At 62.3% G+C, this 57,671-nt stretch carries 46 protein-coding genes, 1 tRNA gene and 2 pseudogenes (1 of these 49 running past the window's edge); 25 read left to right on the top strand and 24 right to left on the bottom strand.

What is annotated here, in order from left to right:
* The 4 genes and pseudogenes from J3T95_RS04870 to J3T95_RS04855 all read right to left on the bottom strand — a co-directional run.
* On the bottom strand, positions 1-93 hold the 5' end (the start) of the coding sequence (locus J3T95_RS04870; RefSeq protein WP_267450640.1) for an ammonium transporter. The gene continues 1,173 nt to the left of window position 1, outside the view; the window shows 93 of its 1,266 coding nt (coding positions 1-93); the start codon lies at positions 91-93; its stop codon lies beyond the left edge, outside the window.
* Positions 94-282: 189 nt separating this feature from the next.
* A pseudogene (gene ftsY, locus J3T95_RS04865) lies at positions 283-1,218 on the bottom strand (signal recognition particle-docking protein FtsY); the annotation flags it as partial.
* 409 nt (positions 1,219-1,627) lie between these two features.
* Entirely contained in the window at positions 1,628-2,200 is a 573-nt protein-coding gene (locus tag J3T95_RS04860) for a hypothetical protein (RefSeq protein WP_267450638.1), read from the bottom strand.
* A gap of 55 nt (positions 2,201-2,255) precedes the next feature.
* Positions 2,256-2,834 (bottom strand): GNAT family N-acetyltransferase, encoded by a 579-nt coding sequence (locus J3T95_RS04855; protein ID WP_267450637.1) that lies wholly within the window; start codon positions 2,832-2,834, stop codon positions 2,256-2,258.
* Positions 2,835-4,399: 1,565 nt separating this feature from the next.
* Here J3T95_RS04855 and J3T95_RS04850 point away from each other — a divergent pair.
* On the top strand, positions 4,400-5,695 hold the full coding sequence (locus J3T95_RS04850) for an ROK family transcriptional regulator (RefSeq protein WP_267450636.1): 1,296 nt from the start codon (positions 4,400-4,402) through the stop codon (positions 5,693-5,695).
* Between the two features lie 58 nt (positions 5,696-5,753).
* Here the strand turns inward: J3T95_RS04850 and J3T95_RS04845 are convergent, their stop codons facing one another.
* The 6 genes from J3T95_RS04845 to J3T95_RS04820 form a co-directional block, all read right to left on the bottom strand.
* Positions 5,754-8,768, bottom strand: coding sequence for an alpha-mannosidase (locus J3T95_RS04845; RefSeq protein ID WP_267450635.1), 3,015 nt, complete (start codon positions 8,766-8,768; stop codon positions 5,754-5,756).
* Positions 8,769-8,894: 126 nt separating this feature from the next.
* Positions 8,895-9,803, bottom strand: a complete 909-nt coding sequence (locus J3T95_RS04840) for a carbohydrate ABC transporter permease (RefSeq protein ID WP_267450634.1) — start codon at positions 9,801-9,803, stop codon at positions 8,895-8,897.
* The gene (locus J3T95_RS04835; RefSeq protein ID WP_267450633.1) at positions 9,796-10,671 is read right to left on the bottom strand and encodes a carbohydrate ABC transporter permease; all 876 of its coding nucleotides are present in this window, start codon (positions 10,669-10,671) and stop codon (positions 9,796-9,798) included. The genes J3T95_RS04840 and J3T95_RS04835 overlap by 8 nt, the downstream gene beginning before the upstream one ends.
* A 96-nt stretch (positions 10,672-10,767) precedes the next feature.
* Positions 10,768-11,964: an extracellular solute-binding protein gene (locus J3T95_RS04830; protein ID WP_324123899.1), complete on the bottom strand. Its 1,197-nt coding sequence runs from the start codon at positions 11,962-11,964 to the stop codon at positions 10,768-10,770.
* 988 nt (positions 11,965-12,952) lie between these two features.
* Positions 12,953-14,380, bottom strand: coding sequence for an alpha-L-fucosidase (locus J3T95_RS04825; protein WP_267450632.1), 1,428 nt, complete (start codon positions 14,378-14,380; stop codon positions 12,953-12,955).
* Between the two features lie 318 nt (positions 14,381-14,698).
* A complete protein-coding gene (locus tag J3T95_RS04820) occupies positions 14,699-17,392 on the bottom strand; it encodes a glycoside hydrolase family 2 protein (protein WP_267450631.1) in 2,694 nt (897 codons plus the stop codon).
* Between the two features lie 299 nt (positions 17,393-17,691).
* On the opposite strand from J3T95_RS04820, the gene J3T95_RS04815 reads away from it, so the two are divergent.
* From J3T95_RS04815 to J3T95_RS04740, 17 genes are all read left to right on the top strand, one after another.
* Positions 17,692-17,764 (top strand) — tRNA-Lys (locus tag J3T95_RS04815).
* Between the two features lie 413 nt (positions 17,765-18,177).
* Positions 18,178-18,435, top strand: coding sequence for a helix-turn-helix domain-containing protein (locus J3T95_RS09240; protein ID WP_366800452.1), 258 nt, complete (start codon positions 18,178-18,180; stop codon positions 18,433-18,435).
* A gap of 196 nt (positions 18,436-18,631) precedes the next feature.
* On the top strand, positions 18,632-18,922 hold the full coding sequence (locus tag J3T95_RS04810; protein ID WP_267450630.1) for a hypothetical protein: 291 nt from the start codon (positions 18,632-18,634) through the stop codon (positions 18,920-18,922).
* 42 nt (positions 18,923-18,964) lie between these two features.
* Complete coding sequence (locus J3T95_RS04805; protein WP_267450629.1) at positions 18,965-20,056, top strand: helix-turn-helix domain-containing protein; 1,092 nt, start codon at positions 18,965-18,967, stop codon at positions 20,054-20,056.
* Positions 20,053-20,505 carry a WhiB family transcriptional regulator gene (locus J3T95_RS04800; protein WP_267450628.1) on the top strand — a complete coding sequence of 151 codons (453 nt, stop codon included), beginning with the start codon at positions 20,053-20,055 and terminating at the stop codon, positions 20,503-20,505. Before J3T95_RS04805 ends, J3T95_RS04800 begins: the two co-directional genes overlap by 4 nt.
* A gap of 116 nt (positions 20,506-20,621) precedes the next feature.
* Positions 20,622-21,230, top strand: a complete 609-nt coding sequence (locus J3T95_RS04795; protein WP_267450627.1) for a ParA family protein — start codon at positions 20,622-20,624, stop codon at positions 21,228-21,230.
* Complete coding sequence (locus tag J3T95_RS04790) at positions 21,227-21,481, top strand: hypothetical protein (RefSeq protein ID WP_267450626.1); 255 nt, start codon at positions 21,227-21,229, stop codon at positions 21,479-21,481. Before J3T95_RS04795 ends, J3T95_RS04790 begins: the two co-directional genes overlap by 4 nt.
* Before the next feature lie 110 nt (positions 21,482-21,591).
* Complete coding sequence (locus J3T95_RS04785) at positions 21,592-22,731, top strand: hypothetical protein (RefSeq protein ID WP_267450625.1); 1,140 nt, start codon at positions 21,592-21,594, stop codon at positions 22,729-22,731.
* 115 nt (positions 22,732-22,846) lie between these two features.
* Positions 22,847-27,211 (top strand): LPXTG cell wall anchor domain-containing protein, encoded by a 4,365-nt coding sequence (locus tag J3T95_RS04780; RefSeq protein WP_267450624.1) that lies wholly within the window; start codon positions 22,847-22,849, stop codon positions 27,209-27,211.
* Between the two features lie 205 nt (positions 27,212-27,416).
* Entirely contained in the window at positions 27,417-28,028 is a 612-nt protein-coding gene (locus J3T95_RS04775; RefSeq protein ID WP_267450623.1) for a DUF805 domain-containing protein, read from the top strand.
* 338 nt (positions 28,029-28,366) lie between these two features.
* Positions 28,367-28,687: a hypothetical protein gene (locus tag J3T95_RS04770; protein WP_267450622.1), complete on the top strand. Its 321-nt coding sequence runs from the start codon at positions 28,367-28,369 to the stop codon at positions 28,685-28,687.
* A gap of 1 nt (position 28,688) precedes the next feature.
* On the top strand, positions 28,689-29,561 hold the full coding sequence (locus tag J3T95_RS04765; protein ID WP_267450621.1) for a hypothetical protein: 873 nt from the start codon (positions 28,689-28,691) through the stop codon (positions 29,559-29,561).
* 12 nt (positions 29,562-29,573) lie between these two features.
* A complete protein-coding gene (locus tag J3T95_RS04760) occupies positions 29,574-29,921 on the top strand; it encodes a PrgI family protein (protein WP_267450620.1) in 348 nt (115 codons plus the stop codon).
* 3 nt (positions 29,922-29,924) lie between these two features.
* Entirely contained in the window at positions 29,925-32,297 is a 2,373-nt protein-coding gene (locus J3T95_RS04755) for a VirB4-like conjugal transfer ATPase, CD1110 family (RefSeq protein WP_267450619.1), read from the top strand.
* Between the two features lie 269 nt (positions 32,298-32,566).
* Complete coding sequence (locus tag J3T95_RS04750) at positions 32,567-33,901, top strand: lytic transglycosylase domain-containing protein (protein ID WP_267450618.1); 1,335 nt, start codon at positions 32,567-32,569, stop codon at positions 33,899-33,901.
* A 17-nt stretch (positions 33,902-33,918) separates the two neighbouring features.
* Complete coding sequence (locus J3T95_RS04745; protein ID WP_267450617.1) at positions 33,919-34,461, top strand: hypothetical protein; 543 nt, start codon at positions 33,919-33,921, stop codon at positions 34,459-34,461.
* Entirely contained in the window at positions 34,458-35,612 is a 1,155-nt protein-coding gene (locus tag J3T95_RS04740; RefSeq protein WP_267450616.1) for a hypothetical protein, read from the top strand. Before J3T95_RS04745 ends, J3T95_RS04740 begins: the two co-directional genes overlap by 4 nt.
* On the opposite strand, the gene J3T95_RS04735 is transcribed toward J3T95_RS04740, so the two are convergent.
* Genes J3T95_RS04735 through J3T95_RS04705 form a run of 7 tightly spaced genes read right to left on the bottom strand, consistent with a single transcriptional unit; the run spans position 35,547 to position 43,321 of the window.
* Positions 35,547-37,364, bottom strand: a complete 1,818-nt coding sequence (locus J3T95_RS04735) for a VirD4-like conjugal transfer protein, CD1115 family (RefSeq protein ID WP_267457963.1) — start codon at positions 37,362-37,364, stop codon at positions 35,547-35,549. The genes J3T95_RS04740 and J3T95_RS04735 overlap by 66 nt on opposite strands.
* Positions 37,340-37,810 carry a hypothetical protein gene (locus J3T95_RS04730; protein WP_267450614.1) on the bottom strand — a complete coding sequence of 157 codons (471 nt, stop codon included), beginning with the start codon at positions 37,808-37,810 and terminating at the stop codon, positions 37,340-37,342. The genes J3T95_RS04735 and J3T95_RS04730 overlap by 25 nt, the downstream gene beginning before the upstream one ends.
* Positions 37,800-38,093 carry a hypothetical protein gene (locus J3T95_RS04725; RefSeq protein WP_267450613.1) on the bottom strand — a complete coding sequence of 98 codons (294 nt, stop codon included), beginning with the start codon at positions 38,091-38,093 and terminating at the stop codon, positions 37,800-37,802. The genes J3T95_RS04730 and J3T95_RS04725 overlap by 11 nt, the downstream gene beginning before the upstream one ends.
* A gap of 2 nt (positions 38,094-38,095) precedes the next feature.
* A complete protein-coding gene (locus J3T95_RS04720) occupies positions 38,096-40,363 on the bottom strand; it encodes a hypothetical protein (protein ID WP_267450612.1) in 2,268 nt (755 codons plus the stop codon).
* The gene (locus J3T95_RS04715; protein WP_267450611.1) at positions 40,360-41,481 is read right to left on the bottom strand and encodes a DUF3801 domain-containing protein; all 1,122 of its coding nucleotides are present in this window, start codon (positions 41,479-41,481) and stop codon (positions 40,360-40,362) included. The genes J3T95_RS04720 and J3T95_RS04715 overlap by 4 nt, the downstream gene beginning before the upstream one ends.
* A gap of 20 nt (positions 41,482-41,501) precedes the next feature.
* Complete coding sequence (locus tag J3T95_RS04710; protein ID WP_267450610.1) at positions 41,502-42,944, bottom strand: relaxase/mobilization nuclease domain-containing protein; 1,443 nt, start codon at positions 42,942-42,944, stop codon at positions 41,502-41,504.
* Positions 42,944-43,321, bottom strand: coding sequence for a MobC family plasmid mobilization relaxosome protein (locus tag J3T95_RS04705; RefSeq protein WP_267450609.1), 378 nt, complete (start codon positions 43,319-43,321; stop codon positions 42,944-42,946). The genes J3T95_RS04710 and J3T95_RS04705 overlap by 1 nt, the downstream gene beginning before the upstream one ends.
* Before the next feature lie 292 nt (positions 43,322-43,613).
* Here J3T95_RS04705 and J3T95_RS04700 point away from each other — a divergent pair, with 292 nt between their 5' ends.
* Positions 43,614-43,979 carry a hypothetical protein gene (locus tag J3T95_RS04700; protein ID WP_267450608.1) on the top strand — a complete coding sequence of 122 codons (366 nt, stop codon included), beginning with the start codon at positions 43,614-43,616 and terminating at the stop codon, positions 43,977-43,979.
* A 146-nt stretch (positions 43,980-44,125) separates the two neighbouring features.
* Here the strand turns inward: J3T95_RS04700 and J3T95_RS04695 are convergent, their stop codons facing one another.
* Complete coding sequence (locus J3T95_RS04695) at positions 44,126-44,464, bottom strand: hypothetical protein (protein ID WP_267450607.1); 339 nt, start codon at positions 44,462-44,464, stop codon at positions 44,126-44,128.
* A gap of 434 nt (positions 44,465-44,898) precedes the next feature.
* On the opposite strand from J3T95_RS04695, the gene J3T95_RS04690 reads away from it, so the two are divergent.
* On the top strand, positions 44,899-46,200 hold the full coding sequence (locus tag J3T95_RS04690; protein WP_267450606.1) for a protein kinase family protein: 1,302 nt from the start codon (positions 44,899-44,901) through the stop codon (positions 46,198-46,200).
* Between the two features lie 515 nt (positions 46,201-46,715).
* On the opposite strand, the gene J3T95_RS04685 is transcribed toward J3T95_RS04690, so the two are convergent.
* Positions 46,716-47,522 (bottom strand): hypothetical protein, encoded by an 807-nt coding sequence (locus J3T95_RS04685; RefSeq protein ID WP_267450605.1) that lies wholly within the window; start codon positions 47,520-47,522, stop codon positions 46,716-46,718.
* 414 nt (positions 47,523-47,936) lie between these two features.
* Between J3T95_RS04685 and J3T95_RS04680 the strand changes: the two genes are divergently transcribed.
* Positions 47,937-48,392: a hypothetical protein gene (locus tag J3T95_RS04680; protein WP_267450604.1), complete on the top strand. Its 456-nt coding sequence runs from the start codon at positions 47,937-47,939 to the stop codon at positions 48,390-48,392.
* Positions 48,393-48,721: 329 nt separating this feature from the next.
* Here the strand turns inward: J3T95_RS04680 and J3T95_RS04675 are convergent, their stop codons facing one another.
* Positions 48,722-49,675: a tyrosine-type recombinase/integrase gene (locus J3T95_RS04675; RefSeq protein ID WP_267450603.1), complete on the bottom strand. Its 954-nt coding sequence runs from the start codon at positions 49,673-49,675 to the stop codon at positions 48,722-48,724.
* A gap of 1,413 nt (positions 49,676-51,088) precedes the next feature.
* Here J3T95_RS04675 and J3T95_RS04670 point away from each other — a divergent pair.
* Together J3T95_RS04670 and J3T95_RS04665 are read left to right on the top strand one after the other, a co-directional pair.
* Positions 51,089-51,742: a flavodoxin family protein gene (locus J3T95_RS04670; protein ID WP_267450602.1), complete on the top strand. Its 654-nt coding sequence runs from the start codon at positions 51,089-51,091 to the stop codon at positions 51,740-51,742.
* A 101-nt stretch (positions 51,743-51,843) separates the two neighbouring features.
* Positions 51,844-52,494: an NAD(P)H-binding protein gene (locus J3T95_RS04665; RefSeq protein WP_220236483.1), complete on the top strand. Its 651-nt coding sequence runs from the start codon at positions 51,844-51,846 to the stop codon at positions 52,492-52,494.
* 187 nt (positions 52,495-52,681) lie between these two features.
* Here J3T95_RS04665 and J3T95_RS04660 read toward each other — a convergent pair whose 3' ends face one another.
* Together J3T95_RS04660 and J3T95_RS09235 are read right to left on the bottom strand one after the other, a co-directional pair.
* A complete protein-coding gene (locus J3T95_RS04660; RefSeq protein ID WP_258561494.1) occupies positions 52,682-52,909 on the bottom strand; it encodes a hypothetical protein in 228 nt (75 codons plus the stop codon).
* A 9-nt stretch (positions 52,910-52,918) separates the two neighbouring features.
* Positions 52,919-53,401: pseudogene (locus J3T95_RS09235) on the bottom strand (ECF transporter S component); the annotation flags it as partial.
* Positions 53,402-53,788: 387 nt separating this feature from the next.
* On the opposite strand from J3T95_RS09235, the gene J3T95_RS04650 reads away from it, so the two are divergent.
* Entirely contained in the window at positions 53,789-54,388 is a 600-nt protein-coding gene (locus J3T95_RS04650; protein WP_267450600.1) for a substrate-binding domain-containing protein, read from the top strand.
* A gap of 206 nt (positions 54,389-54,594) precedes the next feature.
* Here the strand turns inward: J3T95_RS04650 and J3T95_RS04645 are convergent, their stop codons facing one another.
* On the bottom strand, positions 54,595-54,888 hold the full coding sequence (locus J3T95_RS04645; protein WP_220236485.1) for a hypothetical protein: 294 nt from the start codon (positions 54,886-54,888) through the stop codon (positions 54,595-54,597).
* Between the two features lie 2 nt (positions 54,889-54,890).
* Entirely contained in the window at positions 54,891-55,409 is a 519-nt protein-coding gene (locus J3T95_RS09230; RefSeq protein WP_416378747.1) for an extracellular solute-binding protein, read from the bottom strand.
* Positions 55,410-55,807: 398 nt separating this feature from the next.
* On the opposite strand from J3T95_RS09230, the gene J3T95_RS04640 reads away from it, so the two are divergent.
* A partial coding sequence (locus J3T95_RS04640; protein WP_267450599.1) for an RCC1 domain-containing protein occupies positions 55,808-57,671 on the top strand: 1,864 nt, incomplete at its 3' end.

Here is a 57,671-nt window from a genome sequence, read left to right as displayed (position 1 = left end):
GACCATACCCCCATAGAAGAAAGCCACCGCTGGAGTCATCAGGAAAACCATGGATGCCGCTACCAGCATCCAGGCAGCATTTCCAGAATCCATGCCTACACCTCTCTTTTCCCCATCCGAGCGAACAGCCCCAATAAAGAGGACTCCCCTCCGGACAGCCTACGTCAGATTCTCTTCCACTTCCCGATTCATCAAACAGGAAGAGGATGTCGGTCAGGTCACCGCCGCATTACCTCCGGGTGACTATTGGATAACCGCCTTATGACCAACCGGCCGGCTGGACTACTCATCTCCCAGGATGCCGTCGACAAAGGACTCGGGATCGAAAACGGCCAGATCGTCGGGTCCCTCGCCCAGCCCGACCAGCTTGACGGGCACGCCCAACTCCCGCTGGACAGAAACGACGATGCCGCCCTTGGCTGAGCCGTCCAGCTTGGTCAGAACGATGCCCGTAACCCCGATGGCCTGGGCGAAAACCTGGGCCTGGATCATTCCGTTCTGTCCGGTGGTGGCATCCAGGACCAGCAGAACCTCGTCCACGGGCAGGTTCTTCTCAATCACCCGCCGGATTTTGCCCAGCTGATCCATCAGATTGGCCTTGTTCTGTAGGCGCCCGGCTGTGTCCACAATGAGGACATCCGCCTGATCATTTTTGGCTCGTTCCGCGGCTTCGAAAGCCACCGAGGCCGGGTCGGCACCGTCGCGGTCGCTGCGGACCACGGGCACGCCCACCTTGCCACCCCAGGTCTCCAGCTGGTCAGCGGCTGCGGCGCGGAAGGTGTCGGCGGCACCCATGACCACCGACTTGCCATCGGCGACGAAGAGCCTGGCCAGCTTGCCCGCCGTGGTGGTCTTGCCTGTCCCGTTGACGCCCACCATGATGACGACCGACGGCCTGTTGGCCTGAGGCCGGGCAGCCACCAGAGTTCGGTCCATGCTGGGGTCGATCAGATCGATCAAGCGCTGACGAAGGCCACGACGCACTGCTGCGGGGTCCTTCTGCCCGGTAATCCGGGCATCGTCGCGCAACTGTTTCACCAGCTGTTCGCTGGCCTCGGCGCCCACATCCGCCATGAGCAGGGTGTCTTCAACATCTTCCCAGTCGGATTCGCTCAGATGGTCCTTGGTCAAAATGGCAAAGAGGGCCTTTCCGAAGGGGTTGGGGCTCTTGGCCAGCCTGGCCTTGAGCCTGGTCATGCGGGATGCAGAAGCCTCCGGGTGAACCGGCTCCTCCTGCGCTGGCGGTGCTGCCTGGTCGGCTGAGGAAGACTGGGCGGCCGCCTCTGAATCGACTGAACCCGTAGAAGAAGCCGATGCGGGGGATGCGAACTGGACAGCCTGGTCACCTGATGAAGCTGCTGGGGAGGCACCAAGTTGGCCTCCAGCTCGGCCCTCTCCCGCAGCCGTCGCCGATTTCGGGGGCAAAGAAGAGTAGCCATTACCAGGCTCTTGCGCCCTGCCGGGGCGCACGGAATCCCCCTGGGACCGGCGCTTGCGGACCGCCACCAGAATGCCGACCACCGCCAGCACCAGAACGATCAGCACCAGAATAAGAATAAGGAGCTGCTGTGTTGTCATAGGTACCAGCCTAAAGGCGAAAAGGGACACAGACAGTCATCACCAGCGGTCACTTTTCGCTCGGATGACTCGTTTCCGTCTGCGAACCGCTCTTGACTGAAGGCATGACGTCGAAGGTGATGGGCTGAGGCTCCCTCCGCTGCGGACGCGAGGGCTCAGGGCTGGAAGAACGTAGTGCGGAGTTCCTGGGGGCCGGAGGCTCCGAGGCCGCAGAGACCGACGGCACGGCATTCTTCTTTTGTCTCGGGCTAGCCGACGATGCAGAATCGACGCCTGGGGGCCGGGGCAGATTTATCTCGTCCGTGGAATCGGAGGCCAGCGTACCTCGAACCTCCACCACAGAGGAGGAGTTGACATAAACCGGATAGGGATGCGCAAGGTCTTCAGCAGTTGGCGCATCCTCGCCCGAGCCAGGGGCGAAAGACAGATGCCCTCCTGCAATCCGCGGCAGCTTATTCTCTCGCTCCTGCCGACGGCGCGCGGCCCTGCGCACACGCTTATTCAGAGACTGAGAGAAGGCACGGTCCTGGGACTCGCCCAGCGCCAAGCGCATGACGAATACAATGAATGCCATCACCACCAGCACCCATACCAGGACAATCAGCCAGACCATATCTGCCATTCTCTCAAAAGAACCTCGCAGACGCGCTAAGACACGAGGAATCTATCGGTCTCTTTCACACTGGCGTGTTCATCGGGCTGCTCGTTTGATCAGGCAAATCGAACCAATACCTTTCTATTGGCTGACCAGAGCTGCCGGGAAGCACATTCTCCAGTTGCCCGCCACGCGAAAGAACGACCCGCCGACTGGCCAGATTCGATCCGGCGCAAGTGATCAGGACCCGGCTCATGCCCAGTGCGGCAGCCCGTCGCAGACAATCGTCCAGCATCATCCCGGCATAGCCTTGCCGACGACGATCCGGACGGACCGAATAGCCGATGTTGCCGCCCATGCGCAGCAGCGCCTTTGTGAGCTGCAACCTCAGCTGGATCATCCCCACCAGTTCGCCACTGGATTCAAGTGCAGCGAACTGGAAGGCGGGCACAAATCCCAGGGGCAGATCATCGCCACGCGCCTGCCGAGCCACCTCAGGCAGGCCTGACCGACGAACCTCATCCAAGCTGCGGCAGTCCTCCAAGGGGCCGAGCCCAGCCGCTTCATCCTCTGGCTGCGCGCGACAAGCCTTCAGATACTGCCAGACCTGGTCGGCATCCACTGCTCCAGGCTGGTCCATCCTCACCAGAAAGATTCCCATGGTCCGCCTCCCTCGTGCCGATCGCGTGGCCGCTCCTTGTCCGACTGCAGCCTGGACAGCGGCTGCAACTCATCATATACGGGCGGCAAGCAACCGAACCGGAGAATTCCAGAGGGAGCCTGTTCGACTGAAATATTATCCATGTAAACGAATAGCGGAAACTCAATATAGCGAGAATTCAACTGATCGAACAAGCGTTCTTTTTGTATGCGAGTTCCGGCGCCCGAACCCAAGCATCAACCTCATCACACTGGTGAAGTCATCATGCCGCAAGCCATCATTCCCCCTGGCTTTCATCCTCACGATGTCATCCATCACGGGCATGCGAACGTCCACAAGGATCACCTGGAGCAACGGCTGAGCGGCTGCTTTCATCTATCGAAGCAGAATCACCGCCTCCTGACCATTGGAAGCTCGTCTGACGACTCATAGATCATGGTCAGCCTCGGGATCACATGGGGGCCAGCCCCTTGCGAAGGAACACAAGGCCATCCACCAGGATCAGGTCAATCATGAGCGTTGCCCCCTGCCAGTACCAGGCAGGATGGCTTCTACCGTCCATCCCCGTTCTCGCTCGGTCAACTACTCAAACCCCTCCCATCAGTCGACATTGCTCGCCTATCTGTTCGGGGCACACTCCTTGATGATCATGTTGATGATCATGAATGGTCGGTTTCCGATCGTCCAAAGCTTGCCCATGCCCATCCCCCATGCCCATTGTCGTGGATTCTGATGCGGAGGGTGCCGTCCTGCTCATAGTCACGAGAGAGGACGTGGTGCTCGGGCCTGAGGCGTGCCGGAGCGTGTTCGATTACCTCCATGCTAACAATGAAACTGAGGTTATCCTGTCTGGGATCACGGTGTCGAGCTCGTTGAGCATGCGCAGCCTGGAGCCATAGCTGCTCCTTGACCTCAACTGAGTCAGCGAACCCCTGAGTCAGGGCGATAATCGTGGTGAGGCCATGGCCCACGCTGTCATGCGACTCCGCTGCCACCTGGGCACCTGATGTGGCCTGATCCCTTTAGCGTATAAACCAGGCTCAGCGGAGGCATGACAAATCTGGTCAAGCGTTGATTGCCCAACAGCTCGAATAGATTGGTTGCCATGCCCTTCATCACCCCCCCCCTCACACCGCATGCCGAGGATGCCCAAGGTATGCAGCTGGCAGCACCGAAGACCTTAAGGAGTCCACCGACGAAAAGACTTGCAGAATAATCAACACAGCAGCGTCGAGAAGAGCTGCGAAGGGGATCATCAAATCGCGATAGGCAGTGCGGCCTTGCTCTGCCATGCCGGGAGGCTGCCCAGGGCCCTGGCTGAAGAGAGCATCACGGCAAGCAGACCGATCATGGTTTGCGAGTCCCTCTGAAACCATGGAAGACTTCGCCGATTGAACCGGCCGGACCGGGTTCATCAGCCCCTACCCATAAAATCAATGGCATACGCAAACCCTCCCCGGTGCCGAAAGGGCCATCTATCCGCGCTGGGTCGAACCAGCTCCCCCGCCGGACCCGCGAGCGGACCGGGCCAGGGATGCGAAAACCATCTATCCAATGAGGCAAGAATGTCCCTTTCCAATCAGTCAGAGTCACCCTTCCTACAAGGGACCAACCTCACCGCCGTCGGCGATTACAACCGCAGCGTGGTTCTCGACACCATCCGCAAAGCCGGACAAATCAGTCGGGTGGAGGTGTCCCACCTGACCGGTCTGACCGGCCAAACGGTGACCAACATGGTCCGCAAGTTGATCGACGACGGCCTGGTCCAGGAGGAGGGGACTGTGACGGTGGGCAGGGGGAAGCCCCGCACAGCGATCAGGTTGAATCCCAGTGGCCGCTACGCTGTGGGAATCCATCTGGAACCGGCCAGGACCACCGTCATTCTGATTAATCTGGGCGGCAATATCATAGACAGGGACCTGCCCGACCTGCCTGACGACTCCGCCCAAGCCATAGCTACACTAGCCTCAACGGTCTCTCTCCTACTCGGACGCAACGGGATCTCCGGAAAGAGGGTGGGGGGAATCGGCATAGCCATCCCCGGCCCAGTAGATGCAAGGCAGGGAACCGTGCTCGACCCACCCAACCTCTCCGGCTGGCGCAATGTCCGTCTGGCCCACGACTTGGAATCGAGCACGGGTCTGCCTGTCTACATGGAGAAAGACGTGACCGCCGCCTGCCATGGCCAGACCTGGGCGGGCAGGGGGCAGGAAACCGGCCAGGACTTCCTCTTCATGTATATGGGCCTAGGCATCGCTTTCGGAACGGTCAGGCAGGGCCGGGTCTACCAGGGCAGGACAGGCAACGAGGGAGAGATGGGACATATCGTCGTCGACACCTCGGGCCCTGCCTGCTGGTGTGGGCAAAGGGGGTGCGTGGCTGTCACCTGCGACCCGCGCTCCCTGGTCAAACAGGCTGAGAAGGAGGGCCTCTTCCCCGCTCCTACCCGTGTGCAGGACCCGCAGGCCTTCAACGATTCTGCTGACCTCCCCTTCTTGGATGAGGCCTTCAGATCGCTCTGTCAACGGGCCCACGGTGGTGATGGGATCTGCCGAGACCTCCTCCTGGAGTCGGCAGGGCGAATCGGCAGGGCTGTGACCATCCTGACCGACCTTTGGGATATGGACACAGTGGTCTTCGGGGGTCCCTACTGGCACCTCCTGGAAGACATCTACCTGGATAGAGTGGCCCAGGTACTCAGGCGGCGGTCCGTCCTCAGGCAGGTCCATAACTTCAAGGTCCTGTCGACCACCTTGGGGGGTGACATCGCCGCCATCGGGGCTGCCAGCGCCATACTGGACCACGATCTGACACCCGGGCCGACCCTGAGGATGTCCGGGAGGGACCGGCCGGCAATCTGACAGGCGGGTTGCGAAAGGTGCCGTCAGACAGATTGCCTGGCGGCACCTTTCACTTGATTCAGGACCTGCGGAACCGCAGGGTCACGATCTGGAAGGGATGGAGCTCAAGGTCAATCCCGTCCTCGCCCTTGGACCGTATGGCCGGCTGGACAGCGTCGCAAGGAACCTCCATGAGGCCCACTTCATCGACGCCGGACCAATCAAAGCAGGCGGCCAGCCGAGCACGGGAACGGGCACCGGCGGATTCATAAAGACGGACGACCAAGTCGCCCGACCGGTCCTCGGCCAACTTTACGCTCTCGATCAGCACATCCTGCCCGTCCACTTCGACCAAGGGATCTACCTGGTGGGCGCCCATCACCCGACGGACCGGGACATTGAGCCTGTAGCCCATCCGGATGGCCCGCCTGATATCGGTGCCCACACCCAGGGCCACTGTGAAGTCGTGCTCCCCAAGATCGGCCCGAGGATCGGGGAAGTGAGGGGCGCGCAGGAGGGAGATCTGGATGCGCGTGCCCGGTCTGCCATCCGGCAGGGCAAACTGGTGGATGTCATGGCCATAGTTAGTGCAGTTGGCCAAGCTGACGCCGAAGTCGCCCTCCTGAATGTGAACCCACCGCTGGGCTGCGGCCTCGAATCTGGCCTGTTCCCAAGAGGTATTCTCGGTGATCGGCCTGGTCAGATGACCGAACTGGATTTCGTTGGCTGACTCCTTGGTGTAGAGGTTGGTCGGGAAGGAGAGCTTGAGCAGCCTGTCGCTTTCCTTCCAGTCCACGTGTGTACGGATCACCAGGGCATCCGTGTCATCATCCAGGCTGAGCTCCTGGCTGAAGGTTGACTGGCCGATGGCCCCGGAGACGATCACGGTCCCCTGGTCGGTCAAAGTAGTCGTCTCGACCTGGGCACCGGGCAGTTCCATGTCCTGGTAGGTCTTGTCGATATCCCAGGCATCCCAATGGGCTGGGGCGTCGATGAACAGGCGGAGGACGTTGGCCGGGACTGCCGGGTCAATCACCTCACGGCCGGAAGCCCTGTCAACGGCCGAGACCACATGGCCCTGGGGATCGATGCAGAAGGAGACTCGGTCGTTTTCGAGGACCGTATCGTCGCCATCCCTGCGTGCCTGGCCGCCGGCGGTACTGGCGGGTGCGGACACGGCACCGGCACGGACACCTTCCTGGCTCAGGGGCCCTGCGTTGGCCTCCAGCTGGACCGGGCCGCTGCCGACGAGCGCCTTGAGGGACCTGTCGATGATCCCCTCCAGCTGGGCCCAAATCTTCCTGTCGGAGCGCTGCACCTCGGCATAGACCCAGGCGATGGCCGATCCGGGAAGGATGTCGTGGAACTGATAGAGGAGGACCTTGCGCCAGATCTCCTGCAGCTCCTCATAGGGATAAGGGACACCGCAGAGGATGGCCGCCTGGCTGGCCCACCATTCGGCCTGTCGCAGGAGGGACTCGCTACGTTTGTTCCCGCTCTTGGTCGCCGCCTGGGAGGTGGCCGTGCCGCGGTGGAGCTCCAGGTAGAGCTCACCCACCCAACGGGGGGGATCTTTCATCTCCTCCCTGGCCTGGCGGAAGAAGGTCTCCGGCGAGGTCATCAGAACCCGGGGGCCGCCCTCCAGGTTCTCCTGGAGCTCGGTCGCCACCACCATCTCACGGGTGGGCCCGCCGCCGCCGTCACCCCAGCCGTAGAGGAGCAGACTGGAAGCCCCCTTCCCCTTCTCGGTAAAGTTCTTCTCGGAGCGGGCCACGTCGGCCGGGGAAGCATCGGAGTTGTACTTGTCTGCCGGCGGGAAATGGGTGAATATCTCCGTCCCATCGATCCCTTGCCACATGAAGGAGTGGAAGGGGAAGGTGTCCGTGTCATTCCAGGAGATCTTTTGGGTCAGGAAGTAGTCCATGCCTGCCAGGCGGGCGATCTGCGGGAAAGCACCCGAATAGCCGAAACTGTCCGGCAGCCAGGCGACATGCGAGGTGATGCCGAACTCCTCCTGGAAGAAGCGGCCACCTTGGAGGAACTGACGGACCAGGGACTCGCCACCTGGCAGGTTGGCATCGCTCTCAACCCACATACCCCCGACGGGGACGAATTGACCGGAGCGAATCTTGCGCCTGATCCCCTCGTAGGTATCGGGCTCGCTGTCCTTAAGCCACTGATACTGCTGGGCCGAAGAGGCGGCAAAGATGAAGTCTGGGTACTCGTCGGCCAACTCGACCGCATTGCTGAAGGTCCTGGCCACCTTGCGGGGAGTCTCTCTCAGGGGCCAAAGCCAGGCGGAATCGATGTGCGCGTGACCTACGGCATAGACGGTGTGACCCTTAGTGGCGGGCGCGCTGAGCACTTCCGTCAGGCACTGGCGCGCACGGCCTGCACTGCCTGCCACATCGTTGGGGTCGATGCTGTTGAGTGCAGCCTCGATGGCATCCAGGATGTTGGCGTAGCGGGTGCGGGTGGGGTCCACTTCGTGCAGAAGACCCTCAAGGACCTTGAGTTCTTGGATCAGGTTCCAGACCTGGAGGTCTAGCAGCCCCAGCTCAAGCCGTTGCAGACGGTAGATGCCCTGCTCCCTGCCCACCCCTTCGTTGCCCAGCTCGGTTGGATGGAAGGACCCACCGTTGGAGATCTGTGGGTTAGACGCAGCCTCGATGTAGAACTCGCAAGGCTGGCCAGGCTCGGACACCGGTACCCACTGGTTGAAAGGCTCCACGGCCTTGATCACGGTCCCGTCCGGGCGGCGGACCAGGCCTTCGGCCTGGAAGCCGGGACCCAGCCCGATCCTGCCCAAATCGACGACCAGCTCGGGGCGGGTGCCCGCCTCGTGTGCCCACTCAGCCGGCACCTGGCCGGTCACGTGGAGCCACCAGGTGTCCCAGGCCGTCCCCCACGGGTCCCCGACCGACATAGGCCGGTATTCGGCCTGCTTGGCCGTCTGGAAGTCGACTGGTTCGCCGGCGACATCCCAGGATTCGATTGAAACGGGGCAGGTGTGGCGGTACAGGGCGTTCTGCAGGTGCTGGTCCAGAAGCCTGTCCAGCCTCCACAAGACCTTTTCCTCACGCGTAAATCCCAATGTTCAACCTCCTTGTTGGCGGGTCACGGAAAACCCCGCATCTACATTGTCTTTTGCGGCCTATGCAAAAAGTTAGTTTAGTTTACTTCTTTGTCAATTGCCACCGCCGGCTCCGCAACCGCCTTTTCACCCCTTCACACCTCCGGCCAAGGAGTATGTCCCCAGGAAGCGGTTGGCGATGACATACATGATCACCACTGGCAGGGAATAGATCAGGGAAAAGGCAGCCAATTGGCCATAGATGATCATCCCATGCTGGCCGAAGAAGGAATATATGGTCACTGAGGCCGGCTGCTTGCCAGGTGACAGGAGGAGCATGTAAGGGACGAAGAAGTTCCCCCAAGTCCCCATCAATATGAAGATGCTGACAGCAGCCAGTCCCGGCTTCATCAGCGGAACCACCACCAATCGCAGGGACTTAAGCATGCTGGCCCCGTCCACCCAGGCGGCCTCCTCCAACTCGACCGGGACCGAGTCCATGAAGTTTTTGGTCATCCAAATGGCCATGGGAAGGGAGGAGGCCGCCAGGAAGAGCACGGTCCCCGTCATTGAGTCCAAGAGGTGGAGCATGACGAAGAGGGAGTAGACCGGGACCATCAGACACGTGATCGGCAGACAGGTGCCGAAGAGGATGGTGTAGAGGAAGGGCTTGTTGAACTTGGACCGGTATCGGGAGAGGGGATAAGCGCACAAGACGGCGCAGGTCAGGACGATCACTGTGACGACGGCCGAGATCAGGAAGCTGTTCCACAGGGGAAGGAAGGTTTGGTCCTTGGTCATGATGGCCGCAAAGTTCTCCAGAGTCCAATGCCGGGGAATCTTGGTCTGGAAGGTGGCTTCCCCGTCGAAGGCGGCGAAGAAGAGCCAGAGGAGGGGGAGCATGAAGGCCACGAAGACAACCCCCATGGCTATGTAGGACAGACAGGCGGCCAGGCCGTGCCTGGTGGGCGAGGTGGGGGTGTTGAGCCTCCCCCTGTGCCCGATCGTCCGGGCCGGTCGCCGGCCTGTAACCGGTCCTCTGATTACCTCACTCATTGGTTACCCCTTTCTCGTCCTTGAGAGCGTTGACATAGACCATGCCGAAAATCGCACCGATGAAGAGCATGACCACGGCGATGGCGCATCCGTAGCCGATGTCTCCGAATTTGAAGGCCATCTTGTAGGCGAAGACGGGCAGGGTGGTGCTCCTGTCTCCGGGCCCACCGGAAGTCATGACGAATATCAGAGTGAAGGCAGACATGGTCTGCAGGGTGATCAGCATGAGGTTGGTGACTATGGTCTGCTTGATAACGGGAACAGTGACATGGATGAAGACCTGCCAGGCGTTGGCCCCGTCGACCACTGCGGCCTCGGTCAGGGACCGGTCCACCTCGCCGATGGCGGCCTGGTAGTTCATCATGGAGAAGGCCGTACCCCTCCAGATGTTGGCCAATATGACCGAGAACATGGGAAAGAGGTAGAGCCATTCCGACCCATGCACCCCGAAAAAGGAGAGGATCTGATTGAGGGTGCCCTCTTTGGAAAAGAAGGCGTAGCAGGCGAACCCGGCAACCATCTCCGGCATGACCCAGGCAGCCACGACGGCTGTGGAGACGAACTTGCCGGCGATTTTGTTGGCCCTCTGCAGGAGGACCGCCAGTGCCAAGCCAAGGAAGTTTTGAGCGATTATGGCGCTGACTACGACAAAAATCACAGTCAGCCATACGGATCTGGGGAAACTTGGATCGGTGAAGAGGTGTGAATAATTCTTCATGCCGACGAAGGCGGGCGCTGTGGCGGCGGGACCGCTCAGGGAGACGTTGGTCAGTGACCCGTAGAAGGCCCAGATGATGGGGCCGAGCATGAAGACGGCCATGAGGACTATGGCAGGCAGGACCGTCCAATACCGTTTGGCAGTATGCATTATGGCATATCCTTTCCAGGACGGGAGGTCGAGCACGGGGTCCAGATCATTTGGATGGGGCCAAGGGGTCGGCCGCGCCCGACCGATCACCGGACCCTATTCCCTGATGGCAACCTTGTCCTGGCCGACGATACCTGTCACCCCTTGGTCGTAAGCCTTGGCGGCCTCGTCGACTGACATTGCACCGGTCACCACCTGCTCCGTGGCCTTCTGGATTTCAGCCGAAACCTTGGGGTATTCGCTCACGCTGGGGCGGACATGTGTGTAAGCCAGGGCCTTGGTGGTGATCTCGGTGAAGGCGTTGGTGGCCAGATACTTGGGGTCCTTGGCCACGTCGGACCTGACTGCGATCTTGGCTTCCTTGATATCCTTCTCCAATGAAAACTCCCTGTTGCCCAGGAGCTTGATGAACTCGAAAGCCAGCTCTGGGTTCTTGGACTTGCCGCCAACAGCCAGGGTCCACCCGCCGGAAGAGGTGACGTACTGCGGTTCCGCACCGTTCTTGCTAGGGAAGAGGGCAGCCCCCAGAGTCTTCTCGTAATCCGGCCACTCCTTGGACCCGCCCTTAATCCATGTGGAGGGCAGCCAGCTGCCATCCAAGGTGAAGCCAATCTTGTCATTGGGAAGCCAATCCATACTGATGGTCCCGCCGATATTCACATCCTGCGCCTGGGCTGGGGTGGGGGCATAGCCCTTGTCGTATATGGTCTTGAGGAAGTTCAGCGAATCCTTGAACCCCTGGGAGCCGATAGTCCACTTCCCAGTCTTGACGTCCATCAGGGCCTTGTTCCCTTGCTTGGTCCCGTACAGCAATTGGTAGAAGCTCTGCATGGAGGTCCCCTCGCCGATGGCCGTCCCGGCGAACATGTTCATGGGGACCACGCCCGGCACCTTGGCCTTGATCGTAGCTGCCGCGTCCAGCAGATCCTGCCAGGTGTGCGGCTGCCAGGGGATAGGGATACCCGCCTTTTCGAAGACGTGCTTGTTGTACCAGATGACCCTGGTGTCCGTGTCGGCGGGGACCCCGTAAACACCGTCACGGCCTGTGCCGATCTTCTTGGCGGTCTCGATGTAGTTCTTGTTCCAGTCCGCCCACTTGTCCACGAAGGGCTTGATGTTGTAGAGGTAGCCGGCGTCAGCATCAGCCTGCAGACTGTCGGAATCCTGGTAGAGAACATCCGGTGCGGTCGCGGGCGACCGCTGTGCCAAAGAAAGTTTGGTCTTGTAATCGGATTCCTGCGCCGAAATAGGCTGCAGGTCGACTTTCTTGCCCGGGTGCTCCTTTTCGAATATTTTCTTCGCCTTTTTTACCTGTGTATCAAACTGGGTGAACTGATCAGTCTTCTGATAGATGACTTTTATGGAATCCCCCCCCCCCCCGCGGAAGAGGACGACCCCCCGCAGGCGGACAGACAGAGCGACACAGCTACCACCAGGGCCGTCAGACCCACCGACTTCTTCATTTTCTTGCCCATCTTGCTCCTTTGCATTTGTGCGGCCCTACCATGGAATATGGCATCTTCGACTTCTCATCCTTCAATAGGACCGATTTAATCAATTTAAATGATTTATTTGGAGATTGCAAGTCTCCCTCACCCAGTCAAGGCTGAGTCTCAACCTGGCCCTCTCCGCCAGCACCCTTACCGCCCAATCGCATGAATTAGCGGCTTCCCTGACGGTGAAGGCCCCCGCGATCGCCTTCTCTGTGGCCTTCTGGGTTTCGAAGGAGACCTTAGACAGACCATCACGCTAGGGCCGAAGCGAGTGAACCTGAGCGAGTCGGTTATCTGTCGAGCGAAGAGGCGGCCGCCAGGTAGGCAGAGTCCTTGGCCGCGTCCGACCTGACGGCGGTGCGGACTATCCGTGTGGCATATTCCAGAGAGCCTCCCGTTGCACGGGACCTTGATGAAATCGAAGACAAACCCAAAGACCCCAGACCTGCCACCTGCGGCCACCGTCCATTCTTCTTTGGCCGTCACATCCTTGGGGGCCTGCTTTGTGGCCGAACACCCACGCGCCCTGGAACAGGCGGGATCCATGCCCGGCCTATTTTATAAATTTAATTGATTTATTAGTCGGGCATAAGGCGTCTTCGCATACGCCTCCGGATGGGACCCGGTTGCCGTGACGATCCTGCGGCTGCCCTTATTGGTGGAGGAACAGGTAATCAATACACGATCCAGACCATACCCACGGACCTGTCCCAGACAGTCGGCGATCCAGCAACACTCCGCCAGGTCCAAGGAGGTGTAAATCCTCCCCACCGCCGACGTCGGCCAGCTCATCGCCTGACCTCCTCGCGGATCAGGCAGGCGTCCAAGGCCACGGGGCCACGTGACCTGGTCACACTGATCTCCAGGTGGCTGGTGGTCAGTGGACCGACCTGTGCGAAGCGTTGATACCCAACAGCCCCCACCTCTGCCACCTGACGGAGTTCCCCGTCAAGTTGGGCACTGATGGCGACCTGCTCCACCCGCTGGCCGACCTCGATGTGTTCACGAAGGACGAGCCCATCCACCTGTCGAGGACGGTCGAAATCAATGGTAATGGTGGGATGCTCATCATCCACACCGGCCAGCCAGCAGCCAGAGCCCGCACCGATGGACAGGAGGTTCCGGGGGTCGCTTCCGCAGGCGTTGGAAGAGACGGATACCTTGACGCCCTCGGTGACGGCTCCCTCCCAGAATTCCCGGATCCTGCGGCCCAAACCGGTCAGAGAATCCACATCGGGCTGGCTGATCTTCCCCTGGGCGTTCGGCGGCACGTTGAGCAGGAGATTGGCGTTCCCGCCGACAGTAGCGGACCAGATGTCGAACAGTTCGTCAATCGTGCGCACCTTGTCGTCCTCGCTGGCATGGTGGAACCAGCCGGGCCGGATGGAGGTATCGACCTCGGCCGGGTACCAGACAAGGGGGCCGCCGTACTGTTCAAGGACCCTGCGGCTGCCCAGGTCCTCATCTTCAGAGCGCACGGCCCAATCGGGGTTGGAGAGATGGTCCAGCTCCCCCTTGCCCATCTTCCACTCTGCATGGCGGAGGGATGCCGGAACCACGCTCCACTCGTTCTCGCGTGCCTTGCCGGCCTCGTTGCCGCACCAGCGGACATCTGGCCCACAGATACTGATGACCGCTTCCGGCTGCAGGGCTCTGATCACATTGAAATAACGTTGCCAGTCATAGGCCTGGGTCTTGCCGTTGGGTCCCTCGCCGTTGGCTCCGTCCATCCAGACACTGAAGATGGGTCCGTAGTGGGTAAGGAGTTCTATCAGCTGGTTGACATAGTAGTCGTCATAGGCCTTGCCCTGCCCGTAAGCGGCCTCAGTCCTGTCCCAGGGGGACAGGTAGACGCCGAACTTGAGACCGTGACGGCGAGCGGCCCGGGAGACCTCACAGACCACGTCGCCCTTCCCTCCCCTCCAAGGAGAGCTGGCCACGCTGTGCTCGGTGTAGGCGCTGGGCCAAAGGCAGAAGCCGTCGTGGTGCTTGCAGGTGAGGATCACCCCCGTCATACCGGCCGCTTTGAAGGTCTGCATCCACTGGTCGCAGTCCAGGTCCGACGGATTGAAGAGGGCGGGATCCTCGTGGCCTAGGCCCCATTCGCGGTCGGTCATCGTGTTCATGCCAAAGTGCATGAAGGCATACATCTCCATGCGCTGCCAATCAAGCTGCCGGCGAGACGGCTTGATATTGGCCAGATAATCCAGATTCATCGGAATCCTTCCTTGGAATTCGTTTGTCCATGAGTTGCCTGGGTCTTCGGTCTCTTGGCAGCTCTTTGCACTTCTTTGTCTGTAGTCTGCTCATACTCCATCGGGCGACCGGGACCCAATTGATTAACTTACCGCACAATTTCCACGAAAGGAATTGATATACATCAACCTGGCAGAGACACGCATGAGGCATGAATGAGGGCTGCCAGTTCGGCAGCCAGAAGGAAGATGGAAAGTGCTGTGCAGACAGACGCCGACCACCTCGGCCCAAGAGCAGGAACCGGAAGAGACACCCTTCGCCTCGCCCCAGAAGGAGGCTCACAAGGTCTGACGGTGCAAATCGTTGGCTGTCCGCAGCACCCTAGGGGACAAAAAGGTCTCAGGATCGCCCACAGGGGCCGAGGTGATGTGCCAGACGACCGACTCTCCAGGCAAGAGGGTGGCCATGCCGCCGTCGATTGAGGCGGCAGGATCCACCTTATCCACCATGCAGAAGGCATCGCGGGCATAGGCCCGAGCAGTCAGGGTCAGCCGGTATCCGCGGTCCTCGACCGCAATAGAGGCTTCGAGGGGGTCGGGCCGGAGGGCTTGGTCCACAACCTCAGCCGGATTGTAGATGACCCTGGCAAAACCCGGCCGGTCGGGACCGGCCACGAGGATCTCCTGGGCAGGGTCACCGAAGGCAGCCACGGATGCCTCCAGAACCACCTGGGCCTGTCTCCCTGCCGGTATCGAGACCCGAGCGATCTGATCGGCCAAGACAGTCCCATCCAAGCGGCGGCGCTCCACCCGCCACTGGCCCTCCCAGGCCTGACGGGTGTCGTTGACCATGACCAGAACCAGCTGGTCAGGGGTGACAGGCATGCCAGCCCAACTGTGCTCAGCCCGATAGGCCTCTGAAACCCCGGGCTGAATAGAGGCTAGGCGGGGAGCGAAGAAGTCGCGGGAGGCGAACCAGAGGGGCTTGCGGTGCCCGTCATAGTCCACCGCCGCCCAGGAGATCACCGGCCAGTCGTCATTGAGCTGCCAGACCAGCGTGCCGGCATTCACCGGCTCCAGCGAGCGCATGTACTCCACCCCGAATCGGACGGCCTGTGCCTGTTGCAACTGACAAGCCCAGTGCCAGTCCTCAATATCCTCCCAGCGGTCACTGGGAATCAGCCAGGAGTGCGGCCCATCCGAACGACGGCCGTTTACCACGCCGCCGTAACTGATGTCATAGAAGTCGCCCGGAGTCAGGTGGGAACGCATGCCTCGGGAGAGCTTGATGTTGCCGTCGATGGCCTTCTGGTGGACCAGCATCTGAGTGCCAAAGGGGTCCAAGGGGCTGTCATGCACCACCCGGGTCAGGGTGCTCCAGGCAGGAGGCGCCTGGTATCCGAACTCGTCGGCGAAGCGGGGCCTGTAATCCCTGTAGGCCTTGTAGTCCTTGCTGTTCCACACATCCCAGATGTGCACGGTCCCGTCGTTGTCCTTGTTGGGCGAGGTGTACTTGGTGAAACTCATCGGGGAACTCGGCAGATAGATCCTGGTCGGGTCCAGTTGTGCGAAGAGGCGGGGAAAAAGATCAGAATAATATCCATCGCCCCAAGGGCGTTCACCGTAACCGTACATGTTGGGGACGGCGGCGGGATCGACCAGAGCGTTCTTGAACCCGCCCCAGTCGGCATAGGCCGTGTAATTCTCGTTGGATCCATTCCATACGACCAGGCTGGGGTGCGGGGAGAGCCGACCGATCTGCTCCCGGGCCTCCGCCTCAACCTCCGACCAGTTGCCCGGGTCCTCCGGGTAAGCGGCGCAAGCGAACATGAAGTCCTGCCAGACCATCACCCCCTCCTCGTCCGCCAGGTCATAGAGGTCGTCGGACTCGTAGTATCCACCTCCCCAGATCCTGACCATGTTGGAATTGGACTCGACCAAGTCCTCCATCCGTCGTTGGTAGCGATCCTTGTTCATCCGGGTAATGAAGGCATCGTCGGGAATCCAGTTGTAACCGTGGGCATGCACCGGTACCCCGTTGACGGATATGCGGAAGGGGCGGCCGTCCTCGTCGGCCGCCGTGTCCATGCTGACCGTGCGGAAACCCACCCGGCCTGTCCACACGGCCTGGGGACGGGATTCATCCGATCCGGCGTTTGCCCCCTCCTGGCCTGCCATGACATCGACCGTGTAGAGGGGGTGATCACCGTAGCCCCGGGGCCACCAAAGCTGCACATCCGGTACCCTGAGAACCAGGCGGACCGTGTCCGCTCCGGCATTGAGGCAGGAGCAGGCCTGGGCGTCGGCACTGTTGCCGCCTAGATGGACCCGCACGGGTATCCCCCCGGACTGGGTGCCAGGCCGTGCCTTCTCATCGGTACCGGACCTTCCACGGCCACCAGCGCGTTCCAGATCCACATCCACGGTGAGCAGACCCCCACCTTGGTCGTCGACGCCCACCAACGGGCGGACTTGGGCAATTCTGACACCGGACCAAGAATCAATGCCGATGGGCTGCCAGATTCCGGCGTTGGCCACGTCGATACCCCAGTCCCATCCGAACGACGAGGCCGCCTTCCGGAGCTGGTTGAAGGGATGGTTGTCATGAGGGTAGTAACCCAGAATCGTCTGTCTCCTCTCCGCCTCGCGGACAGGGGAGGTGAAGGAGACGACCAGGGTGTTCCCGCCTTCTTTGAGGAGATTGCGCACATCCCACCGGTAGGAGCGGTAGGCGTTCTGGGTGCTGCCAACCGGTCGGCCGTTGAGTTCCAGTGCGGCAACCGTATCCAGTCCGTAGGCCACCAGGTCGTGACGCTGCGATCCGTCGTCATGCCAGTCGAACTGGCAGGTGAACCGCCAGTCAACATCGCCGATCCACTGCTGGGCCTGTTCGTTGTCCCCGTCATAAGGGTCACCGATCAGGCCGGCGCGGAGGAGGTCCATAGTCGCCTCCCCCGGCACTCGGGCCTCGACCCCATTGGCCAGGCGGTCGCGGAGATCCTCCGGCGCCACCTGGGGATTGAGGGCTGCCATGGTCCAACTCCCCTCAAGAGGTGTGAATGTGGATGGGTGATGTGTAAGCATGGTGCTTGTCTTCCTTGTCTTGCGCTCCGTCGGCAGAGGCTTCAACCTTCCCCCGAAGTCCCGTGATGGTCATTCAACGCGGTGTACCCCTGCATCACCCTAGCAAAGAAGCGGACCGGACTTCAGGCTGCGGCGAATCCGGCAATCGGAAGGGCGGGCACGGCGGGGACCCGGCCCGATAGGGCCATCCGATGGACAGGCCGCCGCGATGTGCCGTCGGCCGAGTATGAGGTATACTGTGCTATGTTGCCCCTCTGGCTCAATGGTTAGAGCAGCGTCCTTTTAAGTCGTGGGTTGTGGGTTCGAGTCCCACGGGGGGCACAAGGCTCAACAAAGCACCTCGGTCCGGAACCGGCCGAGGTGCTTTTGGTATCCGGATGTGCCATCTGCTTCATCAGGGCATCATCGGTCAACGATTCGATATTCGTCTGCAAGAACCTTGCCGTTTTGACCAGATCCGAGGCATACCATGAGCTTCTGCCGGTCATCTTCTGCGACATTGATGCTCTCTTTATGCCCAGATAATCCCCAAGTGCTGTCTGAGACTCTCTCAAAGCAGCCAACCGCACCTTCACGTTGAAAGAGATGACCGAGTTGATATATTCCGTCGTATCAGGCCTATTGGCCACTGCCTGTTCCAGAAGAGTCATATGCAACCTCCATAATTAAGTTTCTACATGCAAATTTAATATATTAATTTGTGTTTGTCTACAACATACGCTATTCTGTAAGTTATGAACAGACAACGTAAGGCAATTACGTCATCCCAGATGAAACTTTGGCTTCAACGTCACGGAATTTCACAAAGATACTTGGCCTCATTGCTTGACCTCACTCCTGGCACCATCAACGGGAAAGTCAATGGGTGGATCAGCTGGACTCAACATGACCTGGAAGTACTCCACAAGGAATTCGGCCTTTCCTCAGATTTTGTAATCGACCTTAGCAGCATCGAGCAGACTCAGCCCCTCTTGGTGACGGAAAAGGAGTGAAAAAACGGCTGCCCCCTGCAGATAATCTCGGGAGCAGCCGGTGCGACAACGGATTGAAGTTTCCCGTCCACATTCTTGGCGGAATCAACGGGATGCTTCCTCTACTTAAGGAGTGTCATCACACATGTATGACTCTATCAATAGTGCGACTTCCAAAGCCCACTTATACGGTAAGCCGAGCTCCCAGGGAAACGGGGTGCAACGGCGGAATTACTCGTCAAGGGGTTTCAACCAGCGGCGTGGATCGAGCATCGTCATCGACCGACAGTCAGATGTCCTGGTAGGCGATATCGTCTACCTGCGGATAGGCGGCACGGTCTCCCTCTATGGCCGTGTCACTGATATCGCTTCACAATCTGATCGCCCGTTCGTCTTCGACCATGGGTATTGCCCGGTCCTCGGTGACGGCATCGAGTTCGCCTACGCCAAGCGGTTTCTGATGGTTTCCCACCCCGCATTCGGCGGCAACCCGAGGGACAAGGCGTGACATGGCCGTATTTCACTTCCTTCAGAACGCAGATAGGTCACTATGAGCTGGCAAGCGACGAATTGGGCTTTGCGGGAGGCCCCGGTGGGTGGCGACACGACGGCCAGGCTGATTCTTGTGGCCTTGGCGGACCGTGCCCATCCGGACGGGTCGGCCTCCTGGCCGAGCGTGAGGACGCTGATGCGCGAGCTGCATGTCAGTGAGAGGACGATCCGGCGCAAGCTCTCGCTCCTGGAAAGCGGGGGCCTGATCCGTCGCGGGAACCAGGAGCTGTCCCGGCGTGACGAGCAGGGGCGGCTCATTCCCGGCCAGTACCGTCCCGTGGTGTGGGACTTGTGCATGGGAGCGGAGCCCGAGCCTGTCTCCGAAGCCCCGGAGCCCAGGGGTGCCAATTTGGCACCCCTGCCGGAGGGGCGGAACGAAGCCGATTCCAGGGGTGACGTTTTGGCACCCCTGGCTGAAGCCCGGGAGGCCAGGGGTGCCACAGGCGGCCGTCCAGGGGTGCCACCGGTGGCAGGCAAACCAAGTAATAAACCATTACCCCCTCTGTCCCCTAAAGGGGACATCTCCCCCAGGGAAGACGCCCCCTCGAATGGTCATCTCCTGCAGACAGGCATGGCGGCCCTGCTCGCCGGCCAGGACCTGCCCGTCCCGGCCGACAGCCGGCGTGAACGCCGGGCCGCCCGCCGCCTGGCCGCCCGGCACGAGGTCGGGGAGTGCCTGGACCTGGCACGTTGGGCGCTGGAGGACCCGGAAGGATTCTGGCGGCCCGTCATCATCTCCTGCAAGGCCCTGGAGAAGCACTGGGACCAGCTCACCCTCCAACGAGAGCGCAGCCGGAAGGCCTGCAAGGCCGACGCTCCGGGTGCCGCCCCCGTGGACGGGCACGCACCGAGCACGGTGGCCAGCGGCCGCGCAGGCATCGTCACGGTGTACGGGGGGCGCAAGTGGAGCGTGGAGACGAACCGCCGGCACGTCGAAGGCGAGGTCAGCGAGGACTCCTGCCCCTGCTGCGCCTGGGACAAGAGGAACCGGCCACTGCATGGGCTGGGACAGCGCGTCAAGCCCGCGCCCTCCTCTAAGCGAAAGCCGTCGGCACAGCCGGTGCATCACTTCATAGGGGCAGCGTCATGACCCCGTTCAGAGCCGCTGGATTGTGCAGCCGGATCGAGGACGGGCGGGAGGCCGCCTGGTTCCCACCCGAGCGCGGCCACAGGACGGCCGAGCAGATCCGCAAGGCCGACATGATCTGCCGGCGGTGCCCCGTGTGTGACCAGTGCATCTCCTTCGGCCTGGTCTATGCCGGCCATGAGGACTATGCCACCTACGGGGGAATGCGTCGGAAGGAGCTGCAGGCCCTGGCCAGGATGATGCGCCGGGACGGCTTGGACATGCGCCGGCGCAAAGGCGGCAAGGAGCAGCGCTACCGGCAGGCGGTCGATTGGCTCGACCGACACCCGGAGGCGGTGCGCGAGGCCAAGCGGGAGGCTTTGGGCTACTGGAAGGACCACTACCGTCGGCGCTCCGGGACCAGGAGCGGCGACACGGACGAGCCCGCCAGACTGGAGGCATCGCCCGCCTGACCTCGCCTTGCCGGCTTGGGGTTGCCTCCAACCGGACGATTCGACAACCCGATACTTCGATAACTCAATAATTCAATACTTCATTACTTCGGTAATTCAATAAGGAAAGGGGAACCATGAACAAGGTAGTGACCATAGCGGCCGCCAAGGGCGGTGTGACCAAAACGACGTCCTCCATGTACCTGGCGGCATCGGCCGTCAGGAAGGACCCGGAGGCGCGGGTGAGGGTGATGGCGACCGACCCCCAGTCCTGCGCCGCCCGGTGGGCGCTGGAGGCCGAGGAATCGGGGTCCCCCCTCCCCTTCGGGGTGGCGGACGCGAAGCTGCTGGACGTGGAGCGGCTTGCAGGCGACGGGTTCGAGGGTCTGACCATCATCGACACTCCCCCGGCCGGCCCCATCACGGTGGCTGCGGTCGAGGCGGCCGACTTCGTGGTGGTGCCCTGCACCGACACGGAGCTGGATCTGCAGCAGGCGTGGAGCACCCTCAAAGGCCTTCAGGGCCGGGTGCCGGCGGCCGTACTGCTGTGCCGCGTGGAGCCGCACACGAGGCTTTTCAAGGCGGTCAGCGACGCCCTCGCCGCCCAGCAGACGCCCCGGTTCGATGCCGTCATCCGCAAGCGTCAGGCCATCAAGGCCTGCATGGGGGCGGCTCCCGGCAAGCTGTACGAGTATGCGGAGGCATACGGTGAGCTGGAGGATCTATTGGAGGGGGTGTCGGCATGAAGAATCTGAAACCGATATCCGCACCCGAGACCGGGACCCGGGACCTGGGGGCGGTGTTCTCCGCCGGCTCCCCTTCGGTCGTACCGTCCCCCTCCCCCGCCGGCACGGGGGCAGGCCTGTGGGTCCAGACCAGCATCAAGATGCGCGATGGGACCCGGCGGTCCGTGAAACTGTACGCTCTGGAGCACGGCATGAAGATGCAGGAGGTCATCGACCTGGCCCTGCACGACTACCTGGGGGGACGGTCATGACCATCTTCTCGGAAAAACCTCATTGTTTTTCCGGTTGCACCCCGTTTTCATGTTGACTCGTGCGATGCTAAAAGAGGACTGAGCGGCCATACGGCCGAGAAAGAGGAATTATGGACAAGGAACACACAACCGATGACGGGGAGACCAGGAGCCTAGCTGATGCCGGCGAACTCAGCGGCCGGCCTCCGCAGGAGGATGGCCTGCCTCCGGCTATAGAGCCGGTGGACGGCCAGGAGCCTGGAAGCGGTTCGGGCCCGGCAGGGAAGCCCCGCCCGAAGTGGCTGGTGCCGGTGATCATCCTGGTGGTCGTGGCCGTACTGGTCGTGGCGGGCCTGGCTGTTTGGAGGGTGTCCTCGAACAGGAGCCACGACCGGGCTTTGGCGTCATGCTCGCAGGCGGTGCGCGCCGTGAAGGGTTCGGAGCAGCGGGCCGAGTCGGCCTCCTCCAGCTATCTTCAGGCTTTCGCCGTGAAAGAGGACCAGGTCAAGGACGCGAAGACCGTGAAGGATCTGGCCAAGGCCGTCGGGAAGGCGAAGCACACCCAGGTTCAGGTCTTCAGATGCGAGGCGTCCATGTCCACAGGCGATCTGCAGGCCATGGCCGGCAAGGCGAAGAGGACCGACGACGTCTACCGCAGCCTGGACAAGGACGCGAAGGCTGTGCTGGCCTCCCGTGATGCGAAGAGCCTTGATGATGCGAAGGCGGCCTTGAACGCGAAGAAGGACGAGGCGGCCAAGCTTTTGGGCGACTCCGACGGGAAGGTGGCGGACAACGCCCTCCGCGACAGCCTGCAGCAGGCCATCAGCCAGGCCGGCAGCATCAAAGGCGACAAGGCGAAAGCCTACCAGGACGCGGCCGCAGCCCTGCAGTCGGCCATCGACCAGGTGAACGCGTCCATCCAGCAGAAAAGCCAAGCCGACCAGGCCGCCCAGGCCGCCCCGCCAGCCCAGGCGGCGCCGGCTTCGTCCGCCCGGCGTTCGGCGCCCGCCCAGCAGCGTTCGGCGCCTGCCCAGCAGCGTTCGTCCTCCTCCAACAGCCGGGTGCGGCACTACGCACCTTCCCGTCGGCCCTCATACAACCGTGGTGGCAGAGGAGGCGGCTCCGCGCCTGCTCCCGCAGCGCCCGCGCCTGCACCTGCTGCGCCAGCAGCACCGCAAGGCGGCGGCTCAAACTGGCGCGACAGACTCAACAGCCAAAAGCCGATAGGTAATCATGGTTGTAATCCAGATGGTTCGTGTGGTATTGGCTGATTGATTAAGAATTTGCCAGCGGGACCGGTTACTTTGGACGGTTCCCATCCCGCTGGCGTTACTTGTGGGCGACCATAATGGCCGTCCCCTTCATAGTAGCGGAAGGGAATCATCAATGAAGTTACCAGGAGAAGCAAAGGCCTGGGCGGGTCGGCTCCAGCGTCTGGCTCCGGGAATGGCCCGCAGGGCGGCGGCTGTGGCTGTGGCGGGTGCCACGCTGTTGGCCGGGGCGCCTATGGCGTTCGCCGGGGGCGGCGCCGGGAGCGGCGGCGACAATAACAGCGGCTCGCATTCGGGCCAGTTCGCGCAGTCTTGGGCCTACCGGGACAATGATAACGGCGGCTTCGGCGGCGCGGACCGGGCTGCGGTACAGGCTGCGGCGCAGGCGATGGGCGTTACCATCGGGTCCGGCGCGTCGGCGTGGGGGACCATCGACAAGGCTGTGAACGAGGCCAACGGCAACTGCCTGGCTCGTTTCAATGAGGCCCATCCCGACCAGTACGGCCAGGGTCAATGCCGCACGGTGGCTGTGGGCATGGTCACCACCCCTGGCAAGGTCTACCAGGGGCTGGACCGCGCCAGCCACTCCATCTGGATGGATCATTGGGCCGATACCGTGGTAGGCAAAACCTTCAGCAACCACGGGGCAGCTTATACTACTGTGGACAATTTCCAGGATCAGCCCGGCACTACGGTCAATTCACTTGCTGAACAGTATGCGGGTGATGCCACGCATACGTCGGTCGTGGTGATCATGCTGAACCAGTATGAGCCGAAGCCGGCGAATTATCGTCTGCAGGTGTCGACGGATCAGCAGTCGCCGCAGGCGATGAAGGTGGGCTCAACCGATGCGGTTCAGGATGTGGTTCATGCTTCTGCTTCAGGCTCCCCGATCCGGGAGAATGTGAATGCGACGGTGGTCATGCATTATGATGGCCAGCCTGACGGGTATGTGGGCGCGAAGCAGGCGGTGAAGAACGTCACCCTGCCTAATCAGGGTGATGCGCGTGTTGGTTTCGCTCCGGCTGATTTCGGCTTGGCTCATTGGCAGGAGGGCCGGTACTGGTTCGACGTGCAGGTGCCCAAGCAGGGCCGCATGGATGGGGCGGTGGACACCCCGGACCGTGACCCGCGCGAGCAGTTCAACGTGTCGGCGGTGCCGCCTCCCGCCCCGGTGAAGAGGATCCAGAAGGGCACGTCGGCTGATCGTATGGTCAACCGGACGACGATCACGACGGGCACGGGCCGTGGCGGCTACGAGCTGCATTTGCGCGACCGGATCGACCCGCATGGTGTCCCGTATTCCGTGGAGCATCTGGCCATCAGGGATGCGACCGACGGGCGGGACCTGTCGGGCGAGTTCACGATGTCCTGGGACCAGTCGGCCAACCTGGTGAAGGCGGACCGGACTCCTGACAAGGGGGAGATGCCCTTGGACCACACGGTCGAGTGGAGTTTCGACGTGCGCGTGTCCAAGCCTGATTTCAGCAAGGTGAGCGATCATGCGACGGCGGCCTGGAACAAGCGGCCGGCCGTGGACACGGGAAGCAAGGAGTTCCCGACCTGGCGCCCCCAGCCGGACAAGTCCTGGGTCCTGTGGGACAAGGCGAGCAAGCAGTGGAAGGCGGTGATCGACCCGGAGCGCACAAACAGGACCGGGGCCGACGAGCACCGGTTCCTGGACGGCGACCGGGTGGCGTCCGTGGTGAACGCCACGGTGGCGGCCGATCTGATCGAGGCTCCCGAACGGTTCGAGGTCGGTGACGACTGGTCACGCGCCTCCTACATCTTCAAGGCGGACGACGTGTCCGGGATCCGCGTCTACCAGGCCAAGGCCGGCTCGGACCGGTCTTCTTCGGTCAGCGACATCGCCAGCCGGGGCAAGGACGTCACCAGCCAGTTCACGATCACGATGGACGGCACGCATGCCGTGGCTAAGGCCAAGTCGGCCTACCTTGCCGGCTTGAAGGGCATGGCGGACCCCCTGCAGGTGTCGATGCTGGTGCCCGGGTCGATCAGCTTTGCACGCGGCAAGGGCGCGGCCCAGGTGCGCCGGGACTTCGGCAGGCAGCCCGGCGACGAGCTGGACTTCTGCCAGGCGCCTGGCACGGGCGGCGGCACCGGCGCGGATCTGACCAACAGCGCCTACGAGCAGGTCAATACGCACCGGATCGACACGAACGAGCCCAGGATCTGCGGATACGTGCCCCCGGTCAAGAAGGACGTAGTGTCCGAGGCCAGCCAAGGCGGCGACCAGGACAGCGTGGATGGCAAGGTCGTCTACCCCGGCCAGAAGGTCGAATACCAGCTGACCACCCAGCCCAAGCTGCCGGGCCTGCTGGCCTACCAGGGCGAACGGGTGATCCTCACGGACACGTACGACCAGTGGCTGAAGGTCGATAAGCAGACCCTGGAGCTGATGGACCTGAACACCGGCCGGGTGATTCCCAAGAGCAAGTACAGCACGAAGTGGGACGACGAGCATCACATGGTGCAGGTCGTGTTCACCGACCAGGCCCTGATCGGCCAATGGAAGGCTTCCGGGAACCCGCGCATTCAGCTGCGCTTCGAGGGCACGATCGACAGGAAGGCCCCCACGGACCACAAGGTGGGCAACCAGTGGATGCTGACGGTCAACAACAGCCTGACCCCCAGCAACGAGGTGTTCAACACGCCCCCGAAGCTGGAGCCGGTCAAGAAGGTGGTCAGTTCCAAGGACCAGAGCATCAGCATCGACGGGAAGACCCTCCTGCTGGGCGACACCGGCTACTACCGGGTCACGCTCGACGCCCGTCAGACCAACCAGGCCTACAAGGTGTGGAAGCTGGGCATCATCGACGCCGTCGAGGACGAGTACCTGTCCATCGACCAGTCCAGGATCCAGGTGCAGGGCTTCGACGGCAAGGACTACACCAAAGCCTTCAACATCCAGGTCAAGGACGGCATCGTGTACGCGTTCGCCAGGACCGTGGACACGAAGATCCCCGCGACGGGCGAAACCGTCAAGGGCGACCCCCAGCCCACGGATCTGCAGGCCTATGCCGCGTCCGACCGGCATGACCCCCTGCTGGACCCGGCCATCGACCAGGGTCTGCTCGGCCGCACCTACGACCTGGTGCTGCCCTTCAAGGTCATCAAGGTCACCCCGGGTCATGTGGTGAAGAACACGGCCACACAGGTCACCAACAACATCCGGAAGGCGACCAACGAGGTGAGCACCCCGTTGGCGCCGCTGAACCCGAAAAAGGATGTGGTGGTCAAGGTCGGCGGGGAAAGCGCCAGCGGTCACAGCATCTACAAAGGCTCGCTCTTCCTGTACCAGTTGGATTCGAGCATCCTGCCGGCCGACCGGGCATACACCCAGGCCGACATGTGGCGCATCGAGGACCAGCTTGACCCGAGCGTGGACCAGTACACGGGCCAGTGGGCCGTGTACGCGGCCCGCGACCTGTACAAGGACGGGCATGTGCTGGCCGGCAAGGGCGAGAGGATCGCCGGCTCCGGCTTCGATTCGAAGAAGCTGGGCGGCAAAATGTTCACCCTCGAGCAGGACCAGTCGGGCAAGGTGACCGTCCAGGCCACCGGCTTGTACCGGTCCCTGGTGTCCGCGTCGGGCGACCGTGAGGTGGGCTGGAGCGCCTACATCCAATGCAAGCGGCTCAAGGTCGTGGACCATCACGAGAACCGGTTCACGGAGTACTACAACGACAAGGTGATCCCCTCGAACGTCGTATGGACCCGCACCCCGGACATGACCCCCAGGCTGAGGATCGTGAAGTTCGACACCAAGTCGGGCCTGCCCAAGGGCGACCGGAACAGCCCCAAGGAGGCCTTGACGGTGCATGGGGATACGGACATCACCGCCCGCATCTACAACGATTCGGGCACTGATCCGGACACGGGCCTGGGGCACGTCTATCTCGGCCGTGACCTGCACCCGGAGGACGCCACCATCGCCGGCGACGGTGATGTGGTGGACTGGCAGTACCCGGACGGGTGGGCCGACTACCCGCTCAAGCCCGGCAAGTACGTGGACATCCACGGCACTTTGAAGGGTGTCACGGACCACCACACGGACAGGGTGAAGGTGACCGGCACGCCGCTGGCGCCCTGCGTGGTCCCCGGCGATGACAAGCCGTTCGACCCGAAGGACCCGGACGCGAAGCCCGCCAACCAGGCTCCTAAGGATGCGGTCATGATCGACGGGGTGGCCATGTGCAGGGACACCCCCGTGCAGTCCAACACCGACGACTGGAACGGCAAGGTCGAGCATCTGGCCATCACCGGCTCCGCCGTCATCTGGATCCTGCTGGCCGGCATGGTGCTGCTGGCAGGCGGCGGCCTCTTTGTGTGGACGATCCGCCGGGACGCCCAGGGGCGCGAGCACCTGTACGCCGCCGTCGCCCAACCGGCCCTGGCCCACGCCCTTGGCGAGGACCAGGACGGCCCGGACAGCCGGCGGGACGGGCAGCCCCGCTGAGCATGCATGATCCGCGCCCTTGAAAGGGCGCGGACCCCCTGATTCCTCCCGCCCGGGGCTCTTCCTCTTCCCTCTCCCGGACGGGCCCGGCGGAAGCCCGGCGGCCTGCCATCCCTTCATCAGGCCGCCGGCCGCCCCGCCACCACTTTCCGGAAACTGTTTTCGCGGCCCATCGTAGGGTCCGCGTGAAAGGACCATATCAATCATGAGTGCATTGTTCGAGAACCGTCCCGCCCGGACGGACCTGATGCGCGGCGAGGACGCCATGCCCGACGCGACCCTGCTGGAATGCCTGCAACGGCCGTTCCTCCTGTATGCCCGCGCCCGGGGGCGGGCCTGCCGCAAGGAGATCTGGGTGTTCAACATCTGGTACGCCTTCATGTCCGGCATCCTGTCCGGCTTGTTCCACAGGGGGATCCTGGCCATCATCCCCCTGCTGTGGGGCCTGGCGTGCATCATCCCCTCCATCACCTTGGAGATCCGGCGGCTGCACGACCTGCTCCTGTCCGGCTGGCTGCTGGTCGTGCCCTACCTGTTCGATATCCTGGCCATCATCCTCCTGGCCAACACGCTCATGGCCTTGCTCGAAGGCGACGAGCCCATGGGATCCATGATCCCCGGCATGTTCATGCTCCTGGCCGCCGTGGTCTGCCAGCTGTTCATCCTGTGCTGGCCCTCCCGGTACAATCCGGCCCGAACTGTCATCGTTGAGCACGTATACCCCAGCGCTCAGGCCATGCCCAACAACCAGGCCATGCCCAACAATCAGGCCATGCCAAACAATCAGGCCAACCAATGGGACGGGCAGCCCCGCTGACGGCATCCGCGCCGCGCACGTGCGCGGCGCCCCTTTGAATGCTTCCCTGCCGGGTTTTCTTGGCGGCCTTCTACCTCTTGGTTGCCTCTATTTTCTCGCCCCGGCAGGGGCGCCACCCCCCTCTCGGGGATGGCTGGATACACCGGCGGCCGGGCTACCTTCCCGCCGCCGATGCCTCATTCTTCCCGTCGGCGTCCTGGCCGACGCAGACGGGATGACCGTGGCCCTCAGTCCAAATCTGGCCACGGATCAACGAAGCGGCCGACGATCTCTTGTTCCTTTATCCGGTCGCCGGCCGCTTCGTTTCTTTTATTTGTTCAGCAATGTTAGGAGTAGAGATGTTCCATTCGTTTCATCTGGCCGCGACCGCCGTCATGGCTGCGGCCCGCCCCGTCGCCTTGTGGATGAGGGCCCTGCCGTACCGGCTCGCGTCCAGGGTGACGATGGCCGCCGACGGCAATCAGCTGTTTGGCGAGGCCAAGGGCACCATGGTCACCTGGGTCACCATCGGCGGGGGCCTGTGGCTGGTCTGGGGGGTGGTCTCTTTCGCCAGTGCGCTGGACGACCAGAACGGCCCGGACATGAAGCGCGGCATGTGGAAGATCATCGGCGGCGCCATGGTCATGGTCGCGGCCCAGATCTTCAACCGGGTGGCCTGACATGACGGTCCTGGTTCTGGCCAATGGCATGTCGGACACCTGTGTGTCCCTGTTGAATGCAATAGGGTCCGGGGTCGGGGACGATACGGTCAACAAACTGCTGCAGAGCCCGGTCAAGTACAACAAGGGGTTGTACGATGCGAGCATCAACATCGCCAACGGCGCGGTGAAGCCCGTGGCGATGATGGTGCTTTCTGTGGTGATGATCCTGGAGTTCGTTCGTATCACGTCCACAGCTGACGGGGATGACGAGTTGGGCGCCAGGATGGTGGCCATGGCCATGTTCAAGGGATCAGTCGTGGTCATGGCCATAGAGAACGCCGACATGTTCGTGAAGCTGATCGACTACCTGGTCGGTCTGATGACGGGCGGCTTCAGCGGCGTGGCGAGGCTGGAGGCCGTACAGCAGGCAGCCGGCCTGGGTGATCAGATGCGCAAGCCCATCGAGGACGGGGGATGGGGCACCCAGGTGGCGTGCATCGTCCTGCTGATTATCCCGTTCGTGGTCTCGAAGCTGGCCGAGGTGATCGTGACGGTGGTCATCATGCTGGTGTTCGTCCAGTTCTACATGCTGACGTGTTTCAACCCGCTCCCGCTGGCCTTCCTGTGCAATCCGGAGACCAAGACGATGGGGGTGGGGTATTTCAAGAGCTATGCGGCCGTGGGATTGCGTGGCGCCTGCCTGTGGCTGGGGATCTACCTGTACCGGGTGATGGTCAAGGGGGTCATGAGCACAAGCAGCTACAAGGACGGCGACTCGGTGTCTGGGTGGATCGTGGGCAATTTCGGCCAGCTGATGATGGCCAGCCTGCTGCTGCTCGGGATGGTGCTGATCGCCCAGCAGACCTCGCGGGCCGTTTCCGGCGGCGAGTGATAGGAGCGGATCATGTTGCAGATGCCCGTGTACCGGGAAGTGAGCACGGTCGAACCGAAGGTGTTCTTCGGCCTGACCTGGAGGCAGTGTTTGGCCGGCATCCTGATGGTCGCTGTGTGCATTCCGGCGTATCTGTATCTGTGGCTGCGCCTTGGAGTGCCCAGCAGTCAGGCCAGCTGGGTCGTCCTGCCGTTCGCCCTGCCGTTGGCGGCGTATGGGTGGTGGCGGCCCAGGGGGCTGAAGCCTGAGAAGTACCTCGTGTATGTGGTCCGCCACTGGACCACTCCCAGGACCGTGCTCCTGGATGGCCCGGCGGGTATGCCGGCTTCGCCGGCAAAGCCAAGCATGAAGGAGAGGTGAACTGTGTTCGGCAGGAAAATATGGGGTCATGGCCGCAAGGAGGCGCCGCAGAAAGCGGCCAAGCCCGACCGCAGGCAGCTGAAGACGGCCAAGGGGATGCTGGGCTTCGATTCTATGTTGAAGAGCGGCATCGTCTACCTGGGGGGCAACCGGTGGTCCGTGACGTTGCTGATCAGCGACATCAACTACGAGATCTCCCCGGAGGACCACCAGCTGGACATCATCGACCGGTGGGCGGGGCTGCTGAACGGCTTCGGGGCTGGCGAGAGCCTGCAGATCAATGTGCATGCGCGCACCAAGGGCGTCGAGAAGATGCTTGAGGAGTGCGAGATGCCCGACAGGGGGGACCGGTACGACGTGCTCCGGCGGGACTACAACCGCAATCTGCGGCACCTGCTTCGTTCGGCAACCACGAACACGGACACGGTGAAGACGCTGACGGTGACCATCGAGGACAGCGACGGGACCAGGGCGACCACGACCCTGAACCGCATGGCCATGCGGCTCACGTCGCAGTTGAACGCCATTGACGGGTGCAAGGCCACCCGTCTTGTCCGCAAGGACCGCCTGCGCCTGATGTTCGAGACGCTGCGCCCCTATGACGATTTCACCTTCACCGAGGAGCGGATGGCCTCGTCGCGCACCAGCGTGAAGGACTGGATCTGCCCGTGGGCCATCACCCGCAAGGGGTCCAAGACCCTGGTCCTGGAGTCGATGGGCCGCGAGACCTGGCACCGGTGCCTGTGGATAGGTGAGTTCCCGCCGGAGCTGTCGGACCAGCTGCTCAGCAGCATAGCCGGCATCAAGGCCCACATCGAGGTGTCGGTGCATCTGGAGCCCTATGACAAGACCGAGGGCCTGACTATCGTCAAGCGACGGGACGCGGAGCTGGACATGGAGATTAGCGACCGGAGGAAGAAGGCCGAGAAGGAGCACCTGCCGCCCGACATGATCCCCGCCGACCTGCAGGAGGACAAGGACCAGATCACGGCCCTTCGCGCGGACCTGCAGCATTCCAACCAGCGGCTGGTGAACACGATCATCGTGGTGGGGGTCAGCGCTGACAGCAGGGAGGCCCTGGACCAGACGTGCCGGGACGTGATAGCGGCGGCCGCGCGCCAGTCCTGCAAGGCGGAGACCCTGTCCTACATGCAGCCCGAGGGGCTTGTGGCCGAGCTGCCGCTGGGCCGTGACCCGTTGCCGATGAAGCGCACCCTGACCACAAACGCTGCGGCCATCCTCGTCCCGTTCGCCGCGCGGGAGGCCTACACGCCTGGCGGCATCGTCTACGGGCGGAACGCCCGTTCCGGCAATCTGATCGCCATTGACCGGCGTCGCGGCATGAACGCCAACGGGGTGTTCCTGGGCACGTCGGGCGGCGGCAAGAGCTTCACGGTCAAGTCGGAGATGGCCGGGGTGTTCCTGGGGCGGGAGGACGACATCATCGTGATAGACCCCGAACGCGAGTACCTGCCGTTGTGCGATGCGTTCGGCGGGTCGCGCATCGAGGTGAGCGCCGGCGGCCGGGACGTCATCAACCCCATGGACCTGGAGCTCGACGTGGACTCCTCCGACGTGGTGGACGCCGTGGCCGAGAAGGCGGCGGTGGTCACCAACATGGTGGGCGGCCTGCTGGGCGGCAGGTCCGGCCTGGACAAGGTCGAGGTGGGTCTTGTGGACCGGTGCGCCATGCTCCTGTTCCGTGAATTCCGCGATCGGGGCGGGACCGGCGACCAGCCCACGCTCCTGGACCTGTTCGAGGCGCTGGAGGCCACGGGCGAACCCAAGGGGCATGACCTCGCCATAGGCCTGGAGCAGTACGCGAAAGGCAGCCTGTCCGGGTTCAACGGGCAGACGAACGTGGACCTCGGCAACCGGTTCACGGTCTTTGACGTGCACAACCTGAGCGGCGAGCTGATGACGTTCGGCATGATGGTCATCATGGACCAGGTGTGGAACCGGGTGAGGAGCAACCGGGCCGCCGGCCGGCGCACCTGGCTGTACATCGACGAGTTCCACCGGTTCTTCGGCAACGCCTACGCCAGTGAGCAGTTCCTGGACATCTGGAAGCGGGCCAGGAAGTACGGGCTCGGGGTGACGGGCATCACCCAGGACATCGAGGACATGCTGGGGGACGAGTCGGCCCGCAAGATGCTGTCCAACTCGGACTTCCTGGTCCTTCTGGAGCAGACGCCCTCGGACGCGGACGCCCTTCAGGACCTCCTGAAGCTCAGCGACGAGGAGCGCGCCTATTTCACCGGGGTCATGCCCGGTCAGGGGCTCATGAAGGTGGATACGGCCTATGTGCCGTTCGACGGCCGCATCCCCGATGACGGCGAGCTGTACAGGCTGTTCGATACGGAGTTCACGGACTGATGGCGGCCCGCATCCAGCCCGGCGGCGCCCCCTCGGACGCGCTCCGCGCCGCAAGGCGCGGTTCCGGCGCCCGCAGGTCGGGCGTGTCCGGGGCCGTCAGGAAGGGCCGCATCGCCGGCCGCTCCTCCGTACGACGCGGGAATCTCTCCGGACAACGCAAGCCGTCCCGGCCGGGATCGAGGGGCGGGCGCGAGGGCGCGGCCCGCCCCTCGCCGCGCGGCAGGATACGTAAATGGTCCGATTCGCTGGCGCGTAGCGGCCGCAAGGCCGTGGACAGGGGTGGCGCCGTCGCGTATGCCGGCGCCGCCGACGGGGACGATGGGGCGGAGGGCGCCACCGCCCTGCAGGTGGGCCGGGGGGCGTCGCGGCTGGCCTTGTCCGGCGTCCGCAGGTCGGGCGGGGCCGCCGTCTCGGCAGGGCGTGCGTCCGGCAGGAGGGCGGCCGCCCTGGTGCGCCGTGGCGGTTCGGCGGCTCACCGGGGCGCCAGGCAGGTGCGCAGGACGGCGGAAAGGGCGGCCGAGCAGGCCGTCAGGATCGTCCGTCAGGCGGTCTCCCGTACCGCGCGTGCAGCGCAGGCCGTGGCCGGCGCCGTGGGCGGCCAGGCGCTGGCGGCGGCCGCCGGCGTCATGGCGGTGGCCTTGGTGCTGGCGGCGGTCATGTCATGGATGGCCACCAGCAGGCAGCCGAAGATCTCCAACGTGCCGGCCGAGTATCAGGCCGACGTGGAGCGGGCCGGCACGGTGTGCCCGGTGATCACGTCCCCGCTGATAGCCGCGCAGATCGAGGCGGAGTCCAACTGGAACCCGAATGCCGGCTCCCCGGCCGGCGCGCAGGGCATCGCCCAGTTCATGCCCGGCACCTGGGCGTCCGTCGGGCTGGACGGCGACGGGGACGGCAGGGCAGACATACTGAACCCCCACGATGCGATCTGGACCCAGGCGCATTACATGTGCTCCCTGGCCACGCAGATGCAGTCCTATCTCGACCAGGGCAGGGTGCACGGGGACGTGGCGGACCTGGCCCTGGCCGCGTACAACGCCGGCTCGGGCGCGGTCCTGGCGGCCGGCGGCATCCCCGCGTATGCGGAGACCCGGGCGTATGTGGCCCGGATCAGGAGCCTCATGGTCAAGTACCAGGGGGAGGGCGACGACGATGATTCGGGCGGCTCCGCCGGCCAGCTGAAGCCTCCCCTGGTCATGTATTCGGACGGCTGGCACGTAAACACGGCCGCCACGGGCACGGACGAGGGCGCGGCCCCGACCTATGACAGGTTCCAGTGCACCTGGTGGGCGGCCATACGGCGGGCGCAGATCGGCAAGCCCGTGGACCCGTTCATGGGCAACGGCGCGCAGTGGGCCGGCAAGGCCCGCTCCCTGGGCTGGCAGGTGTCGTCCAGGCCCTCGCCGGGCGACGTCATGTGCTTCCAGGGCGGCGTGCACGGCAGTAGCCCCGCCTATGGGCATGTGGCCGTGGTCGAAGCCGTGAACGGTGACGGGTCCATCCTGATCAGCCAGTCCGGCACGGGGTGGATGGCCGTGGTCACGGAGACCATCAGCGCGGCCCAGCTCGTCGGGTTCGGCGGCGGGGTCTCCTTCATCAAATAGAGGGGAAAGGATCTAATATGCCCAGGAATACGAAACTGACAGTCTACTTGGCGTTTCTTGCGGCCCTGATTGTCCTTGGGGCCGGATTGCTGATTTCGGACCTGTCCGATAACTGGTCGCCACGGGCGTCGCAGGAGCCATTCCCCTACTCCACATCGAGGGCAGCCAAGCCGCGGCCGTCAAGGACGGCCCGGCCGAAACCCCGGCCCGGCGGGTCCGTGGCGTCCACGGCCTCCGCCGCATGCACGGATCTGGCGCCCAGGACGCTCAAGGCGTACATGGGCGAGGACCGGTCCAAGCTGAAAGGCTCCTGGTTCACCACCGACGCGCAGGGCCTGGACGTGCCGGCCTCCGGTATCGCCCGCCAGCCGCTCGATAAGTTCACCGGCACCATGAACACCGGTTCGGACCGGTCCACGGCCGTGTGCAGCGTCTGGACCGGCCTGGAGTCCCCCTGGGTCATCCAGTACCGGTATACGAACGAAGCGGGCTGGCTGGCGGTCATGGTCCAGGGGCCGGCCGAGGGCGCGTACTCTCTTCCCGCCAGGCCGAAGCCGTGACCGGGGCGTTGTCGGGCAGGGAGTCGCCCGAGGATCTGTACCGGATGGCCTTGGACCCGGAGTACTGGGACCGGATAGGTGAGCTGGCGGCGTCACCCGCCGCCTGGCCCGATTTCAGCCGCTGGGCCGAGAAGGCGGCCCAACTCGGCCCGGAGCTGGCCGGGGAGCCGCCCGAACCCCCGGCCCGGTCACGCTCGATCTGGCCGTTCCGCCGCCGGCGACCCGGCACGCCGCCGGCCCCCGCTCCGGATCGGAACGCCGAGACCGCACAGATCCTTCCGGTCACGGCTCCAGCCGTGGAACCGTCCGTGGCGGAGGGCGAAAGGCCGCGCAGGGCCCTGCGCGGCATCGCTCGTGGTCTGGCCAGGCCCCTGGCGCTCATCCTCGCGGCATCCCTCCTGGCCGGCGCCGGCTGCATCGCCGTGAACCATACGATGCGCCTCAGGGAGGAACGGACCGCCCAGATCGAGCGCGACCGGCGCCGCGAGGGGGCGGCCCGGCTGGCCGCGTCCAGGAGGGACGCGGAGGATCTGTTGAAGAAGGTCGCCGCCAGCCCGGTCGCGGGCGATGACGCGCTGGCCCGCCCCCAGGCGCAGGTCAGGCAGGCCCTCGATGATGCCCGGGGTGCCGGCCAGGCCGGGCGCATCGAGCAGGCCCGTGCACGGCTGGCCAAGGTGTGGGGGTCGCTCATGGACGCCCGGGCGAAGGAGACGGCCAAGACGCTGAAGGGGCTGATCGCCAGGGCCGACGCCCTGGGGTCGGCGCCCGACTCTGCCGACCACCGGTCCCTGACCGGCCTGGCCGGCGCGTGGCGCGGCCGCGAGGTCGGACGCGGCAACCTGGACAAGGCCCTGAAGGCCAATGACGACCTGGATCGTCTGGCCGCGTCGGTGGAGGCCGACCGGGACCGTCAGGCCCGGGAGCATGCGGAGGCCGAAGCCCGGGGGAAGGCCCGGCCCGGGCCGCAGCCGCAGCCCGGGCAGCCTCTGCAGGAGCGCCAGGGGCCGGAGGTGCCACGGCATCAGGGCGGGCAGAGCAATGCCCCGCCCGCCGGAGGCGGCGCGGGGCAGGATGGGGGCAGGTCGTCATGGCCGGTGCCGGCCCCATCGGCTCCGGATACCGGGCTCCCCGACCGGGACCCCGGCCTGTGACATGGGCTGCCAGCCCGGCGTGTGGCTCAGGCTGGACCTGGGCCTGGCCACCGGCCGCTCAGGGTCGGTCTTGGCGCTGAGGAACGGCTTGACGCCGCGTAGCAGGTAGATGCACCGGTCGTCGGGGAGCTTGCCGATCTCGTCCGGGGTGAGCAATTCCCGGCCGGTGCGCCGGTTGTTGACGGTGAAGGATCCGTGGCTGCCTTTGGTGACGTTGTTGTCGCGCAGGTCGATGGTCTCCTTGCCCAGGAGCCCGGAGAGCCATTTGGGGGTGGTCTCGTCGCCCTTGCCGACGCCCAGGCACAGGATCGAGTCGCAGTTGCCCACGATGGTCTCCCAGTTGTCCTTGTAGTGGGCCTTGATCTGGGCGAGGTCCTGCAGGATGACGCTCACGGAGATCCACCGGCCCCGGATGGTGCCTATCAGCTGCTCGAAGTTGGGGATCTGGCCGATGTTGGCGAACTCGTCGAGGAAGCAGTGCAGCGGCACCTGCAGGTGGCCCTCCGGGCCGTGGTCGGCGGCGTAGATGGTGTGCTCGAACAGCATCTGGTAGAGGATGGCGGCCAGGAAGTTGAAGGTCCTGTTCGTGTCGGGCAGGACCAGGAAGAGAGCCGTGCGCCCCGGCCTGCAGAACTCGTCCAGGCCGATGGTGTCCGTGCCGTCCAGGCCGCCCAGGAGGGCGCGCACCTGGGGGACCTGCATGGGGGCGAGGCGCACTCCTGCGCTGATGATGATGCTCTTCTTGGTCTCGCCGGCGCCCTGCTCGAATGTGCGGTACTGGGCGGTGGCGAAGTCCAGCCCGTCCACGATCCGGTGCACCTGGTCGTCCCACTCGTCGGGGTGGGCGCGCACCTCCAGGATCATGTCGCGGGACGCGGCCATGCGTGCGTCCACCTCGCTCGTGGCCTGCTCGTCCTCCTCGCTGGCCTGCATGGCGGCCACCAGGTCGATCATGGCCGGCATGGACGGGTGGTCGGCCGTGTAGTACACGTAGGTGAGCAGCGCATTGTAGAGGGCCTTCTCGGCCTTGGTCCAGAACTGGTCGCCGCCCCCGCTGGCATTCTGCCGCTCCTCGGTGTTGCGGATCAGGTTGTCGGCCAGGAGCATGATGGACTCCTCCGGCTTGTCCGGGTTGATGTAGGCCATGGGGTTGAACCGGTCGCCGGCGGCCAGGTCCACCAGGTCGAGCTTGTGGACCGTGTACCCCCGCTCCTTGAGCCGGCGGGCGCAGGAGCGGTAGATCTCGCCCTTGGGGTCGGTGACCGCGTAGTTCATGTTCATGCGCAGCATGTTGGGTCTGACGTAGCCTCTGGTCTTGCCGGAGCCCGATCCGCCGATCACGGCCACGTTGAGGTTGCGGCGGGTGGCGTTCACGTCCAGGCTCAGGGCCTCGGTGGCGGTCATCTGCAGGTTCTCGACCGGCTCCGGGTCGCAGTAGGGCTCGATGTCCCGCTCTTTGCCCCATTCGGCCGACCCGTACTCCTCCCGGTCCCGGTAGTTCTTGCGGTCGATCCACTTGTAGAGCCAGGCGACCCCCACGGCGGCCGCCCCGGCGAGGCCGGCCAGCATGTCGGTCCGGTCGAGGCTGAGCCTGAGCGGGTCCCGGTACAGGATCTCGGGCGCCTTCTGCAGGGTGTCCGCCAGGGGCAGGCCGGCGGCGTTGAGGCTGCGGGCCTGCATGCATACGAGGTCGGCCGCCCAGAAGGCGGCCAGGACGGTGATCATGATCATTGCTTGTCTGCGGTGGCGCATGGCTGCTTTGTCCTTTCCTGCGTCCTGGCTTGGGTGCGGCCGCGCCGGCGGGCGGGGCTCTCCTTGCCGTGTCTGATGTATTCGCTGGCGAGGTCCGCCATCCGGTCCAGGAAATCCTCCCGGTCCAGCAGGGCGGGGACCTCCATGGTGTCCGGTGCGTCCTGCGCCTGCATCTGGGTGGTGTCCGTCCCCTGCTGGGCGAGATGGTGGTTCTCTCCGGTGTCGCCTGGTTCGGGCGCCGGGAGCGGCAGTGCGGTGGCCATCCGTCCCTGGTCGGCCAGGAGGGCGTCGCTCCGGCCGGCCATGATGGCCGCCAGCCGGCCGATGGGGGTGTCCGGGTCGATGGTCCGGACGGGGACGGCCCCCATGCCGGCCAGCCGGCCGGTCTGGGGGCCGGGGTGGGCGGTCACCAGCAGGGTGGCGCCCGCTGTGGGGTCAATCGGCATGGGGGCCGTCCAGACTGGTGTCGCAGCAGATGATCTCGGCCGTGAGCACCGATTGCCCGTCCTCCTCGCCGGCGGCGCCGACGACCAGGAGCGTGTCCATCTGGCGGGCCTGGTGGCTCTTCAGGTAGCGTGCGAGGTCGTGGCCGGCCTTGACCCTGAGGGTGAGCTCCTGCCCGTCGGGCTGGGTGAGCACCAGGTCGAAGTCGGCGCCCTCCTGCCCGTACCGTGGGTCCGTGAGCAGTTGGCCGGCCAGCCATACGCGCACTGGTTCGTTCTCCTGCATGGTCAGCGCCGCCCCCTGGAGTGTTCGTGCTCCTGTGCCTTCACGGACGGCGCCTGCTGCTGCATCCGGCTGTCGGTCCGGCGCACGAGGTCGGACAGGAAGTTGTTCTTCCCGGCCGGCTCGGGCCGTCCGGACATCCGGCCGGCGTCTGCTGCGGGTCGGTGCGGTTCCTGCCGGGCCGGCTGCAGGGCCTGGGCCTTCTCCCGGATCATGTCGGCGGTGTCCTTCATGATCTCTGCGGTTGCGGCGGCCCTGACCTCCTTGCTGAAAGCGGGGCCGCCGGGCAGGGGTCCTTGTGGCCCGTTGTACCGTTCGGCGGCCTTGTCGGTGACCCGTTGCATGACCTCCCGCGTGTGTTCCGGGTCGTAATGGCCTGCGGCCATGTCCTGGGCGGCCCTGTCGGTCACCGATTTTATGGCGCTCCAGGTCTTCTCGTCGTTCTGCGCGTAGGTGGCCAGCTCGTGGGGCATGTCCTGGGCGGCCACGGGCGGTTCGGTGGCGGGAGCCCGCCGTTGGGGCACGGGGCCCGGCATCCCCTCGAAGCGGCGCCCGGCGCCCTGCCGGGTGTCGTCGCGGGCGCCCGGGTTCTCCTGGCCGGGCCGTGCGGCGTGCTCCTCCTTCCAGGCCTGCAGGTGGGCCTTGATGCCCTTGACGAGCTCCCAGGGGCCGTCGAGCCGGAGGGTCTGCCGGTCGGCGCCCTTGCCTTTGAAGAGCTCCACCCGCTTGTCGGTCGGGAAGCTGAGGGTGACGCGCCGGCCGTTGGCCTTGGCCTGGCGCATGGCTTCGGACATGAACCTGTCGAAGGCGTATCCGGAGACGTCTATGCCGTTGACCTTGGTGCCCTGGGGCATGGAGACGATGGCCTTCTCGAAGGTGCGCCCGTCCTTGGCGGTCAGCTGGTAGGGGTGCACGTACTGGGAGGGTATGTTGACCCTGGCCCATTCGGTTTTCGGTGCGCTCTTGTCGGGCGCGTCCCGGTCCAGGGTCTGTTCCTGCGCGTATTCGCGGATGCGTTCCGCTACGCCGTTCGCGATTCGGTTTATCTGGGATGCGTCCAGTGTGGCGGGCTGGTCCTGGTCTTGTTCATACTGGCTGATGCCGGACAGGGCGATGGCCATGGCCACGTCTTTGACGCCCTGGTCGTCTTCCGCCAACGGCTCCGGGTTGTCGCGCCGTGATGCGGCCAGCCCTTCGGCGTACCCTTCCAGGCGCGCGTTGAGGCGTTCGTTGTTGTCGATGGTGCCCAGGATTTGTTGCACCTGGTCGTACTGCGGTTGTTCCGCCATGGTTGTTCCTTTCGTTGGCGTCCCTTCATGGGGCGTTGGTGTTTCCGGCCCGGAGAGGGCCGCTTCGGTGATCCGCCTGGCCAGCCGGTCCCATCGGGGTGCGGGGGTCCCGTCGCCCATGCGGATCTGCGGGTGTTCCCCCTGCCGGACGATGCCGGCCTGGGTGTAGCCGGGTTCGGCTATGGGGCCGAGGGCGGCTGGATAGCGGACCTCCTGCTGGTAGATGTGGATCAGGCGGGCGCTTTCGGCCATCATCCGCTGCTCGTCCATGGGCCCGGGGGCGGCCCGTTCGGGGTCCCGCGTGCTGCTGATGGTCGTGACGGCCGGCCGGCCGTTCTGGGTTTCGTACTGCAGGTGGGCGAAGTCGTAGGCGGCGCCTTGGGGCGAATCGAGGTCATGCCAGGCCACGACGTGCACATCCACGCCGTTCTCCTCAAGCGCCCAGGCGAAGGGTCTGCGCATCGCGTCCAGAGCCTCCTGCAGGTATGAGACGCGCACCAGGTCCGGGTCCGTGGCGGCTTGCCTGGCCACGGCTTCGTTCATGGCGTCGCGCCACCCGTTGGCGAGGCGCCCGCCCCGGATGGGGTCCTGCAGGGCGATGGGCCCGGAGATGCTGGCCCCTTGTGCAGTGACCGGCCGGTCGTCGTGTCTTGCCAGGTCGAAGGCGGCCGCTCCGAGCACCCGGTCGGCGTACACCTCGGTGGGGCCGCGCAGTTCGGGGTCGATGGGATTGGGCATGGTCCATGATCCTGCCGGGGCAAGCTCGCCGGTGTCCTCGTCGGCGGTGTAGGAGCGGATCAGGATGGTGTTCGGATCGATGCGCAGGCCGGCCTGGTCCCCCCATGCGGTCATGGGCTGGACGATGCGCAGGGTGTCGTCCTGGATGATCCAGCCGATGGGGGTGTCCTCGCGCTCCTGCATCCGGATGTCGTTGATGGCGTCCTGCATGCGTGCGGTCATGCCGCGCCGGGTTTCGGGGCTCATGAGCGTCCTCTCCTGTGCTTGATGACGCGCTTGGGGGCGTTCCTGTTTTCGGTGAGTTTGCGCTCCGTCTGCTTGTTGAGCATGGCCAGGAAATCGTCGCGGCCTTTCTTACCGGCCTGGCCGAGTTTCTCCTTGCCGGTCCTGGAGTTTCCGGCGTCCGTGCGGCTGCGGGAGGGGGCGGCGTGCTGGGTGGCCGTGCTACGGGCCTGCTGCCTGTCCAGACCGGCCTGTCTAGGCGTGCCGACTATCCGTATCTGGTCGGGTTCGTCGGGTTCCAGGGGGTCGGCCATGCGGGCGGGCGAGGGGACGGTCTCCGCAGGGCCGGCGTGCTCCGGATTGTCGCGGGCTGAGGATGATGGATCGCACAACTGTTCGTAGTTGTCCACGCGCCCGGTGCTGAAGTGCTCTACCTTCTCCGCGTAGGAGTCGATGAAGGACCGCACGGCAGGAACGTAAGAGACGTCGAAGGTGAAGCTTTGCTGTTCCTCGCCAGGCCCAGGGTCCTGCGTGTAGGGGACGTGCAGATGGTCGAGGTTGTTGCTGATGATCTCGGCGCCCCGATCCCATTCCACGGTGTTGAAGATCATGGTGAAGGGTTCGGACTGATCGGCTTTTCCGTCGTGGGTCGGCATATGCCGACCCGCTTGTTCCAATGCCTGTCTTGCCTCGGGACCTCCGTCCGGGGCGGTGCGTTGGACGGTGATGGCATCGGGGTCGAGCTCCAGCCCGATGCTGCGGAAGGCGCGGCTGACGGCGTGCTGGACATGGTCGAGGTCGCGGCCGCGGAAGTGCAGGTAGTGGTCTTCGCCGTCGTGCTCGATGGCGAAGTCCAGGCCGGCCTTTTTGAGGCTGTGGCTGACGGCGCGCAGGCTTTCCCTGTCCAGCCTGAGCTCGTGGATGTCGCCGCCGGCGACTCGTTGGAGTCTTCTCTCGTTCATGTGGCCGCTGTCCATATGGCGCTTGGCGGCGCCCACCCCTTTGCTGACGGTCCACCCGCCCGCTCCGGCCAGCTGTTCGGCCAGGCGGCCGCTGACCCTGACGGTGAGCCGGGCCGCGTCGGCGGCGGCCTGCTGGCCGACCGACGCGATCCTGGAGGATACCTGTTCCTCTGCTGTCATAGTTGTCTCCTTTCAGGCCGTCAGAAGCGGCGGCCGTGTTTACGTGTCCTTTGCCTGGTGGTGTCCCGGCCCCGGCCCTCGTCCTTCCTTTCCATGCGTCGGGAGAGGCGTTTGAGGGCGGCCAGGTCGGTTTCGAGCCGGCCCAGGCGCCGGTCGCGGGCATCCACGTCGCGCAGGATCTCCCGCGCCTCCTCGGTGCCGTCGCCGGCGAGGTCCGAGGCGGCCACGACGCGGGCCTGGAAGTCGGCGCGTTCGTCGCGCACTTGTCGTTCCAGCCGGTCGATGGCGGCATCCAGGCCCCCGTCCCCTGTAGCCCATTTGCGGGCCGTGCTGAGCTGTCTCGCCATGTCGCGCAGCTGGTCGAGCCGGCGGCCTTGGATGGCGTAGTAGCGGCGTTGGGCCTCGCTGACCCCGGGTGTGATGGGCAGCCGGGTCTTGGTGAGGCTGGCCAGGCTCATGTCGGGCGCGGCAAAGTGCGTGTAGAGTCCTTCCGGCCGGGTGGTGCGCAGGTAGCGTCCCCTCCGGTCGGTGATGGTCTGATCGTTGTCCACGCCGATGTAAGCCCTCCAGGTGCGGCCGGCGTGCACACAGCGGTCCAGGGGGACGGTGATGGTCTCGCCCCGGCGGGTGCCGGGCAGGTAGACGGTGACCGACTCCTTGCCGCGTCGGGCTATGAGCTTGGTGTCGAAGCTGACCTGGATGACCTGGGCGCGGGAGAGCTTGGCCATGATGTTGTGTTCGTCGTATGCCTGGCCGAGGCGCAGGTCCCGTATCTTCAGCCCGCTCCTGGTGTCGGTGTAGGTCAGGTGGCGGCCTCTGACGGTGACCTCGATGCCCGCCCTGCGGGCGCGTTCGGTGAAGTCCTGGAAGCTGCCGGCGTGGGCGGCGGCGAGGTCCAGCGAGGTGCGCATGCGGTCCTTGATGCCGTCGCCGCGCACGCCCGAGTAGATCTCCTCCAGGCTTCTCCCGTGGCGTTCGACCTTGGGCTTGCGGATGACGCCGAGCCCGTTCTCCCGGCACAGCCGGTCGCTGGTGTCGCGCCATGCGCCGAGGGTGTTTTTCTGCATGCGCAGCATGGTGTGGGTGGCATCGCTGGCGTTGCAGATGACGATGTGGTTGTGGATGTGGCGCCGGTCGGTGTGGGTGGCGATCACGTACTTGTGCTGGCCGTGGGTGATCTCCTCGACGAAGGCGACGCCGATGCGGTGCGCCTGTTCGGGGGTGATGTCGTCCTCCGGGTCGAAGCTCTGGATGACGTGCCGGCCGAGGACGGTGCCCTGGCGGATGCCGAAGCGAGTGGCCTCCAGGTCGTCGGTCATGGCGCGGGCAAGCGCGTCCGGGTCCATGCTCTGTTCGTAGTTGCTGCTGACAAGCTGGCCGTCCCGTGTCTTGTCGGGGTTGATGATGTAGCGGACGGTCTTGGCCAGTCCGGTTTTGACGCTTTTCACCTTGACGACGGCCATCAGTGCCAGCCTTCGGCGGCGGCCTGGGTGAAGTCGTGGTGCAGGCCGAGGAGGATGGCCCGGATGCGGTCCATGCCCTGCATGAGTTCGGCCACCTGCTCTGGGGTGATGGCGCCGGTGGCGTTGGCCGTGTGGGCTATCTGGTTGATGTTGTTGCCGATGCGGGCGATGTCCGGGCGGAAGGCGGCCGGGTCGGTGGCCACGCGCACGGTGTGCACGCTGCCGTGCATGAGCATGTCGCGCGCGAACCCCATGTAGGTGGCGTAGCCGCGTCCTCCCTTGACCAGGTTGTACAGCTCACGTGACTGCTCCCACTCGTCGTGGGAGAAGGTGATCTCCTTGCGCACGGGGCGGGTTGTTGACCTGTCTGTGCTCATGCCTGGCCGCCTCCGGCGCATATGGGGTACGGGTCTCCCGTCGCTGTCCGGCGGAGCCGGCAAGCAGCAAATGTCCGGACATTTGCTATGCTTGCTAACCCCAAACCCGTCGGGTTTGGGGATGGCTTTTCTTCTACGTGGGCAGGTCGTCTGCCGGGCCGGTCGTGACCGGTCGGCCGGTTGCACCCCGTTTCTGTGGGAATCATCGTTACCCTCGTTTCGTGTCGGCTACAGGTTCGCCCCGTGTGAGCGGAAAACGGGGTGCAACTGAGGAATTTCCGGAAGGAGAAGCATGAAGCTATCGAAGGCCCAGAGCGATTGGGTGAAGCAGCTGGTCGAGGAGTCCACGGCGCGTGAGCGTGACGAATTGAAGCGCAAGGAGGAGGCGATGACGGGGTTCGCTTCCGCTTTGGTGGCGTGGCGTGAATCTACCGAAAAGGTGCGGCGCGCGTGGGCCGCGTACAAGGCCGGGACCGGTGAGGGCCGCAAGTCGGCGGCGGAGCGTCTGCACATCGACAACGCCGAGCAGAACATCATCATGGCGCCGCCGGTCCCGGCCGGGTCTCCGGCCGGGACCGGCCCGTCGGAAGGCGGGTCGGCTTCGGGTCCGGTGCGTCCCTTGGACGTGCCGGACCTGGACGGTCCTGCGGCGGCGTGACCTCCCCTCCCCTGCCCGGCCCCCTGATGGGGGCCGGGCTTTTTTCAGTGGACCCAGCAGGGTGAGACCTTGGCCGTGGTTGCTTTGAGCATGGGCTGGGCCATCCGGTTCCACGGGTCGTCTTGTAAGGGGCGGCCGGCCCTTTCTTATGCCCGCCCGTTTCGCCCGTCGAGCCACAGCAGGGTCGCTTGCAGGGCGAGGACGTTGGTTTGGGTGTTCGGGTTGGTGGCGGCCACGGTGTCGAGGAGTGCCACGGCCTGTGTGACACGCCCGGCCGGGATGGTTCTCACGGGCGAGTAGAGAGCCCTGTAGGCGATGGAACTGGCCCTGACGTCGTTCTCGGTGATGTACGCAGCGAGGTCGCTGTCCTCGATGGCCGGGTCAACGACGATGAAGAGGAACCCGTCCCTGCATCGTGCGCTGGTGTTGATGATTTTATCGATTCGTTCGGCCTGAGCCCAGATGAGCGCTGTCTGCTCGTCCATGCTGTGGCGGAACGCGGTGTAGGCTTATAGCGCTTCGTCGGCGGTGGCGCCTGTTTTTGCTGTGCCGATGATGTCGTTCATGTCTGCTCCTTAAGGTGTCGGGCGGGAACCTCCCGCCCGACAACCTCCACCAGGCGGCGGCCAAGCGGAGGGTACGGTCCGCGTGCGGATCGGGACGCGGTCGACCGGAGGATGGCGTGGCATGCTTTTGGGCCACGTCCGCAGGGCGGGGCGTGGATCGGGACGCTCCGGTCCGGTGCGTGAGCGAGCACGGTGGCAGGATGGTGGGGTCAGGCCGATGCTGGCATCCCGATCCGGATGGATGCGGACGCCCGGAAGGGTTGCCGCCGGGGCTTCGGCCCCGGCGTCCGTTGGCCAGGCCCCTCCATGGATCTGTCGCATACGGGAAAGGCCTTTGGATATATCATTTACGTATGGGACTGTCGGATTTGGAAAATATGGCGGACCACTATACCCGTCTCTTGCCTGACCCCTACCCTAAAGACAACTACTTTGGTGAGGAGGGGAATCGCAAGTATGAAGAGCAGCAAAGAGAAGTTGCACAAATACGGTCGCTCTATGAGAAATGGCCACAAGCGGTAGCCGATTTTTTCGCGTTGGCACAAAGCAACCTCTATGCCCTGTCTTTTACCTTCAACAGTCGAATCGGCAAGCATTACTTAGCAGATGACAGCCGGACCTTTTTACAACTCCTCGGAACACTAAACGAATTTGATGATACGGTTCGAGCAGAATTGGGTAACGAGCTAACAACCAATCCTCCCGAGCTCTTGTCACAGCTGAGATGCTACCGTGATTTCCTTCGTGACATGGAAGGCAGCGAGATTCCACCCGGGACGAAGAAGCTCAACACGTACTACTTGGACAAGATGGCGGTCTTCTCTCTCAAGCACCCGCCTGTCAACATCACGGACGAGCCCAGCGGTCGCGATCTGCAGCAAGTCGGCCAAGGATCATACGCCACTGTCTTCAGATTCCACAATAGGGATACCGGCGAGCTCCTTGCCCTGAAAAGAGTAAAAGACGGTCAGCCACCACAAGTGCTGAAACGTTTCAAACTTGAGTATGAGACCATGCACAAGTTCGCGGGATCACCCTTTATCGTCACGACCTTCAAGGCCGAGCCGGAAGCCGCTCCCCGTCAATATGTCATGGAATACATGCCCTTCACCCTTCTGAAATACATCAAAAGCAATAACAACAAGCTCTCTCTGCTCCAGAGGAAGGTCATAGCTCACCAGTTCCTACAAGGACTCAATGTTCTTCACCAGAACGGAATACTCCATCGTGATCTCAGCCCGAAAAATGTTCTCATTAACCCCGACACCAAGGGCGATCCAAGGTTCGCCGTTTATGTCAAACTGTCAGACTTCGGATTGGTCAAAATCAAGGACTCTTCACTCACCAGAACCGATACCTCAATTAAGGGGATGTACAACCGCCCAGACCCGCAGCTTGAGTCCTATAAAGACTATGCCATGCCCAATGAAATCCACGCAGCTGGCTGGATCATCAATTTTATTTTTTCAGGCAAAGACAGCCTCGATGAACGAAACACAGTTTGGCCGATAGTCAGAAAAGCGACCAGCAGTTCAATCAAAGAACGATACAAGAATGAATCAGAACTATGGGAAGCCCTGAATAGTTGCATTGAAGAGAGACTGCCAACGCAGGAACAACTCCCACCATTCCCTCAAAAGAAAAGAATCTTTTGAGAATATCTGCCGTTCCTGTTCCCCTGTATCCTGTCGATTAGGGGCATAGGCAGCCTAGTTGCCTCCAGAATCTTATCTGACTGCATTTCGCGCACTCCTTTACGACTTCGCCATGAGAGCATGTCGCTGGCCTCCTGTTGAGGTCGTCGGCAAGGCCATCGACGGGGGTGTATCTTTACTACACGATTCCGGACGGCAGGCCCTTCTCTCAAGCCTGGGCTTCATGCGCTTCGGACACCCAGAGATCGGCGGCCAGGCAAGTTAAACCGCCTAATCATATCGCCCCTGTTCCAGGAGACCAGAACGCGGCGGTTTCTTGTATTTAAAAAGGTAGTCTAATAGGTAATCGTCCCCCCGCCCTGCCTCTCGCTGAAGCCCACTCGGTGGGGGCTTTGTATATTCAGGGTTTCATTTCGAAAGAGAACAGTTACCGGCTTTCATATTGATACGCATTACCTACGCCGTGGGATTTAAATGGACACGCTTTACGGGACGGCAGATCAGCTATTGTCGCGTCAAGTGAATAGAAATCCGTCCAGCTTGACCTGTTCGTCCGACAAAAGCGGAAGGGAGAAGGTTGTACTCCGAGTTTCTCCAAATGGAACGTCTGACATCGCTGTTATGCCACCCAATGGAGAAGGGGGCAACGAGTTGTTCCTTGTATCGTACAAATTAAAAACAAACGGCGGAATAATGAGCTTCGCGGTTTTGTAGTACAGCCCTCTTCCTACGAATACCTTTGACCAGCCTGCATGAGCTATCCGCTCCGGGCGCTTGGGCCAGATCATGAGACGAAGTTTGTAGTATTTAGGGAAGTGTGTGTTCTCTCTATGTGTGAGGTAGTAATCCACCCCAGGCAGTTTCCCATATGGGAGGCAGGTGGCAAAATTCGATATCACCTGTTTGAAGAACGCCAACGGTTTAAATTGATTAACCGTGAAGCTGATTCCTGGGATCTCTCCATGTGTCCCCGACTTGTAAACAGGAGCGTCGGGTCCTGTACACCACGATTCGATTGCTGAGTAAAGATTAACGAACTCGGTGACGTAGTTCTGGCCCAGGTAGTTGTTGCATTCTTCGCAGATAGTGGTTAGGCCTGCTCCACGTTGGAGTTGCTTGTAGTGGACGTGCGCTTGTTTAAGGTCTTGCACAGAATTGTCCATACTCGTATGCATAGGGCTGCCCGGTTTGAGAAGTTCCTCGGCGGTGAATAGCAAGTGCTTATGGACATTCCCTGCGGACTGCGGAGGAATATGCTCAAAAGATAGTTTCCTATACCTGCCACAAATATGGCACTTGCCCATTACACGCTTATCAGCCATTTCTCAACTATAAGACAGGTATTTACCTTACACGAGTTTCCTAATACACTGGCCTTATATCGTGCCATGCGGCTCTCCCCGATTCCCTGTGTGGCATGTTTAACTGCCAGATAACCAGTGTCGGTCACCCTATCATCCCCTTATGCCCTACATCACCGATGACATCAGCCAGATACCCGACAATCACTCTTCGTATGGGCCTGCCCCAAAAAACCATCTGGAGGGATTGACCCTTGCCTTACATAAACACATCAATGTGGTAATAGACCAGAAAGGTACCATTCTCTGCTGTTGCTACTGTCTTACTTTGAGTTCAAGAGATGATAAGCAAATCTACTACTTAATAACTCTGTAAGTCTAGCTGCAGTAACTGTATAAAATGGAAAGAGGCACTATGGTTAGAGGAGGACCATAATGGGAAATGAGGAAGAGGAAACGAAGAGGCTTGAGAATCTGTTCTTCCCCTTTAATATCAATATAAATGATTGGTATAAGAGGGAAGAAAAGGAAAATATGGCCGGGAAACTGTGGGCGCCTTATTTTCTTGATCTTTTGCGCCGTTCTATATACGACGGTTGTTCCATTCCGGCCGCCAAAAAGAGAATAGAAAAGAGCATCCTAAATGATTGGCAGGTGGGTATTTTTGGAGAAATAGAATTGCGTATGGATGAGTTCCAGAATGCGCTGAACTCCATACAAGAGTTTGAACCACTGAATGTGAGAATCGGCTACCGGGCCAATAAGGGTGAAGTCCCAACTCTTTTTTTGAACCATCCAAGGATTGAAGAGCTGTTGAGACCGTTTGAACAAAGACTAACTGATTTCAGGTTTGATCAGTTTGCTCTCCAAGAAGGTAGTGTCCCGGATTGATTTCGTCGTTATGATTCTATTCAGTTGACAGTTTCTCATTGACGGGCTGAACGTTTTTTAATAGTGAGTCCGTACAGAGATAAGGTGCGATTTTATTTGCTTGTTTGTGCTCCACAAACGGAACCTATGACTAACAAGGTGGTTCCTTGTTCAGAACTAGAATAACGCGTGCTTGACTGCGCGACGTTTACATGGCTTATCAGGTTGTAGCTTGTCTCTGCCATTTAGCCAGTTTTCGTGAACTAGAAATGGTCATCTGACATGCTGACCGTCAAACGGTCGTTTTTTAGAAGCGACTTCCTTTAGACTTCATTGCAACTCTGCCCTAATCAGCAGAATAGTGGGTCTTGCCTATATTCGTCATTCTTGCCTGCCAGTATCCTGCCGATCAGGGGTATGGGCAGCCCGTAGGCCTCCAGGATCTTCTCGGGCTGCACCACACGCACCCCTTTATGGCTCCGGTATGAGAGCATGCTGTCGACGGCCTGTCTGAGATCGTCGGCGCTGTCGTAGATGTAGGCCTGTGTTGTCGCCAGCGACTCGTGGCCAAGGAGGGACTGCACCTTGACGACATCCCCTGTTGCCTTCCACACATCAGTGGCGAACCTTCGTCTGAATGAGTGAGGAGGCCACCCCGTCCCTTTCTTGACCAGGGCATAAGCCGTATCGGAGCAGATATGCCCCTCATGCTGGCCAGGAAAGAAGTACCCGTGCGGCAGGACTGAAAGCTCCCGGGTCAGCCCATCACTCAGGGGCACCATCCTGTCCTTGTCGCCCTTGCCGTGGACCAGCAGGCTCATGCCGGCCAGGTCCTCCATAAGGTCATTCGTCCTAGCGACTATGGCCTCGGATCTTCGCAACCCCGCTTCAGAAAAGAGCCTGATCAGGAGCCGTACCCGGGGATCGGGGTGGTTCAATCCCCGGTCAACAGCCGCCTGCGGGGCGGGCTTCTGCTTCTTGCGTCGTCGTTTGACTGCGGGAATGCCCTCCATCGGATTGTCCTTTATGGCACCTTCCCTGTACAGCCAGCTGTAGAAGGATCTGAGGGAGTTGACGTCGGATCTGATTGCACTTGTTGAAACCCCCCTGGTCAGCCAGGCAAGGATATCTTGGGTCTGCACTTCCTCGGGGTTCATCCTGACGAAGATGGCGAACTGAGTCACGAGATACCACCAGTGCTCCACCGTGGCGGTAGTGTCTCCGTGAGCCCGTAGCGAGGACACCCAATCATCCACACTACTGATCCATCCGCTTGGTGGCTGCCTATGCTCAGGAAACTCCATACCCGCTCTCCTTGCCATACACATAAAAAAAGCCGGCATGGCCGGCTAAATCGCTACGAGGCGTCAATAAATGATTATCGTACAGGCATAATAAGTCTGAGAGCAATGAGCATTACTCTTAACTCGATTTCAGGCCAGATAATCCTATTCTTTTCTTCCTGCAATCCTTTAAGTCGTGGGTTGTGGGTTCGAGTCCCACGGGGGGCACTTTAGGAGTATGGGGTGCTGGTTATGCACTTTAAGCAGAATCGGCGAGCAATATGTAGCCCATGGTGTTGTCATGTCGCCGTTTGCGGCGGGAGGCTATTGCATTCTCCCCTGCTATAACTGTTGCTTGGCCTTGGCCAGGGAAGTGGCGCCTATGAAAGCGCTGGTGACCATCATGAATGCTCCGAGCCTTCTAGCTTAGCCGTCACAGTCTGTATGCAGACAAAGGCTGGAGCCTACAGCTTTTTGAGCATGCCGGCCCTCATGCCTGGTTGCTCAATCACAGTCGGATCTTTAGCGGATTTGCATCCTGCTGGTCTCGGTCCTGCTTTACGCCTTCACTCACAACACCCCCTCAAAGCAAGCCATAAGAATGGCCCTCCTGAGGGGAAACCGGTCTTGCCGCATCGCCCTCGCGGCAGGCTGCAAGCCAAGAATACGGGTTTTGCGTCTGCTCACACAGGCGAAGAGCGCACCAGAACCCCCACCCCTTGTTCATTGACTGCGTTTGGCGGGTTCCGAGGGGCCTGCCACGCTTGTCTGATCGGGGAAATGGATGAGCGGGTGCTGCGGAGCGCCTGTGACTGTTCGATGGCACGACCGTCAAAGGCCATGGCCGGATATGCCAGGACCGCAGGGAGGACGCAGCGCATGCCCTGGAATCAGAGTTGGACTTCATGCAGACGGCCCGCCTGGCTGAGAGGGGCAAACACACGAATAAACTTTGACGCAACGTGCGGGCCATGGCACGTCTTCTGAGCCAGCCCCTCAGGTGTGTTGCGCGGGCTATGGCGCAACGCCACCCGGCCGACGGGGTCTATCGACCATGGAAGGTCGGATTATCCGCAGACCAATCCAACCTGCCGGATATGGCCACAATCTAATAAACCAGCAAAAATGTAGTTATGTCCGAGCACTAATCATGGGGGGGGGGGGGTAAGGACCTGCATGTGCCATAGAGAGCCACTGCGCGGCCAGCCAGCGGACAGCAGCGGCGCATAAATAAGAAGAACAATGTAGCCGACAGCGGTGTTCATCAGAAGACAGAAACAGTTGACCATGATATTCGGATGCATCTTGTGCAGAATCCATATGACCGGTTTGCTGGTGATGCCATGGACTCCTTCAGCTGCTAGTGTAAGGCGATTTGCCTTCAAGCCGAGTTGAAGCAATACCATTCAACCATCCAGGGAGAAAGGCTCACAAATGGCGAAGAATCGTTGGAAGGCCCTAGCCACACTGGCGGTGGCCCTGCTGCTGTGTCTGGGACTCGGGGCTTTGATCTGCTATGCGGCCTTGGAACCATCTTCGGCACTGGACCAGACCAGGGTCAGGACCCAGGAAGGAGCCGCCATGCTGGGCGGGGATAAAGCCGGGCGGGCATACGCCAAACCGCGGCACATAGGAGCCGCAACCAAGAAGGTCTTCCTCAACGCCAGCCGGAATGTCGACGGGAACACCTCCTCCCTGGCCAAGGAACTGATGGGAGGTCAGGACTACAAACAGGTCAACCTGGCTGAATACCACATCCCTCAGGTCGGGCAGGGCGACGGGGACTTCAACCGCGTCTGGGAACAGCTCAAAGGAGCGGATGTGATTGTCATCGGCACGCCCGTCTACTGGTCCAACATGTCCGGATACCTGAAGACCTTCATCGACCACGTCGATGTCAACGATGATCTCAAAGGAGCCGACCTCTACCTGATCGTACAGGGGTCGGACAGTGACCAGACCAGGGCCATCAACGCCACTTACGGCACCTTGGACCGCGTGGCCAGACGGTTCGGGCTCAATCTCGTCGGCATCGCCCAGAGCAAGGACCAGGCTCAGCACTTGCAGGCAGTCATGCTAGGAAAGTAGGCTGCGCCGATCACCGGCACGACAAGGCTGTGGCATCTGGTCATTGCCTCTCAGCACCGGCCCCGGGCTGAACAATGAAGAGTGACAAGGAAAGGAAAACCATGAACCTGCTTATTCTTGCAGCATACGGACAGATAGCCCGCATCGTCGAAGACCGCATCCTGTCCGAACCGGAATTCAAAAATGTCACACTCACCCTGGGACTGAGAAAGAGCGACCGTCTCCGCAGGCTCGGGGCCAACCCCCGTGTGACCGTGGCCGAGGTCGACCTGGAAAACCGGAGAGACATCGATGCCGTCATGAAGGGACAGGACCTGGTTTTCGTGGACGTCGTCGACCACGACCCCGACAACGCCATGACCCGCAACGTGATAGCCTCCATGAAGGCCAATAAGGTGGGCCGCGTCATCTTCGCCAACGTCGCCGGCATCTATGGCGAGGTCCCGGGGGCCTTTGGCAGATGGAACGCGGAGATGGTCGGCAGGGGTCTACCCACCGCCGCAGCCTCCGACCGCCTTCTGAGAGAATCAGGCCTCGACTACACCACCCTCCGCCTGTGCTGGCTGACGAACCGCGACGAGGTCCGATATGTCACCACAAAGCGGGACGAGACCTTCAAGGGGGTATCCGGATCCAGGAAGAGCGCAGCCGACCTGATCCTGCGTATCGTCAAGGACCCGGCCATCGGCGCGAATGACAGCCTGGGAATAGCTGACCCCACCACAGAAGGATCCGACCGGCCCGTCTACTGAGAGCGTCTTGGAGCCAAACCGAAACACGAATCGGCTTAGAGGCCGCCACCTCTGATGGCGGGGATGGGATTATGCCCATGCCCGTTATAGAAACCAGGCAGCGGAATCTACTTGCCTCCTGCAGGCAGGTCTTTGGCGATTCTCGACGTATAAGTGCCTTGCCGCCAGTCAGCCAGGTTGTCTATGACTAGATGCGACGCTTGGCCCTCGACACAGCCACATTGAGCAGGTTGGCGGTTGGGTTCACCCATGATCGCGACCCGCCGCCTTGGTTGCCTGGTCGACCGCCAAGAGCCAGGAAGGCCACATCAGCCTTCCTTCCCTGGGAGGTGCGGCCGGATGTTGTCGCGGAAAGGCCTAGGGGCGATTCAGCCGGATCTTCAGCGGTATCATCATCCTCATCAATGTCGTCCAATTCTTCTTTGCCGCTGTCGACAAGATTCTCCCCATGGAAGAGGAGACCACCGAAACGACGATGTTCTTCATAGCAACCACCAGGGCGGCCGTCAGGACGGATATACCGTTTACGTCTGTAGCGCCTCCATATGTGATCACCGTCACCAGAGAGACGGTGATCGCATCGACAAGGGCGCAGGCCAGCCAGACAAGCATTGAGTCCCACGTCTTCTTGAAAAGACCAGCCTTGACCATGTAGGCATAAGGCAGGTAGACGGAGTTGGCGGCCAGGGACAAAAGACATTGGTGGGCAACCCGCACAAGGCTGCAACCAGGGGCCTGGCAGGCAGGCGATGACGGTGGTGCCGACCATATCCAGGAAGAGCGGAAGCTTCAATGTCGAGCTCAGCGTACTGCCGACGACATTGATTCCTACTGCAATGGGCATCAGAACCAATGATTTCATAGAGAACTGTGCAGCGATACCCGTTAAAAACGATCTTGCCGTCATTCTCTGCGCAGCCTTTAGTTCTTGCTTGGTTTCCCTTGCAAACAACCAACTATCGTTGCCATCGGGCCGCTGACGTCATTTTGAGAGAATTCTTTCTCAAAAAACTTTCTCAAACTGAAAGAAGCAACTCTCCAAGGATGTGTCAAATAGGGCAAAAACTGCGAATGCCGACGGCCGGCGGCCTGAACCATACGGCGGCGGACACATGGCGGCAGGGAATCGGACGGCCATCCGAGATGTGGCCATCAAAGAAACCTACCAGCTGAACGCCGATGTCTGGATATTATTTGCGACGCAACCGTTCTTTGCAAGGCGGGCAGACTCAAGCAGGATCATCCGGTTGCCCTGGCCGGGGATTGCCTCAGCGATCGCAGCTTGGATGCAATCATGATGCCCAACATCGAGGCGGCCAGATACGCCGCCGGCTGGCTTGCACGGCATTCCAAGGCTCGGATCGCCATGATCATGGCTTCGGCCGACCACTATGTGCGCGACAGCGCCGAACCCGGTCTCATGCCGGAATGCATCGCGCGCTCACGTGACCGCAATACCGACTTGCTGCTCCATGGATGCCTTCCGGCTCTGCAGAACCATGGCCTCCCCGCCGACTGGGACATCAGCATCGCAGTACCGGGACGGGTTCAGGTCGTCTGTTTCGACAACACCCGTGAATCCCGCTATTCATCGCCCCCGCTCACCACCGTCGATTCTTTTATTGCGAAGTATGCGCTGATGGCTGTAGAGCCGCCGATAGCACGTATTGAGGGATACGATGCTGGCCCGCAGGTGTTGACGGACTGGCTATCGTCTGGCCGAGCGGGACACCACGCGCCGCTGACTGGAGGCCGACTCACAGCACAAGGGCAGTGCCGCGGCTTCCGTTCTGTCTGCTCTTTGAAGGTTCATGAAGTGATTCTAATTGCCGGTATTTCTGCAGCGGACGGCAGGCGGCAACCAGGAGGATTAAGGCGATCAGGCTGCCGATGATGCTGATATCGCATAAGGACACCAGCGCATTACTTGCCGACCGCTTGACCGCGAGTCCAGCAGCAGGAGCCCATCCATTTCAGATGCCCGCCGCCCCTTTCCGGCGACAGAAAGGTGCCATCGCACTTGGAAGCCCTGATCCCTGGCATACTAATCGTTTACCGCCTCTGAAAAACGTTTCGCCATAGTATGCCTTGGAGATATGGTCACCGGAAAACGCGGCTGGCATAGACGCTGAAAATTATATTCCTGAAATGCGGATCTGCGTTTTTCGAAGCCTGAGCCAGCACTTCATTGATCTTCTGCCCTCCGAAGTATGCAATGGGTTTGCCTTCACCGTCTTTGGCGGTGGTTGAGTTCAGGAAATCCTTATCCGCCAGAGTCTTGTAGTCGGCCGGAAACGTTCCCGCGCCGACCCTTAGATTGATGGCGCCAAGGTCATGGGACGCATATTCTATGAACTTATAGGCAACGTCAGCTTTGGATGCCTTGTCGATCACCGCTAGGACGGAACCGCCATTCTCTGAATTGTGCTTCTCCCCTGCCTTTCAAACAGGCATGGGCACCACCCGCCATTCTCCGGCCGTCCGAGGAGCTGAGGACACAAGATTCGGCAGTATCCACGCTCAGCTGAGCAGGGCAGCCGTCGACCAGTCGCCCAGGCTGTGATTCCATTCGTCGGACCAGACGGAAAGCTTCTTATCGACAAGATCCTCTCTGACATCTTCTGCCAGTAGTCGATGAACCTCTGGGTCCCCTTGTCGCCTGTCAGGTTGATGGTGACATTCCGCCCATCGTCTGAGGCGCTATAGGGGTGGCCTCCGAATGCCCAGATCATGGATTTGAAGAAGCCTGCATCGCCCGCGTCGGCCTCGATGTACGAACCAGCTGCATTGATCTTCCTAGCAGCTTCGCAATATTCATCCCAGGTCCTCGGAGGCTCCCCCACTCCCGCCCTGTCGAGAACCTCCTTGTTGCAGAACAGAGCCATTGGGCCGGGGTCCATGGGCAGACCGTAGATGCCGCCGCTGATGGCCTACGAAGACCAAGTGCCTCTGGCATAGTCCTTGCTGATACCCTTTACATTTTTATCTGGTACCCAGGAAGGTCTTCGTAGCTGAATTGCGCGGCATCAGGCAAGCCGGAGCCTGCGGCAGCAGCGTTGTTCAGCGATTTGCACTGATCGTTGCCGACGACGGCTGCAAAGGTGCACTTTTAACGGCCATGGCTCTCTTGAATGCGGGTGCAAGGAGGGCACGGCACTTCGCTCGCCCTGGCGACACCCTCGGACTGGGAGAGTGTTGGTGCGCGTGGTACGGTGATAGGCACGGCCGGGCTGTCCCCGGCGCGCGGCCACAGCCCGGCCAGGGGGGGTCCAGGGCACGGTTGCGACTCTGCGGAAAAGAGGGTTTTTCTATTATGCGTCAGCGTCCGAGCTTGGCGGCCGCCGCTCTGGCCATCCTCCTGGCCCTGTCTTGCGCTCCTGCCCTGGCCGGAGGATTCAGCAGCCCATCGGAAGCAGCCACACCCGCCACCCTGGGAAACGCCAGGCAGGAAGAATACAAGCCCCCCCGCGCGGATAGCCGACAGTTCGATGCCGCTGGCAGCACGCTGACCGCAGCCCCGTCATCATCCCCGCTGGCCACGTCCTCGCCCCTGAGCCACACGACCCTGACGCCTGCATCACCCACGCGCGGCACTTCCGGCGATGCTGCCACAGCCCAGGCCCGGTCCCCCGCAGCCTGGACGGTCAGCTTCGACACGGCAGGCGGCGGCAGCGTCGACCAGCAGACCATCCCCGACAGGGGGCAGGCCAGCCGGCCCAGCCCCGACCCGTCCAGGGGCGGATACCTGTTCGACGGCTGGTTCCAAGGCGACATCGCCTACGACTTCACCCAGCCCGTCACCAGCAGCATCACCCTCACCGCCCGATGGACCAAGGCAGACACCCAGCACTGGGCCATCAGCCCCACCCAAGGGCCCGCAGCCGGAGGCGCCAAGTTCACCCTCACCCCGCCCGCACAGCGCGGCATCAAATTCAGCCAGGCCAGCCTAGGCTACATGCATTCCGCTGCGATCGGCTCCGACGGCAGCCTCTACACCTGGGGAAGAAACATTGAAGGCCAGCTAGGCGACGGCACCAACAGCGACCGGACAAGGCCAGTCATGGTCGACAAGCCCCAAGGCGCATCCGACGGGTTCACATGGACACAAGTCAGCCTAGGCGACTATTATTCTGTGGCCATGGGCTCGGACGGGCAGCTCTACGCCTGGGGAAGCAACAACTACGGCCAGCTGGGCGACGGCACCACCACCGACCGGACAAGGCCAGTCCAAGTTGAAAAGCCCCAAGGCACATCCGACGGGTTCACATGGAAACAAGTCGACATTGGCTGGTATCATTCCGCAGGCATCGGCTCGGACGGCAACCTGTACACCTGGGGATGGAACTATTACGGCCAGCTGGGCGACGGCACCACCACCAACCGAAACACGCCGACCCGGATCGCCAAGCCCGCAGGCGCGCCAGACGGATTCACATGGAAACAAGTCAGCCTGGGCGGCCGCCATTCCGGGGCCATAGGCTCGGACAACAACCTGTACACCTGGGGATGGAACAGCAATGGTCAGCTGGGCGACGGCACCACCACCGACCGAAACAGGCCGGGCGTGGTCGACAAGCCCCAAGGCGCATCCGACGGGTTCACCTGGACACAAGCCAGCCTAGGCGGCTGGCACTCTGCGGCCATGGGCTCCGATGGCCGCCTCTATGCTTGCGGATTGAACTTCAACGGGCAGCTGGGCGACGGCACCACCACCGACAGCTACAGGCCGGTCCAGGTCGTCAACCCCTCAGGCGCGCCCGCCGGGTTCACCTGGGAACAAGCCAGCCTAGGCAACTCTCATTCCTCAGCGTTCGGCTCGGACGGCCAGCTCTACACCTGGGGATGGAACCAGTACGGGCAGCTGGGCGACGGCACCACCAACGACAGGAGCACGCCGACCCTGGTCGGCAAGCCCCAAGGCGCGCCCGCCGGGTTCACCTGGAAATACGCGATCCTAGGCAGGTATCATTCCGCAGCGTTCGGCTCGGACGGCAACCTGTACACCTGGGGCGAGAACAACCCTGGCCAGCTCGGACGTGACGTCACCGAAGCCACGCCACAGGGCAGGCCGGGCGTGGTCGTCTTCCCTGGCGCCGCCACGCCTACTGATGTCCTGTTCGGCCAGGCCAGGGCCATGGGTGGGATCACGCCTAACCCTGATGGCACCTGGCAGGCGT

The organism is Bifidobacterium sp. B4079, from assembly GCF_026537385.1.
In the GTDB taxonomy this organism is placed as follows: Bacteria; Actinomycetota; Actinomycetes; order Actinomycetales; family Bifidobacteriaceae; genus Bombiscardovia; species Bombiscardovia asteroides_I.
Note: the sequence above shows the minus strand (reverse complement) of the source record. Positions and strands in the feature narration are given on the sequence as shown.

Bases quoted from the DNA above. Each gene is read 5' to 3' on its own strand.
- J3T95_RS04825 (WP_267450632.1), bottom strand. From the start codon at position 14,380: ATGAATCTGGATTATCTGGCCAATATCAAGCCGTCTCGCCGGCAGCTT.
- J3T95_RS04650 (WP_267450600.1), top strand. From the start codon at position 53,789: ATGATGCCCAACATCGAGGCGGCCAGATACGCCGCCGGCTGGCTTGCA.
- J3T95_RS04820 (WP_267450631.1), bottom strand. From the start codon at position 17,392: ATGGCAGCCCTCAATCCCCAGGTGGCGCCGGAGGATCTCCGCGACCGC.
- J3T95_RS04730 (WP_267450614.1), bottom strand. From the start codon at position 37,810: ATGCCGATTGACCCCACAGCGGGCGCCACCCTGCTGGTGACCGCCCAC.
- J3T95_RS04860 (WP_267450638.1), bottom strand. From the start codon at position 2,200: ATGGCAGATATGGTCTGGCTGATTGTCCTGGTATGGGTGCTGGTGGTG.
- J3T95_RS04760 (WP_267450620.1), top strand. From the start codon at position 29,574: ATGTTGCAGATGCCCGTGTACCGGGAAGTGAGCACGGTCGAACCGAAG.
- J3T95_RS04775 (WP_267450623.1), top strand. From the start codon at position 27,417: ATGAGTGCATTGTTCGAGAACCGTCCCGCCCGGACGGACCTGATGCGC.
- J3T95_RS09240 (WP_366800452.1), top strand. From the start codon at position 18,178: ATGAACAGACAACGTAAGGCAATTACGTCATCCCAGATGAAACTTTGG.
- J3T95_RS04665 (WP_220236483.1), top strand. From the start codon at position 51,844: ATGAACCTGCTTATTCTTGCAGCATACGGACAGATAGCCCGCATCGTC.
- J3T95_RS04850 (WP_267450636.1), top strand. From the start codon at position 4,400: ATGTCCCTTTCCAATCAGTCAGAGTCACCCTTCCTACAAGGGACCAAC.
- J3T95_RS04855 (WP_267450637.1), bottom strand. From the start codon at position 2,834: ATGGGAATCTTTCTGGTGAGGATGGACCAGCCTGGAGCAGTGGATGCC.
- J3T95_RS04725 (WP_267450613.1), bottom strand. From the start codon at position 38,093: ATGCAGGAGAACGAACCAGTGCGCGTATGGCTGGCCGGCCAACTGCTC.
- J3T95_RS04785 (WP_267450625.1), top strand. From the start codon at position 21,592: ATGGACAAGGAACACACAACCGATGACGGGGAGACCAGGAGCCTAGCT.
- J3T95_RS04765 (WP_267450621.1), top strand. From the start codon at position 28,689: ATGACGGTCCTGGTTCTGGCCAATGGCATGTCGGACACCTGTGTGTCC.
- J3T95_RS04840 (WP_267450634.1), bottom strand. From the start codon at position 9,803: ATGAGTGAGGTAATCAGAGGACCGGTTACAGGCCGGCGACCGGCCCGG.
- J3T95_RS04695 (WP_267450607.1), bottom strand. From the start codon at position 44,464: ATGGACGAGCAGACAGCGCTCATCTGGGCTCAGGCCGAACGAATCGAT.
- J3T95_RS04835 (WP_267450633.1), bottom strand. From the start codon at position 10,671: ATGCATACTGCCAAACGGTATTGGACGGTCCTGCCTGCCATAGTCCTC.
- J3T95_RS04745 (WP_267450617.1), top strand. From the start codon at position 33,919: ATGCCCAGGAATACGAAACTGACAGTCTACTTGGCGTTTCTTGCGGCC.
- J3T95_RS04805 (WP_267450629.1), top strand. From the start codon at position 18,965: ATGAGCTGGCAAGCGACGAATTGGGCTTTGCGGGAGGCCCCGGTGGGT.
- J3T95_RS04680 (WP_267450604.1), top strand. From the start codon at position 47,937: ATGGGAAATGAGGAAGAGGAAACGAAGAGGCTTGAGAATCTGTTCTTC.
- J3T95_RS04795 (WP_267450627.1), top strand. From the start codon at position 20,622: ATGAACAAGGTAGTGACCATAGCGGCCGCCAAGGGCGGTGTGACCAAA.
- J3T95_RS04685 (WP_267450605.1), bottom strand. From the start codon at position 47,522: ATGGCTGATAAGCGTGTAATGGGCAAGTGCCATATTTGTGGCAGGTAT.
- J3T95_RS04675 (WP_267450603.1), bottom strand. From the start codon at position 49,675: ATGGAGTTTCCTGAGCATAGGCAGCCACCAAGCGGATGGATCAGTAGT.
- J3T95_RS04710 (WP_267450610.1), bottom strand. From the start codon at position 42,944: ATGGCCGTCGTCAAGGTGAAAAGCGTCAAAACCGGACTGGCCAAGACC.
- J3T95_RS04770 (WP_267450622.1), top strand. From the start codon at position 28,367: ATGTTCCATTCGTTTCATCTGGCCGCGACCGCCGTCATGGCTGCGGCC.
- J3T95_RS04715 (WP_267450611.1), bottom strand. From the start codon at position 41,481: ATGACAGCAGAGGAACAGGTATCCTCCAGGATCGCGTCGGTCGGCCAG.
- J3T95_RS04700 (WP_267450608.1), top strand. From the start codon at position 43,614: ATGAAGCTATCGAAGGCCCAGAGCGATTGGGTGAAGCAGCTGGTCGAG.
- J3T95_RS04800 (WP_267450628.1), top strand. From the start codon at position 20,053: ATGACCCCGTTCAGAGCCGCTGGATTGTGCAGCCGGATCGAGGACGGG.
- J3T95_RS04790 (WP_267450626.1), top strand. From the start codon at position 21,227: ATGAAGAATCTGAAACCGATATCCGCACCCGAGACCGGGACCCGGGAC.
- J3T95_RS04705 (WP_267450609.1), bottom strand. From the start codon at position 43,321: ATGAGCACAGACAGGTCAACAACCCGCCCCGTGCGCAAGGAGATCACC.
- J3T95_RS04780 (WP_267450624.1), top strand. From the start codon at position 22,847: ATGAAGTTACCAGGAGAAGCAAAGGCCTGGGCGGGTCGGCTCCAGCGT.
- J3T95_RS04670 (WP_267450602.1), top strand. From the start codon at position 51,089: ATGGCGAAGAATCGTTGGAAGGCCCTAGCCACACTGGCGGTGGCCCTG.
- J3T95_RS04690 (WP_267450606.1), top strand. From the start codon at position 44,899: ATGGGACTGTCGGATTTGGAAAATATGGCGGACCACTATACCCGTCTC.
- J3T95_RS04735 (WP_267457963.1), bottom strand. From the start codon at position 37,364: ATGCGCCACCGCAGACAAGCAATGATCATGATCACCGTCCTGGCCGCC.
- J3T95_RS04720 (WP_267450612.1), bottom strand. From the start codon at position 40,363: ATGAGCCCCGAAACCCGGCGCGGCATGACCGCACGCATGCAGGACGCC.